This is a genomic window from Ruegeria sp. C9 (assembly GCF_056537585.1).
Genome location: NZ_JBQFRU010000003.1, coordinates 115,344 through 173,014, shown reverse-complemented (window position 1 = coordinate 173,014; position 57,671 = coordinate 115,344). Strand labels below are relative to the sequence as shown.

The window sequence follows — 57,671 nt, the reverse complement described above, 5'->3', positions numbered from 1 at the left end:
CATGGATTTGTTGCTGACCGGCGTGCCGCGCTAGCGGAGGCTCGTGACTGCGCTCAGCGGGCTCTGGAAATAGACAGCTACAACCCAGAGGCTCACGCTATTGCGGGTTTTGCGGATGCAATCGATGGCAAGCTGGTTTCGGCTATCGAGAAGTTCAACGAGGCACTAGCGCTGAATCCAAACCACGCTGACGTGGCTGCCAGACTGTCAATCACCCTAGCTTTCAATGGCCAGGCAAATGAAGCGATCCAAGTCGCACAACAAGCCATTACCCTGAACCCTCACTATCCAGGTTGGTACGCAGGCGTTCTGGGTTTAGCCCTTCGACTCGACGGTCAATACGAGGAAGCCAAGAAAGCATTCACCGAATATGGTCAAAGGGTTGAAGGCTTTGGTCACCTCGACCTCGTAATCGTCCATGTAGAGACGGAGAACCTTGAGGCCGCTCGCGATGAAGCACGGAATGTGATGAAATACCGCCCTCAGTTTTCCATATCGGACTGGGCGAATACTCAACTTTTCTCTGACAGAAAAAGGCTGGAGAAAGACTGTGCGTCTTTGCGACTAGCCGGTTTGCCTGAATAGAAGCAGGGTTTCGCTGTAGCAGGATGGTTTGTGATGGAAACCAATCTCACACGTTTCCGATTTGGGTTCGTGATGGCCTTGCGCTTCTAGGCGCCTTGGCGGTAGGCCGCAGCCCAAACCGGATACTCACAAATGGGCCTAGCAATTTCCCAGCTGCGGAGGAAAGCTGCCCTTCGCGGTTAAACAAACCAAGTTGATAATTTTGGCCGATTACCCGTAGGAACTTGAAGCTTAATTTATTTGATCACGCGGGCTTTATCAGTGTTTCCAGATATTCTCGAGTGTCGGCATCCCACGAGCTGGGGTCTTCTCCATGGGCAACCACCGCGTGGAGCTCCATGAGTTTCCATACTTCATCTTTGGTCGCTGCGATCACTTTGCCTGGGCAGGCCTCCATGCCCTCGCAATCCTTGCAGGCATATGAATAAACAGTGTTCATCGCTTTCTCCTTAGTTCGCTCGGAAAGTTGATTAAAACTCGGGAAACGTCGGCAGCCCGTCGTCGAGTTTTATCCATGGCTGCTGATGTGATACGAACACGTGGGCCTTGGGCTGCGCAATCGACGGGTCGTCCAACGTCACAGCAGAAAACCAAGCGTCAGCGCTCCAGTCTTGGCCCTCAACTTCATTTAGGGAGGCATAGGTCAACGTCGTTCCACAGTCCCGACAAAACCCGCGGCGAATACCCGGAGTTTTCTCAATGTGTTGGATTTCGCCTTTGATAACGGCGAAGTCTTCGGCGGCTACCTTAGTCCAAGTTGCAAAGGCGCCACCAAGAGCCATTTGACATGAACGGCAATGGCAATGTCCCGACCAGACAGGTGGTGTCGCGATCTGGTAACGAACAGCACCACAGTAACATCCACCTTGAAGTTTTTCCATCGTATCAAGATCTCCTGGCATGCGGCTAGGTTGACATCGGTACTAAAGCATCCGCTCCAATACTTCGTAATATCTGAGCAGATTTCACTGTTAATAGTGTCAAGAATGTCGATATCATGCGACTCAAATAGTCTAACCAAATATTAGAAAATCTACAGCATGGACTGGCTGCACCTTCCCCCGATGAACGCTTTGCGCGCTTTCTCAGCAGTTGCGGAAGCAGGGAGTTACACCGTGGCGGCTGAACACTTGAACGTGACCCAAGCGGCTGTCAGCCAGCAGGTGAAATCGTTGGAAAGGCACTTGGGTATAGCTCTTGTTGCTAAACGTGGGCGCAGCATTGAATTGACAGAGCCAGGCATCATTCTTGCGCGTGAACTGGGTATCGGCTTTGAAATTATTGGAAGGGGTGTCGAACGACTGGCAGAACACACAGCGCAGCGCCCCGTTCAAGTGACAATGTCACCAGCATTCGCGGTGGAGTGGCTATTGCCGAGAATGGCAGAGTTTCAACGTGAACATCCAGAGATCACTTTGATGCTAAACCCAACTTCGGAACTGGTTCAGATACGCCCCGGCGGCATCGATGTCGCCATTCGGTATCACGACAGACGCATGCCGAGAAAAGAGGAGGATACTGTTCTTGTCTCCGACATGGTCGTGATCGGAGCACCTTCATTGGTGAGAGACCAAGACCTGCGTGACCCGGCATCTTTAACGAAGCTGCCCTGGTTACAGGAACTGGGCACCAACGAGGCGGCCGACTGGTTCACCTATCATGGGGTCGTACCTCTCGAGCCATTGACGATCAATCACATGCCGGGGAACCTGATCATGACTGCGGTTCGCCGGGGTGACGGTATCACGTATTCTGCCAGAGCTTTTTTCGAGGACGATCTGTCATCTGGCCGGATGATTGAATTGTTCTCTGAGCCTCTCTTCGGCGTCTACTACATCCAGACTCAAGCAGAATTTCAGCGCCCAGAGGCTAAGGTGTTCGTCAACTGGCTTAAATCTCAGTCGCAAGTCGTATCGAGACACAACTCTGGAAGCTGAGACGTATCTATTTACCCCTCTGCTCTGTTTGCTCAACACCGTTGGTTTCGCCTTTTTTAAGGCTGCTTTGTAGAGGAGCCCGCTGCGATCAGAGCCGCCATCCCTCCATCGATGAACTGCACGTTTTGAAAACCCATCGCAGTCAATACATTTGCCGCTGCCGCGCCTCGGTAACTAGGAGCGCCGCCACAGGTGGTGAAAATTCGCCTTCCACGATCCTGTAACTCTTGAGATCTGTATTCACTTTCAAGGTCTGCCATCCAAGCGACGGCGCGACCAGGAGCCGGAATTGCTCTGGGGCTGATACCTGTGGCCGCCATTTCAGCGCTATCCCTCACGTCCACCACAAGTGCGTTGGGGTCTTCGATCAGTACTGCCAGCGCGTCAGTTGCTGAAATCGGATTTGCTTTGGATATTTCCTGAGCTTCCATTTGTGCGAATGTTAAGACCATGTTGCCCCCCGACTGCAAATCTTACGCAATGCTACCATGCGGTTGATTTACCGCAAAACGGCATCCAAGCGATGCTTGGCAGTCTTGTGGTCGCCCAGACGGTTGCCATCAACGAAGTTAAACGAGTCCCGGTCTAGGGCAGAAGCGGGCCTCGCAAATAGCCCGGCCATTGCTGTTGATCAGTGATTACTCGGCGGCCAAAGCCTTCTGCCTGCAATAACACGATGCCTTGATCGGCACCTCTGCGCGGGCAGTGGCCTTGTCCAGTTGTAGCTTGATGTGGGCGGCTTCGACCGTTTCACCGCGCCTGGTGAGACATTCGTGCAGGCCATGCAGGCTCCAGACGTTACCCGGATGCTGACAGGCCCGACTAAGCGTTGCATCCAGGCCAAGGTCTGCACGGTAAACAGCTTCGGCTTCCTCCATCTGGCCCTGTTCAAGAAGAAGAGCACCCAGCGCATGACGGGTGGGTTGCATCCAGCCCCAGGGCTCGTCGTATGGCAAGTTGTCGTCGATCTCGACTGACTTTCGCAGATGGTCAAAGGCCGTCTCATACTCTCCTGCGTGATAGGCCAGCTCACCCAGCATCATTTGCTCAGCGACCTTCAGAATGTCCTGGCATGTGTTGTTGAACAGCATTCGGGTCTCAGGAACTCTGGCCAGAGCATCATAGAACATGGCTTTTTCACTCTCGGCTTCGGCGACCCTGTGTAGGTTGGCCAAGGCAACCGTCCTTGCGTACCGCATCATGGCAATGGTCACGCTGTAAAGCTCTTCATCCTCTGGCAGATCCTGATTGAGAATATCCTGCCAGCGACCAAACCTGATCAGCACATGTTGCTTCATTGGTATGAAGCCTTCAAACCAGTCCGCCATCGGCCGAAGAGTGTCTGACGGCAAGGTGTCGATCAGCTCATCGGCGGCTTCGATTGCTGCCGATGGTTGCCCCAAGAACATCGCACCGTATATTTTAAAGTGATAGTTGTGGCACCGATAGACGGAATAGAAATTGTCAGGGCCTTCGCGCTTCAGAAACTTGCGATCTGCCAATATGGCTTTGTGATTGCGCAGTACCACGTTCATGTAGTCTCCGCACAACACGTCGATATGGGTCGGCATGTGCAACAAATGCCCGGCCTCGGGCACCAGCGTGCTGAGCACATCGCCGTGACGCAGTGCCCGTTCGGGATGGGGCGACATTTCCATCAGGTGAATGTACATGTGCAATAGTCCTGCGTGCTCCCATGCTCCGTAAAGTGTATCGAACGCATTTTCGAGCACGGATATTGCCTCGAGCGTATCGGCCCCTTCGGCGGGCTTTCCGGTCGGCAAATCCCAAAGCTGCCAAGGTGTCCGGTTCATGAGCGACTCGGCCAGAATCGCAGACACGTCCAGGTCCTGATCGAATTCGGAGTGAACCTTTCGCATCGCATCAGCGAAGGCATCATTCCACGGGCTGAAATCCTCAATATCCGATGAGGATGGATAACGCGCTGGAATGGCATCGATTAGCGCGCGTTCAACAGGCGTCAGCCGGTCCTTTAACGACGCAGCAGCCTGGATTGACGCTTTCGCCAAGGCGATACAGTCAGGCTTCTCGTCTTCTTCGAATGTTTCCCAGGGCTTGTTGTAGTTCGGCCCAATACAATACGCGATGCCCCAGTGCGCCATTGCGCAATTTGGATCCGCAGCCACGGCATTCTGAAAGCAAACAATCGCTTCTTCGTGGTTGTACGCGTAAGTCCAAGCCAAACCACGATCAAACCAAAGCTGGGCTTCGTCCGACGAGGTTGTGATCTTTCGGCTGTAGCTACCGAGATCATAGTATTCCATCACAATAACCCCCAAATTAAAGGTAGGAGATTACCACAATGGGTTGTTTCTCGATACTAGCGACATCAAAGCCGATCCAAGGCATAGACCCGTCTTATTTGAGTTCCATTAGATCGAAGCACTCTTCTGGGCGACTGATCAGCTTGTTGGCCGCGTGAGTGACGCGCCGTCCAATCCCTCCACAGTAGCCCACCGACAAGACCACAAACACCGCTCGCACAATCCTAAGACGGGCTTTTGAGAAAGCTGATGTTAGCAGTCAGATTGGTCTTTTCCGCCAACTATCACTTTTGGGGCTTGGTAACGTCGTGCGACAGCCTCCGTTCTAAGTGGCGTTGAAAACGTGTAATTTGCGCTCATTGCGGGCGTCAAAAATGCGGGCACCCTATCCTTCTAGCGTGGCAACTGCATGGTCGTGAGAGGTATGCGGTCGATGCATGTTGAGAATGCGTCGAGCTTCATTCGATTGTCCTGAAATTGCCAGAGCATGGGCCAATGAAAACTCAATAATGTCGCGTTGCGCCCGGCTACCACCAAGGCGTTCGTGCTCAGACATGACCCTGACGAATTTCTCAATCGCTTCATCCGCATTTCCATCCGCCAACGCACGGAATGCGCCTGCGACCGAAGCAACGGTGGGGCCCGCGGGTCCCTTTGCGCCGTCAATGGTTGTTTCCAGACGCTCTCTGTTTCCAGCCATCGCATGCGCAAGAGCAGCGTGAACATCCGCAAAAGCCAAGCCAGGTGAAGGAAAGAACTGAACAGCATAGTCGCTGAGTTGTTGCCAACGCTCCTGAGGAATTTGCTCGCCAGTCAAAAAGGCGCGGTGAACAATTGCCACACTATCAGTCAGAACGTTCAGTGGTGGCGCAGGAGGTCGGTCGGGGGAAACATAATCATCGAACAGCTTCCACATACCTGCCACATCGCCGCTCTCAAGCGCCCACAGAGCGACGTGCCAGCTGAGATGGCAGTGCAGATACGCTGTGAAGGGATAGTCTTGCCAGAATTCGCGCAGATAAGCGTAGCCAGCGTCCGTCTCCCCGTTCTCATAGTAGAGATGGGCCCTGACATGTGCACTGTGTGCGCTGTCTGGCTTCAACTCAAGCGCGCGCTCGATGTTTTCCGCGGCCGGGCCGATCTGTCCGGCCTCCATCTGGGCAAATGCATGCTGGCAGAGAAACCACCAGTCGTCGCCATAGTGTGGCTTCAACAGGGTTGTGTACGCAAGCTGCTCCGCCTCGCGTCCAGCCTGACCTGAAAACCCTATTAAGCCAAATACGCTGGTACATGTCTGAGCAAGCAAAATATCTCGCGGATGGTCTGTGACGTGATCTCGGATGCGCCTGTAGGCCTGCGGTGCACGCCCCTCAATGAGATCGCTGATAATGTCGATCTGGGCGGCTTCGCGCGGGCTGACGCCATGCGACAGTTCCTTTGCGACGGCTATTTCACGCTTTGCATCTTGTGCACGCCCGACAGTAACAAGGTAGCGCGCAAGCCCAACATGGGGCATGGCAAAGCTATCATCTGCCTGCATTGCAGAACGGTAAGCTTCTTCAACATCATCAAAAGCACCCAGAAATCGGTCGATGCCTTCAACGTAGGCGTCTCGCGCAGTTTGTGATGTGGTCGTTAGCGGGCTTCCGTACCGATCTTCAAGCATCCAAACCTTCCACTGTCTTTACCAAACCAGTCCGTCAGTGAGCTATATGAGCATGCTTAGACTTAAACGAGTCAAAGGAAATCGACATTACGAGGTGCCATGATTTCTGCATCCGTTCTTTTCGCAAGTCTCATGAAATCATCAAAATGCCGTTCAAACATTGTTGCTTCATCAAATCCCGATTTCCCAAAATTGGACTCCGAAAGCAATTTTGGGGATTATTGCATACGGCTCGACCCGCGTCCGGTTAGAGGAGAACGTAGGTATGACAACCCAAACTCGCCCACTCATTGATACGGCTTGGTTGGCATATAACCTGACTGAACCGAAACTACGCATCATTGATGTTCGCTGGAAGTTTAGGGAGGAAAACGGCAAGGGCGTGGCCTATGACGATAGGAGCGAGTTCCAAGCCGAGCACATTCCTGGCGCAGTGTATGTTGGTATGTCGACAGAGCTTGCAGACAGCACTCAGAACACTCCCGATATGTTGCTCGAGCCAGCGGATTTTGGGAAAAAGATGCGCGAGTTGGGTGTTTCTAACGACAGTCATGTCGTGGTCTACGATGACTCCGGGCTTCCATTGGCGTCTGCGCGTCTTTGGTGGGCACTTTCGCACTATGGCCATAAAAACGTGCAGGTCTTGGACGGCGGCTTGCAGCAATGGAAACTCGAAGGTCGGCCCACTGAAACTGGCGATCTAACCGTTGAGCATGGTGACTTTGAACCAACAGTGCAGAGCAATTGGATTGCCCGCAAAGCTGATGTCTTGGATGCGATGGATAAGCCCGGAGTCAGAATTGTGGACTTTCTACCAAACGACCTCTTCCGAGGCGACGGAGTTCACACATGGGGAGGTCGCTCGGGACACATCCCAAGTGCCGTCAACATACCGGCGATATCGAACATCGATCCGGATTTGGCACACATACCCATTGCTGAACGTGCAGCTAAACTAAAGGAACGTGGTTCATTCAAGTTGGCGGATCATTCCAAGCTTCTCAAGCACTATCAGGACAAGGGAATTCAAACTGACGATGAGGTCATCGCCTATTGCGGCCGTGGCATAGCTGCTTCTTGTGGGCTCCTTGCGCTGCGCCAAATGGGGTTCGAAAAGTCCCGCCTGTACGATGGTTCATGGGCTGAGTGGAGCGCCGATGAGAGCCTTCCGGTTGAAACCTCGTGAGACTACGATTTTGGGTCACTTTGGGTGGTCCAATTATTGACGCGTCGCTAGGAGGATATTTTGATGACGGACAATTTCCGGCTGACCAAAGAGGCTGCGCAGAAGTACAACAACCATAGTGTGCCTGCGATGTTCGGCCCATTGGCTGAAGCAACAATGCAGAAGGTTCGGCTTCGAAGCGGCACTTGTGTTATCGACATCGCATGCGGCACCGGGGCTTTGACGCGAGAGATTGCAAGGAAACTGACGGGCGAAGGCCGGGTTGTTGGCGTAGATCTGAACGAAACCATGATTGAGGTCGCGCAGTCCAATCAGCCGGATTGTCGTCATGTGCTCGAGTGGTATGCAGCAGATGTAACCGAGTTACCTTTCGGAGATGCTACGTTTGACTATGCCTTCATACAACAGGGGCTTCAGTTCTTCCCCGACAAATCCGCCGCGTTGCAGGAAGTTCATCGGATCTTGCGCAATCACGGTCAGCTATTTTTGACATGTTGGCGTGCAGTGTCGCCCTTCAATGGAGCGCTTGCAAAAGCTCTCGAACGGCATGTTGGAACAGATGCTGCAACAAAGGCCAGAGCGCCTTTTTCGTTTCGAGATGGGGACATCATTTCGAACTTATTGGTCGATGCAAGCTTCGAGATAGCTCGTTACGAGCCGTTGGTACTAGAGCGAAGATTTATTGATCTTCGTGCGCAAATCATGGCGCTGCCAATCGAAACTGATCTTAGGGATGCAGGTGCTGACGTCACCAACAAGGTCGTGGAAGAGGTAGCAGACGCTTTGTCTAAATATGACAAAGAAAGCGTATTGCACGTACCTCAAGAAGCGCACCTTTTTGTCGCCGCGGCATAGGTGAACGACCACTGGCTCAGTTCTCAATTACGATCTTTACCATGGTCGAATGACAATGCGGCATTAGTGGCTGCCGAGCGTGGCTCCGCGTTGACGGTTGAGAGTGCATCAAACTATACTTTTGCCATGGCCAGCGGAAAATACATCGACGATTTGTCGGTTGGCGAAACCTTCGAAACCGGTGGCGTTACGCTGACCGAGGGAGCGATTATTGACTTCGCACTGGTTCATGACCCGCAGCCCTTCCACGTTAACAAAGTGGCTGCCGCAGAGTCGATTTTCGGTGATCTCATCGCCAGTGGATTTCAGACAATAGCGCTTACTTTCAGGTTGTTCCGCGACACTGGTGTACTTACCGGCACCAACCTGGGTGGACATGGTATGGACGATGTACGGTGGCTGGCTCCGGTGTATGCTGGTGACACGATCAGCGTGTGCGTCACGGTTGAGGCAATTACACCATCACGTTCGAAGCCAGACCGGGGAACGGTCAAATTCCGATACCAGACATTTAACCAGAACGATGTTGAAGTTCTTAACCTGGTCATGCACCACGTGATGGCATATCGGAGTTAAGGCAGTTTGCAGCGACTTGGGCGCGGCGATCAGTTTGACATCCCGTTGTCATCTTCAAGAGTATCTTTGGGCTCGCCACATAAGGTTTCTATTGCTGCGGTCGTTCGAACGTCTGATCAATGCCTGCACGTCTGGCACTTCCTTGGGGCTTCACCGACGACAATTAAGTACGGACAAAAGAATTGCAGAACCAATTAGGGCGATTGTTACACCAGTCGTGGTCTCTTGAACCGCGACTTTCAAGAAGCCCGTGGAAGAAACTAGGCCGAGTTACTTCGCTTGATCACCCCTTTCTACGCACCACGACGATAAATTGGGTCATCGAAAAAAAGAAGCGTCCAACTTTTGCAAGGCTGAGCTGCTCGTCGAACCACGATTGCGCTATGTTGGGATCAACATGGTCATTTGCGACAGCGTATTGCTTCATGAGGTGCATCATCATGATTGCGAGACCATCAGGCCTTAGCTGGTGATCTGTCATTGTGAACGACAAGACATCTTCCACGTGGTCACCGCGGGCCTTTATTAGTGCAGGCAGTCTTTCCGGAACGGAACCACTCACAAAGTGCTGGTTCCAGGATGTCAGCATCTTTTGCATTCTGTCAGGCTCGCCGCTGAACCAAATCAAGCTACCAAAGTGTAGATCGCTGATGACGAGGCGCCCGCCGGGTTTGACGCACCGCAGCATGTCAGCCAATGCACCGTCTACGTCTTCGATGTACTCAAAGACCTGTACCGAGACGGCCTTGTCAGCACTCTCATCTTCAATAGGTAAGCTATTTGCGGCACCAGCACGAAACTCCACGTTTGCGTAGTTGCTGCATCGTTCTCTTGCGGCTGCTGTCATATCCTCGCTTGGGTCGATCCCGATGACATAGCCATCCGAGCCAACTGCGCGGGCCAACTCCGCTGTTAACATCCCGTTGCCACAACCGATGTCCAAAATAGTTTCACCGGGAGCCGGGCACAGCGCATCAAATGAAGCTTGTCTTCGCCGCGTCAATTCAGCTCCTTGATAGGCGATTTCAAGTAATCTCGTTGTCTCCGCGTCAAACTTAAGCAACTCTCCCCCCTTACAAAGCCCACAAGTCTCCAAACCTTATCAGAAAATGGGTTATCTACGAAAAGCAGAGCGGATCATTAAGGCTTGAACATGGATCTACCAAAATAACTGAAGGTGCCGACTGGTATCGACGAATTGGTTAACCTCGGGACGTAAGGACGCTTCTGCCGCTTTATTGTCCCAGCTTTTCGCGGCGGCTCGAACTTTAGAACAACATCAATTCAAGGGATGTCGAGGCCATTCTCCCGGCCGAAATCGGTATAGAAGGTGTCGCTGCGGCATCGGTTTAAAGTGGCCTCGTCCGCTTGTCTTGGGTCGTTGCCAGGACTTTGAACACCTGTTCCTTCTATGAAGCGGTTCACGAGATTAAAGACACCGCACACTTGGATAGCATCAAACAACGCACTCTCCGACCAGCCTGCGGCGTAGACCGCTTTTGCATCGGCTTCCGTCATTCGTGATGGCGAGACGGTGAGCTTTTCAATGTATGCTAGTAACGGTTTAAGATGATCCTCGATGGGCGCCGTATCGCGGTCTTCCATCAGTGCCTCGATTGTCTCGACCTCAACGCCATAGGCTTTGGCGAAAACGATGTGTGCGCCATGGCAATAGGCACAAGCATTCAAGCCCGAGACATAGGCTGCAATCAATTCACGTTGGGCGACCGATAGGTCGCTCTCTCCCCTCATCACCAAGCTTTCGTACGCACAAAGCGGAGAAAGCTTGTCCGGAAAGGCTTGATAAACACTTCCCAGTGTTGCGTTCTCGGGCAGAGATGGAAACAGGCGTTTCATTCAATTCACTTTCAATCTTGTTTTGGATAACTTCGTCTCACGTGAGGAACCAACGGTGTTTACGCAACCTTAAAGCAATTCCGGGTTCCGCACAGAGATTCTGTTGGAAACCTGCGAACGGCAGGTTTGCCTGATTGTGTGGCAGCGTGTTCGTCACTTCGTGAAAGGTAATTTCGTGCGGTTCTCATAAAATATGCAAAGTCCGCTTTCTGCGCATTTCTGTCGTTGGGACATCGTGCAACATCGGTCAATTTGGGCTCAGTGCGGTCGCTCAGAAAAATTCAGTGAACGACCGGTGTGCGGGACAAAGCAGTCTTTCGTAGAATCTCTGAAGACGAAGATGTAAATGCGTGATAGCTCCAGATTATGGCAACGACATCTGCGCGAAATCGACCATCCATCCCTTACGCATTTGCCGTTTTTGGTGTTCTTTTTGCTTCAATCTGTTTCGGCCTGGTTCCCTACTTCAGCCGCAGCCTAACCGAACAGGGCGTTGCACCCTATGCGGTCGCATTCTACCGCTACATTGTTGCGGCCCTTCTTCTGCTTCCTGTTCTCATTGTGCACCGAAAAGAATGGCGAGAGATCACTTGGGGTCTTTCAGCCGGAGCCGTAATGGGGCTTGGTTGGATCGGATATGTAACGGCGCTGGAGAAGCTGCCCGCATCGACAGTGGGTGTGCTTTACATGACCTATCCGGTGTTCACCTTAGTTGTCGCTTGGGCTGTGTTTGGCGATGCACCCACGCGACGCGCCATGTTGGCCGCTAGTCTGATTGTGGTGGCAGCTGTCATTGCTGGCTCGCCTGCGTCAGTGGCTGGGGAACATCTACCAACGCTGCTGCTATCCCTTGCTGCCCCATTTGGGTTTGGCTTCGGAATCTGCGTCCTGGTACACAGGTTGTCACGGATTGCGCCGTTGGCACGTATCGCGTCAGTTTCTCTGGGGTCTGTTCTTGGCCTCGCCCCGCTCATCCTTGGTGCTGAGGTTGGAGAGCTTCTCCCAAGCGAACAATCCGATTGGCTTTTCATTGTTGGTATTGGTCTGGTGACCGCTTTCGTGCCTCAGCTCATCTACACGATTTGCTCGCCTGTTATTGGAGCTTCCCAAACTGCGGTCGTCGGAAGTATCGAATTACCCACGATGTTTGCCGTTGGATATCTTGCTTTTGGCGAAGCCATCTCTTTTCCTCAAGCTTTTGCATGTGCCTTAGTGCTGGGCGCAATTGCGATCACAAGAAGTAAAAAGACGCGCACCGTATCGACCGTGCTTACAAAATTACCGAGGCGGTAGCATTGGGCTCGGCGCTGCTGTTCTCTGAGGTAAGCATCACTGGCTACTTGCTGCCCGAAGCGGGTAGCGAACGTTATGTGTTAAAGGACCGACGTTGACCGGCGGAAGATGTCGGTCCATTTTTGTTGTAGTGTACTCTCGTTTAGCAAAGGACCTCCGGATTATGAGGTACTTTATGATCGTTGCAAGCATGGGCATTTCTTCGGTTGCAACGATATCTGTGGCCGATGAGTTTTCGAACCTTGGCAAAGACCTCTTTGTTGAGCATTGCGCCAGATGTCACGGAATCGATGCATCTGGAAAAGGACCTGACGCAGCTGATTTGAAAACAGTGCCTGCTGATTTAACAAAGATTTCCGAACGCAGAGGGGGTGTGTGGCCCATGTTGGAGGTCATGTCGATCTTGGACGGTTATTTGAAAGTTCAAGAACCTCGCGATGACATGCCTATAATCACCGAATTGAATGACGGCCCTACTGTCGAATTCGATACGGGGAATGGTTTGGTTACGCGTATTCCTTCCAGACTTATCGATATTGCTGAGTATTTGGAGAGTATTCAGTCTCCGAAGCCGGAACGATATGTTCCGTGAAGGTCTGCTCCGCATTTGTGTACGCTAAAGAGTGCTGCGTTGGGCGGTTTCCGTAGTCGCCAAGAAGCAACGAATATGAGGATCGCGTTGTGGACGATGCCGTCGCGGTTTTGCCTAGCTTGCTTCAATATCAGGACTCGCGCTTCACAGCGGTCTAATCCAAGACTTCTTGTAACACTTCACCGCTCGCACCATTAGGACGTGCCGTACTCAATAATGCAGACAGAGTGGATGCGAGAGCAGTCGTGCAAACACGGCGTGCGACCCGTTGCGGTTTTAAGTTCGTTCCAGCAAAGATAATCGGCACATGTGTGTCACCGCGCCACGGTGACCCGTGGGTGGATGTGACGGACAGACCATCGAAGTCTGCGATGAACCAGCCGGGTTTGAAGACTACGTATATGTTCCCGGATCGGGTGGGGTGGTAGTTGTTGCGGACCAAGCGCATGATGTCGGTATCGGGTAGGAGGTTTGCTTCGATAGCCGTACTGGGGACGGCGAATGCCACATCGGGAAAGGATAGAAGCTCTTCTGCAATAGCTGACTCCAGCGTGGGTAAATCAATATCACTGCGAGCCAATACTTCGGGGGCGATATTGAGATAGGGGTGATTATAACCTTCAAGCATTTTCCCGGTGATCCCAAACCGCTCCTTAAGCTTGGCTATCTGTTCCGTCGGGTCCCATGTGTCCGGAGCAACAAGGCCAGTTCGGATGCCAACACTCTCCAAATAGCCCGGCGCATCGGTGGTGCCGTGGTCCGCCGATAGAACGATCAAAACGTTTTCCAGCCCAATCCGTTCGTCGATAAACGCGAAGAGATTCATGAGAGTCTGATCGAGGCGGTATATCGTATCCTCGGCTTCAAGACTGGAAGGGCCAAACACATGGTTGACGTAATCCACGGACGAGAAGCTAACCGCCAGATAATCCGTTACTGCGTCTTGCCCGATACCCTCGGCATCAATCAATCGTTTGGCAAATTGCGCCGTCAGATCGTCGCCAGCGGGACTAAGTGTCAAAAAGGTCGTAAAGTAGGGATTTTCCAGCGGGTCAAACCCATTTTGCGTCGAAGAGTAGCGATGAGGAAAGGTTGTGCCGAACCCGGCGACATCCGTCTCCCATGGTTGGTTGTCGCGGTCGCCAAAGAGATAGGTTTCCTTTGGGTGCATCAACTCCCAAGAGGTTCCTTCAAAGGAGGCGCTCGGCGATGCGTCATTCCATGCGGAAACCCAATCCGGGTATTTGTCGTAGTAATAGGAGCTTGTGACAAAACGATTTGCGGCTTTTGAGAACCAGAAGGCTTTGCCGCTTTGTCCCGCCATTGTAATAGCCCCACGATCTTTGATTGAAACTCCAAAGACTTTGGCCGCACCAGCAGTGGAGGCGCTTAATTCGTCCGAAAGCGTCGTAACAAGCATAGCGCGTGGTGACCGCCCATCTGTGCCAGCTGCCGCCTGTGTCGGGTCAATTTCAATATCGTCATTGACGCCAGCGCCATCTCCAAGAAGCGGAGCGGTGCTGTCTTCAACGTTGTAGGCAACGCGGTCGAAGGTTCTGTCGAACCATATGTTTCCGATCATCCCATGCACTGCCGGTGTTGCCCCGGTCGCCAAAGTGGCGTGCCCGACAACGGTCTCTGTATTGGCATGGCAATGATGGGCGTCCACATAGTGTACACCGTTTTCTAGTAAGTACTTAAGGCCACCCTCTCCAAGATTCTCAAAGTAGCGTGTCGGCAGATCGCCCCGAAACGCGTCAACGGTCAGCTGCAAAACGAGGCGAGGAGGTTCTTGCGCATACGCAGGAGCGACTGCAACCAACCACAAAGACAAACAAGCTCTCAGTGTTTTGGTCATAATGCTTCCTTTCGCTGTAGTGCGCAGCAGGTCAGTCGCGACTGCAATTGCGTGCTAGAAAAACCCTCTTCAATACCAAACTGATAGCAAAAACGCTTCACGTCTACTTCTTCCGACCTACCGCGAAAGAGCCTGCAACACACAAACCAGTGTTCATACAAACAATTGCTTGGAATTGAGGTGCCCGGATCGGTTTTGATCCAAAACAAGGCTTTGAGTCTCTTAAGATACTAAACTCTGCGCCAGAAACCCTGTTTCAGGTGAAACGCTATGACCAAAAACCTATCGGTTTTTCTTATTTTGGCTGGTTTAGTAATTGCTGGTGCGTTGCTGTATGTCGTTGTTGCCGAGGATGGCGATGAATTGCCGGTCGGATTTGTGCAAGGAAACGGGCGGGTTGAAGCGGAACAAGTCGAAATAGCACCAACTAATGCAGGTCGGGTTGCGAAGGTAACGGCAACAGAGGGCAGTATGGTTGCAGCCGGTCAAATCCTGGCCGAAATGGACATAGATGAGCTATCTGCCGCCCTGGACCGGGCTAGAGCCGAAGTAGCCTTGGCAAATCAGACAAGGGCCGAAGCAGAAGCGCTCGTAGTGCAACGCGAAAGCGAACAGCGTAGGGCCGAGCAAGAGCTTAATCGTGCCACGGCGTTGCTGGCAGGACAAAACATCTCCAAAACTATTTTTGAAGATCGCGATACCACTCATAAGGTTGCTACAGCAGTATTGGGCGCCGCCAAAGCCCGAGTTGCAACCGCAGAAAGCCGTATTGCTGCCGCTGAGGCGGAAGTGCGCAGAATTGAGGCACAGATTGAAGACAGCGCTCTAGTGGCACCTTTGCCCGGACGCGTGCTTTACCGGCTTGCAGAACCCGGAGAGGTGGTTGGCGCGGGCGAACCGATCCTGACTATTCTTGGCCTTGAGAATGTTTACATGGAAGTTTTTCTTCCGGCGCGTGAAGCCGGACTTTTGCCCATTGGAGCTGAGGCTCGCATCGTGCTCGACGCTTTGCCGGAATATGCGATACCTGCATACGTGAGCTTTGTTTCTCCCGAGGCACAATTCACCCCCAAACAGGTCGAAACCCTGGATGAGCGAGAGCAACTGGTTTTTCGCGTTCGCGTCCGTATCCCAATAGACTTGATTGAAAGTCGGATTGAGCACGTCAAAACCGGTCTGCGCGGTGTCGCGGTGATCCGGCTGAACCCAGCCGCTGCTTGGCCTGAGGCGCTTGAACAACGCATCCCAGAAGAGCTGTTCGAATGAGAGTAGAGGATGACGCCTGCGATATTCACATTTCAGGTGTTACGCACCGTTATCGCAAGCATGTCGCATTGGATTCTGTTTCGTTAGAACTGCCAGGCGGCCAGCTTGTTGGCTTTGTCGGGCCGGATGGGGTGGGAAAGTCTACACTACTTGGTTTGATCACCGGCGCAAAGAAACTGCAATCCGGCAGTATCGACGTTTTAGGCGGCCCGATTGGCGATTCTGGTCATCGACACAGCATTTGCCCAGCCATCGCGTTCATGCCGCAAGGGCTGGGTCGAAACCTGTATACGGAGCTGTCTGTACGCGAGAACCTTGAGTTCTTCTCAGGTCTCTTTGCTCAAGGGCATTCAGAGCGGGATGACCGTATCGCAGCGCTATTGGCTGCGACAGGGCTTGCGCAGTTTGAAGACCGTCTGATGGGCAAGCTCTCGGGTGGGATGAAGCAAAAACTAGGTCTTTGCTGTGCGTTAATCCATGACCCCAAACTTTTGGTTTTGGATGAGCCAACGACCGGGGTCGACCCGTTGTCGCGTCGGCAGTTCTGGGCTTTGATTGATGCAATCCGAGCAAAAAGCCCCGAACTGTCGGTATTGGTTTCAACGGCGTACATGGAAGAAGCCGACGGTTTTGACCGGATTGTCGCGATGGACGCGGGTCAAGTCATCTTTCATGGGAAGCCCGCCGAATTGAAAGGGAGTGATGACGACCTCGAAATTGCATATCGGCGTCTGAGAGCACGGGAGTTGCCTGTCGAACCGGCGGGGAAAAACAAAACGAATGGGAAGATCGAAGCAAGCCCAGTGATAGTTGCGCGTGGACTGACACGACGCTTTGGTGATTTCACGGCCGTAGACAACGTCGACTTCACAATCAATCGCGGAGAGATATTCGGGTTTCTAGGATCAAACGGTTGCGGCAAGTCCACGACAATGAAGATGTTGACTGGCTTGTTACCATCCAGCTCAGGTGAAGCACTGCTGTTTGGCAATCCTGTCGATGCATATGACCGAAAAATGAGGCGTGAAATAGGCTACATGAGCCAGGCCTTTTCCTTGTATGGCGAGTTGTCGGTCCATCAGAACCTACAATTGCATGCGCGGATATTTGCAATTGCCGACCGAGAACAACGCGTTTCGGAACTCACTGAGCGCTTTGGGCTCGAGGAGCACCGTCATACGTTGGCGACGGCACTGCCCCTGGGGATCAAACAGCGACTGTCGCTAGCCGTAGCCGTGATCCACCGTCCGCGAGTGCTAATACTCGACGAACCAACATCCGGTGTGGACCCAGAGGCGCGCGATTCCTTCTGGGACTTGCTGATTGAGCTCTCTCGAAATGAGTCGGTTACGATCTTTGTTTCTACTCATTTCATGGGTGAGGCGGAACGCTGTGATCGCGTTTCTTTTATGCATGCTGGTAGAGTTCTAGCCGAAGGTACTCCGGCTGAACTAATCGCTGTTGAAGGGGCGGAAAACCTTGAAGACGCCTTCATTTCGATATTGGAAGCAGCAGAAAAGCCAGTCTCTGTTGTCGCGCCAAAGGTGGTTTTTAGAACCAAATCCCACGCCGGGGGAGGAGCGTTTTCGCGTGTATTGGCATATGCGCGGCGCGAAACCGTTGAAGTAGCTCGTGACCCGGTGCGTCTAGCTTTCGCGTTTCTGGGTTCTGCTATCCTAATGTTGGTTTTTTGCTTTGGAATTACGCTGGATATCGATGAGCTTGAATTCGCGGTACTTGACCTGTCTCAGGGGCCGGAGAGTCGTGCTTATTCGGCTGAATTCGCTGGATCGTCCTACTTTAAAGCCACATCGCCGCTGCAAAGCGCCAGCGAAGGGCGCGACCGTCTGGTGGCAGGTGAGGTCTCCCTGGTTGTTGAGTTGCCACCTGACTTTGACCGAAAGATGAGTACGGGTGAACCGACTCAGATACTTGCGACTGTAGACGGTGCTATCCCATTTAAGGGTGAGACGGTTGAAGGCTATGTTTCCGGATTGCACCAATCATTTCTAGAGGAATATGCCCTTAACAACGGCAAAAGCCAGATAGATATCGCCAGGATCGAACCCCGGTTTCGTTACAATCAGAGCTTTGAAAGCATCGCCGCGATGGCTCCGGCAATGCCTGCTATCTTACTGATTATGCTGCCAGCTGTTTTGACTGCCGTAAGCGTAGCAAGGGAACGAGAGCTGGGGTCAGTTGTCAATTTCTACGTGACACCAACCACGCGGCTTGAATTTCTAGTCGGCAAACAAATTCCGTACATATTGATCGCCTACGCAAATTTTCTGCTTTTGGCCGGAATGACCGTTTTTCTTTTTGGGGTGCCGTTAAAAGGAAATCCTTTCCCTTTGGCTGTTGGTGCCCTTCTTTACGTTTGGGCAACAACATCCTACGGGTTATTGATCGCTACAATGACATCCAGTCAGGTGGCCGCCACATTTGCAACTGCCATCGCCTCAGTTGTCCCAACAATCCAGTTCTCAGGCCTGTTGCAACCTGTTTCAACGCTTGAAGGAGGCGCACAAGTGGTGGGCTCACTTTGGCCTTCCTCATATTTCCTACACCTAAACGTTGGTGCCTTCACTAAAGGTTTGGGTTGGGAGGCCCTTGCGCCAGACATTCTGGCCCTCGCCTGCTTCGGACCAGTTCTGACACTGATCGCAGCCCTATGTCTTCGAGCGCAGGAGAAGTGAATGCAGCGCTTCTACTGCATATTCTGGCTAGGCTTGAAGGAAGTGATGAGCCTGCGCCGTGATTGGGTGATGATGGCATTGTTGGTTTGGTCTTTTACGCTGGCCCCGATCATGGAAGCAACGGGAGTGGCAAGCTCTGTAAACAACGCCTCGATAGCGTTTGCGGATGAAGACGACTCGCCACTTTCTCGAGCACTTGCCACAGCGTTTTTTCCACCAGAGTTCCAACCGGTCGTCCAAATCGAACCCGGAAAAGGACCTGCTTACATGGATGCCGGGCGCTTTATTTTCGTGGTGGCTGTGCCCCCCGGATTCGAAAAGGATCTGCGCGCAGGGCGCAGTCCGGAGATTCAAGTTCTTATTGACGCAACCGCTATGGAACAGGCCGGTATTGGTGCAAACTACATCACCAGTATCTTGAACGCTGAAATACATCGCTATGCAATTGGTATCGATCTAGTAGATGCTGCCTCAATCAGTGTCATTCTTAGAAGCGCCTTCAACCCAAATAGAGATACTGTACGTTTTGCTGGTATCGTTGCTTTGATCGGCCAGATCATGTGGCTCACAACTATATTGACCGGAGCGGCAATGATTAGAGAGCGAGAGCACGGGACCATTGAACATCTCCTGGCCATGCCTCTTGCTCCATTTGACATTGCCGTTGCCAAAATTTGGGCGAATGCAGCGGTGGTTTTGGTCGCGGCTGGTCTTTCACTAACGTTTGTGATGCAGGGTTCTCTGGGCATCAGTATCGCTGGATCCAAGATGTTGTTTTTGGTTGGCACGGCGTTGTTTCTTTTTACTGCGACGGCGCTTGGGGTGTTTCTGGCAACCATTGCACGCTCTATGGCGCAATTCGCGCTTCTGGTCATGTTGATTGTGCTGCCAATGCTAATGCTGTCAGGTGGAGAGACCCCAATTGAAGGTCAGCCAGCGTGGTTGCAGGCAGGTACTTTGGTTTTGCCGTCACGCCACTACATGTCAGCAAGTCAGGCTATTGTTTTCAAAGGCGCTGGTATTGAGACTGTCTGGCCGGAATTCGTTTGGATGACGTTGTTAGGAGTTGCTTTGTTACTAATGAGCCTACGGCTTTTTCGGCGTTCTCTTGCGCAGATCAGCTAGCGCTCCAATCTGTTGGCTTTGACAGATTGGAGCGCTAGCTGATCTGCCTCTGAAGTCAGTTTAGAAATCTGCTGGGCAGAAGTCAGGGCATCAGCGTCTGTCTGAGCGTTAGCTTCAATATCTCTAGTCATGTTCGCACTATACGCGCCGACGGCTGGATTGCGATGCAATCGAGGTTTTCAAGCGCCATAGTCGCAAACTCAAAGGTTTGTACTGAAAGTGTGGATAACTTCTGCATCAAATGAGCAAGTCCAAGGCCTTCAAGCGACAAAAAACTCTGCCCGTTTCTGCACCCAAAAAACTATGCATCCCAACTGGCACTAACGTTTCGATTGCAATTTAGAGCGACGAGATGGCATCGATCACTGCTTCTCGGTTCTGAACAGCGCCGGTTTGTAGATACTCCATAGCTTTGAGAGCAGCTTCATGGGCTTGGACAGATGACCCTCCAACGCAGTCCTCTACAACGCGGCAGAAGTAGTCTGATTGGTGGCCATCGACGAATGTGTAGTGCACACAAACATCCGTCAAACCGCCGCACAATAAAAGTGTGTCTACTTTTAAACCGCGCAGCAGGATTTCGAAATCGGTTCCAAAAAAGGCAGAATACCGTCGCTTCGGGACGATGTAGTCACCTTTGCGATATCCCATCTCATCTTTTGCAACTTCCGTTCTTGGATCACCTTCGAGACAGTGTATGTCTTCGTCACCATCCAGTTCCCTGCCGAAATCGACCTGATCGGGACGATGGACTTCCTGAACGAAGATGACGGGCACTCTGTTTTCATGCGCGGCGTCGACCAAGTCACGCGCAGCGATCATTCGCTGTTTGTAGCCCGGCATGTTGTCGATGGAGCGTACTTCGCTGTCATCAATAAACGTGCTCTTTTGAATGTCGATTACGATTAAGGCAGGTCTACCCTCGATCAGTTTCCTGGCTTGTTTGGTTTTAGTTGTCATGTTCGACCTCTGATTTGCCAGGTCGTCCTGAAAAAAAACGCCCTTGCTTGGCCGGGTCGTCCCAGCGGGCAGATCAAACTTGACTAAATGTGCAACTGATTACGGTCAAGGGTGTGCTGCGTTGTTGTGAAATGAAAAGCATGTGTCCGCGCCCGGGGCAACATTGACCGCAAAGCTGCCGCCAGGGGTAAGTGCTGTGAGTGTCTGCACCGAGCGCAGATTGAGCAATGATGCGAGCAAAACCGACGGCGGCTATACAACTTGACCCATCGTTCATAGTGTAAATGCATGAACAGATTTCGAAATGCCCAACCCTCTGATGCAATTCGATGCTTTGAGATCGAGACTGATGCCTATGAAGGCGACGAAGCAGCTACCCTCGAAAAGATAGCAAAGAGAATCGAGGTCTATCCCGATGGTTTCATTGTTCTCGAGGTCGAAGGCGAGATCGTCGGCTTTGTGAATTGCGGATGTGCATACGATGTCGAAATGTCTGATGAGGAATTCAAAGAGCTTAAGGGGCATGACCCCGGCGCGCCAAATGTCGTTATTATGTCTGTCGTCGTGGATCCGGCGCATCAAGGAAAAGGCCTATCGCGGGCATTGATGACAGAATTCGTCGGCCGCATGAGAAAAATGGGCAAATCCGCGATCTACCTTATGTGCAAAGAGCATCACGTCCCGCTTTATCAGAGATTTGGGTACAACTATCTGCGTCCATCAACCTCTGATCATGGAGGAATGACTTGGCACGAAATGTCTATGCAATTTTGAACCGTTGTTTGGTTGAGCCACGGTGAGTGGAAATTCAACCTAGCGGTAGGATTTCCCCTTCGTCCGTATAGCAATCGCTCGCGATATTCAGGCGAACGGCAGCGTCAAGCCCAAAGCAATCATAGTTCCTAGTGGAGCAGTCGCTTCGTTTGGACTAAGCCTCGCTTATGACCTTCGAGGCAGTCGCTTCATTGATAGCCAGAACAGTGTTGTACAGCGTAGCCAGTCGAAGAAGTGATTTTACGTCGACGTCGTGTGGCAACGCTGATAGTGGATCAATGAAAAAGATCAGTGTGTCGAGCTTCCCTTCGGCAATCATAGCGCCGATTTGAGCGTCGCCTCCCAGCGGACCACTTTTGAGACGCTTGATAGGCACGCCGACTTCATCTGCAATTCGCCCGCCGGTCGTGCCAGTCCCAAAAAGCTCCATCTTGCTCAATGCGGTTTTGTGGGATTTGGCCCACTCGACCATTGTGTCTTTCATCTGATCATGCGCCACAAGCGCGACTCGGTTGCGGCCGTTTGGACCGTCGCTCCCATTGCTCATGATGTTGCTTTCCTCGGTGTTGAAGTGTCCATAGCCCAACTCCATGCCAGCGGAGACTTACGCTTAAGTGCGCCACTCAAATGTTGCCGCATTCTGTAGGAGGCATCCACGGTGTTACCGGATTCCAGGAGTGTAAGGATTTCAAGATGCTCAGTACATTGTTCTATCAATCGTTGATGGTTCACTTCGGCTCGGTACTCCATAAGGCGTCGCATTCTATTCACGCGTTGGAGTGCCATGAGAAAGAACGGGTTTCCGGACAACTTGATGAGCTCCTCATGGAATAGAGCCCCGCTTTCTAGCAGCGCTTCTCCATTAACGGCGTCCATATCCATATCGAGCATTCCCTGCTGAATGCGCCGCTGTTCATCCAGGACTTTGTGATCGAGTTCAAACGAGGGCTCCAGCATGGCGGCTGGTTCTATCGCCATTCTGAACCTGTAAATCTCATCAAATGCCTCGGGTGTTTTTGCGACTGGAAGAAACCGCCAGCCGTAGCCTTCTTTGCGTTCAGCCCAACCTTCTCGAGAAGCGCGGATCAACAGTTCTCCGACCTTAGCTTTAGTCCAGCCGTACTTCTGCTTTAAGAACTGCTCAGTAACTTCTTCTGGAATTTCATTTGTTAGCCAATCGTTTGCAAGCAGTTGGTATTCGTCCAGTTCGCTCGGGTCGACAGTATCCAGGTTTTCTTTGATGGATGGAGGCAACTTGTCGGCCACAAAGTACCCGCGGTTTTCCAGGCGGATGAGAACATCTTTTTCCTCTAAGGATATAAGCGCCTCGCGCACTGGGGTTCTGGATACGCCATACCTGTCGGCGACTTGCTGAGCGCTTATATGCTGGCCACCTTCAAGTGTACCCGCAACGATATCATGCAAAAGACGGTTCGATATCTTCTTTGACAATTCGCTGGCTCGCATCGGTACGCCTGACTCCTCTTTCCGCTCTCACCTACGTAGATTGCATCTGACAGCTAACATACAGCCAAATTTTAGGTTTTCTACACGTAAAAAGCCAAAGGAAGGTGGATTTTACACTGCTGAGACGATGATGTTCGCGTAAATTGGATTGGTTTTATGACTGTTTGAGCGAAGTTCTTTCATTTCAGGTGAGTGTCGATTCTTCGAAAACACACAATAAAACATATACTTGAAAGGTATCGGGGAATAGCAAGTTCAACTATTTTGGTTTTTCCGATTAAAAAAAGCAAAATAAGATTGGCTTTTTACGCATCAATATGCAATCAAAATAGCCAGTGCGGGATTCGCGCTGAAAAACACTTGGAAAACTGGGGAGGATTACCCGTGTTCATGAAATTTACTTGCATCGGTGTCATTGCTGCTGCGGCAGCCGTCGCCGGCGTGACTGGCGCGTCCGCCGAATTTAAAGCTGAAAGCCCGCAATGCATTGCGCCCTCAAATCCCGGTGGTGGATGGGACTTCATCTGTCGCACAACGGCGAAGTATCTCTTCGATCTCGGGATCATCGAGGATTCGATGCAGGTTACCAATATGAGCGGTGGGGGCGGCGGAGTTGCGTTCGCGCATGTCACGAAAGAGCGCAACGAAGACAACAACCTTATCGTTGCGGCTTCTATGAGTACCAGCGCTCGAATTGCGCAGGGCATCTACGAAGGCGCCCAACAGGATGACGTGCACTTTCTTGCCACTTTCGGAGCTGAATATGGAGCCATCGCTGTTCCAGCAGACTCAAAGTACACCTCTCTTTCTCAGATGATGGAGGACATTGTCGCAGATCCAAAATCAGTTGGGATCGCGGGTGGTTCGTCTGTGGGCAGTTTTGACCACATCAAGCCCATGTTGGTCGCCCGCGAAGCTGGCCTCGAAGATGTAACCCAGATGAAATACGTATCCTTTGACGGTGGCGGTGAAGCCATGACTGGCCTGCTTTCTGGTTCGGTCGAGGCGCTGTCTGGAGACTTCTCCGAGATGCTGGGTTTCCTAGAGTCGGGTGACATCCGCGTAATCTCGATCCTGGCTCCTGAACGTCTGAAGAATTACCCGGATATTCCTACTGCGAAGGAGGAAGGCTTCGACGTCGTTGGCGCGAACTGGCGCGGCCTTTACATGCCTGCCGGAGCAACTGACGAAGCTAAAGAGTTCTGGAAGAACGCGATCATTACGTTGACCGAGGATCCTGGCTTCCAGGCAGAGCTAGAAGCAGCTGCCATTGAGCCGTTCAACAACTTTGGAGACGACATGTACACCTTTGTTGAGGGCAGTATTGCGGACGTGACCAAGCTCTCGAAAGAGATCGGTATCATCCAATAAATGTCATGCGTGCCCAACCGGTCGCATCTGGATGGGCACCTAAAAGAAATTCCGGAAATCTGGGAGGAAACTATGAGTGACCGCATCTTCGGCGGTTTCGGGCTGGCCCTTGCGATATTCTATATTTGGGCCGCATCGATCATCAAAGACAGTTTCATGGTCGATGTCGTAGGTCCGCGCGCCTTTCCTTACATCGTGGGCACCGTTTTAGGCCTAACGTCGCTCTACTTCATTATCCGCCCGGATGAAGAGCCTAAGTGGCCAGGGTTGCGCGACTTTGCCGAGATATTGTTCGCCACTGCTGTGATGTTTCTGTACGCATGGTCTCTTTCCGAGATTGGGTTTGTTATCGCGACAACCTTTGCAACTGCCTACCTAACCTGGCGACTCGGAACCACTCCGCTTTGGTCGCTCGTCGTAGGCCTGCTGACAGCCATCGGTATCTACGTCGTTTTTCACCTAATCCTAGGCCTTTCTTTGGCCGAGGGACCATTGGGGTTCTGAGGGGTAGCCATGGAAACGCTTGCACTTCTTGTTGATGGATTCTCGGTTGCGTTGTCACCGCAAAATCTGTTCCTGGCTGTCGTTGGATGCTTCCTCGGCACTCTGATGGGAGCATTGCCTGGCTTGGGCCCGGCAAATGGGGTTGCTATCCTCATTCCGATTGCCTTCTCGCTCGGGCTTGGGCCCATCCCATCTCTCATCCTTCTTACAAGTGTCTACTACGGCGCCATGTACGGAGGCCGAATTAGTTCGATCTTACTAAACATCCCGGGCGATGAACCCGCGATGATGACGTGCCTCGATGGATATCCGATGGCAAAGAACGGTCAGGCCGGCGAAGCCTTGTCTTTAGGGGGCATCGCATCTTTCTTTGGGGCGTTTGTCGCAACAATTGGCCTGGTGATTTTGGCACCGCAGTTGGTCAAAATCGCGCTGCTTTTCGGACCAGCTGAGTACTTTGTCCTCTTTACAGTCGCATTTGCGACACTGGGTGGTGTGTCCTCTACGAACCAAGCCAAATCTGCTTTCGCAGCTGCACTAGGGCTGGGTATCGCGATGATTGGCAGTGATAGCCAAACAGGGTCGCAGCGCTTCACCTTTGGTGAAATCCACCTCTTCGATGGCATCGACTTCTTGATCGCTATCGTTGGATTGTTCGCACTGAGTGAAGTGTTGATTTTTCTCGAACATCACCGTGGCGGTGCCGTTGGATCAGCTGGCGCGACGAAAGTTGGGCGCATCTTGCCAGACTTCGGCATGATCAAGCGTTGCTTGCCTTCAATCGCTCGCGGCACTGGTCTTGGTTTCTTCTCAGGCGTATTGCCAGGTGCCGGAGCATCGCTGGGGTCATTCCTTGCGTACTCACTGGAGAAACAAAGCGTCGACCGGGATGGGAAATCCTTTGGAAAGGGCGATCCACGCGGTGTTGCAGCTCCGGAGGCAGGCAATAATGCGGCCGCTGGAGGCGCGTTGGTGCCGATGCTTTCGTTGGGCGTACCGGGCTCGGGGACTACCGCCGTTCTGCTGGCTGTTTTGCTGCAACTTAACATTACCCCGGGACCACTGCTCTTCACAAAGAATCCGGACGTGGTTTGGGGGCTGATCGCGGCCTTGTTCATCGGCAACATCATTCTGCTTTTGATGAACGTTCCGTTGGTCGGGTTGTTCACGCGCGTGTTGCTGGTGCCGACGCGCATTCTGATGCCTGTCGTCGCAATGATCTCGTTCGTTGGGATTTACTCGATAACGGGCTCCACCTTCGATGTAATGCTCATGGTTGGTTTCGGTTTTGCAGGCTGGCTTCTACGCAAGCTCGACGTGCCGTTGGTGCCAGTCATCCTGGGCATCCTTCTTGGCAACCAGATGGAAGTGAACCTTCGCCGTGCAATGACGATTTCGGACGGGGATTGGTTGGCGCTGGTGGGAAGCCCCCTCGCAATAATCCTCTGGCTTATCGCAATCGCTGGATTCGTATTGCCCATGTTTGTTGGCCGTCGGGTTAAGGACCGCATGGATGCGCAGCGCCATGACGAAGAGGCATCGGTGGGGGATTAGATCCACCAGATTTCAAGAATGACTGGCTTCGGCCAACAAGGAGACAAAAGATGCGTATCATGACATTGCCCTGCGATGGCATCGGACCTGAAATCATGGCGGCGACTTTGGAAGTCGTTGAGGCCGCCAACAAGAAGTACGATCTGGGATTAACGTTTGAAGAAGAAGAGTCCGGTTTTACCAGCCTCAGGAACCACGGTATCACTCTGCGTGACGACGTGTTGGAACGTGCACGAACTGAGTTCGATGGAGTCATTTTAGGGACGCAGTCCCATATGGACTACCCGCCAGTCGTTGAAGGTGGTCGCAACGTTTCGGCCGGGTTCCGTATCGGCCTCGATCTTTATGCGAATGTGCGGCCGGCCCGCAGCCGTGACTTTCTACCGAACAAAGCGCCCGGGATGGACCTTGTGATCATGCGGGAGGCGACGGAGGGATTCTATCCTGATCGCAACATGTACAAAGGCGTCGGAGAAATGATGCCCGATCCGGACATGGCTTTGTCGGTTCGCAAAATTACGCGACACGGATCAATGCGGATTTGCAGAGAGGCTTTCAAACTGGCCATGCAACGGAAGAAGAAAGTCGCCGCGATTCACAAGGCCAACTCTTTTCTCATGACCGACGGCCTGTTTCTGGAATGTTTCCGCGAGGTGGCGAAGGACTACCCTGAAGTCGAAACCGAAGAGTTGATTGTCGACGCATTTGCAGCGCTGCTGGTTCGAAAGCCGCACGAATATGATGTTATCGTCGCGACTAACTTCTACGGCGATATTCTCTCGGACCTTGCCTCTGAACTGTCAGGGTCTTTGGGGCTCGCTGGGTCGATCAATGCAAACGCTGAAACGGGCTTATGCTGCGCACAAGCACAGCATGGTTCTGCCCCGGACATCCAAGGGCAAAACGTTGCGAACCCGACATCACTTATTCTCTCCGCCGCTATGATGCTCATCTGGCTCGGCGAGCAGAAGGGTAGTCCGAAGCTTATGGAGGCTGGGCAAGCCATTGCGGATGCAGTTGATGCCGTCATCGATGATCCTGCAAAGCGCACCCGTGACCTTGGTGGCACCGTAAACACTGACGCCTTCGGGGCGCTTGTGGCCGAAATGGTCTCCAAGGAAACGATCCCGGCGTGATTGGATCTCCCGGTGGGCAAGCGTGCCCACATCAACTGGTGGCGTCGTTCCTTTCGGCGTCACCCGTCTTTAGCTGGAGCAACTATGAGACGACCAAGATTAGCGTTGATCCATGCAACCCGCGTTGCGATTGATCCAATCGAAGTTGCGGCACGCGAGCACTGGCCGGAAGCAGAAACCGTTTCGATCCTAGAAGAGGGGTTGTCTTTAGACAGGTCTAAGCAAGTCGAATTGTCCGCCGATCTTTTCCGGCGCATCGTAGACCTTTGCCGGTATGCGGAAGGCGCTGACGCAGATGGTGTACTGTTCACGTGCTCAGCATTCGGAGCCGCAATCGAAAGAGCAGATTTCGAGGCGCTTATCCCAGTCATGAAGCCGAATGAAGCGATGTTCGATGCGGCTTTCTCATACGGGGATCGCATCGCAATGATTTATACTTTTCCTCCAGCTGCGGCAGGTATGGAAGAGGAATTTCTAGATGCTGCTAGGGCGCGCGGCAGCAATGCGGAGATTACGTCATACTATTGCTCTGGCGCGTTGGCTGCAAAGCAAGCGGGTGATGATGAAAAACACAATCGCCTGATTGCGGAAACCGCATCAAGTATCGACGAAACCGACGTTATTCTTCTAGCCCAGTTTTCGATGTCTGACGCCGTTGAGGATGTCCGTAAGACAGTACAGGTTCCAGTGTTGACCAGTCCACAGGCGGCGATTCACGAAATCCGACGGCGCGTCGAAGGCAATCAGTGAGGGCGGTTCAATGTTAATCGGTGTCATAGCGGACGATTTTACCGGTGCGAGCGATATTGCGAACACCTTGGCGAAGGGCGTTGAACCGGAAGGTGGATTAAGAACCGCGCAGTTCCCAGGTATTCCGACGATCCCGGCCAACGAAGAGATCGAAGCGGGTGTGATCTCGCTCAAAAGCCGCACCGCACCTGTCAAAGAAGCTGTTGCAGAAAGCCTGCGGGCCCTGCGGTGGCTTAAAGATCAAGGATGCCAGCAGTTCATCTTCAAGTACTGCTCGACCTTTGACTCCACGATGGAGGGAAATATCGGTCCCGTTGCGGAAGCGCTGGCCAACGAACTGGGTGCGCAAAAGGTGATTTTCTGCCCGGCCTTTCCGACAACGGGGCGTTCGGTTTATCAGGGCCATCTTTTCGTGCTTGGCAAGCTATTGCACGAGTCTGGGATGGAAAATCACCCTCTTACTCCGATGACGGATGCCAACATCAGGCGTTGGTTGCAGCATCAGACCGAAGAAGCGGTTGGGTCGGTGCCAGTTGACACCGTGAAGCAGGGGCCAGAGGCGATTGCTGATGCGTTGCAGAACGCAAACGAACGCTTTGTAATCGGTGATGCGATCTCGGACGAGGATTTACTGGCTTGGGGCGAGGCTCTGAAGGATGCCCAGCTCATTACTGGGGGATCTGGGATAGCGCTGGGGCTACCCAGAAACTTCGTCAGAAGAGCTTCGTCCAAAAAAGGCGGCAGTGTGTTTACAGGTGTCACTGGGCCCGCTGCTATCCTTGCAGGGTCATGTTCAGGTGCAACCCGTGGGCAGATCGATGTTCATGCGGAATCCAATCCGACGTTAGCCATCGATGTTCCGGGTGTCATGTCCGGGGAAGTGACCACGCAAACGCTTCTGGATTTCTTTGAAACGCATTCAGGTGAGGCCCCTCTAGCGTACTCATCAGGAAGCCCGGAAAAGGTGCGTGCGATCCAAAACAAATTCGGTCAGGAGGCTGTGGCGGAAAAGCTGGACAATCTCTTTGCAGATACAGCACGAGAACTTGTCGATGCTGGGTACAAGCGCCTTGCGGTGGCAGGAGGAGAGACGTCGGGAGCTGTTGCCAAGGTCATCTCTGAGGCACTGGGATCTCCGGCCATGTCAATTGGGCCAGAGATCGACCCGGGCGTGCCAGTCCTGAGCGTTGGAAAAACTGAACCTATTGCGCTGGCCCTAAAATCTGGAAACTTTGGCGCTCCGGACTTTTTTGCTAAAGCCCTCAGAATGATGGAGGTCGGCAAATGAGATCTGAAGAATTGGCTTTACGGCAGCAGATGTCGGGACTGTGTGCTTCGCTGTTTGCGCGTGGCTTTTCCGTCGGCACAGCGGGCAATGTCTCCGCACGCCTTGATGACGGTATCCTCATGACGCCAACCAATTCCACCTTGGGTGATATCGACCCAGAGCGTATTGCCAAGATTGATTTGGATGGAAACCACGTTTCAGGAGACAAGCCGACCAAGGAAGTTTTTCTGCATCAAGCCTTCTATGAGACGAGGCCACAAGCTGGTGCAGTGGTGCATCTACACTCGACCTGGGCCACCGCACTGTCGTGTTTGGAAGACACCGATCCCAATGACTGTATTCCACCGCTTACGCCATACGTGGTGATGCGCGTCGGCACGGTCAAACTGGTTCCATACGTCAAGCCGGGTGATCCGAAATCCGGTGATTTGATCCGCGAACTGGGCGGCAAATATAGTGCGGTTCTATTAGCCAATCACGGACCTGTCGTATCGGGAAAGGACCTCTTCTCGGCGGTCTGTGCAGCTGAAGAGTTGGAAGAAACAGCCAAGCTGCTCGTGGCATTGCGGGACATGCCAACCCGGATGTTGGATGCAGCACAAGTCGCAGAACTCAAAGAGACTTTCGGAAGGATTTAAGCCATCATGAAAACCGCTGACCTTATCGATCACCATGCGTCAGAGCTTACACTCGTCCACCTGCCGTTTCGGCAGTTCGGGATAAAACCGTTCTTTGCGGCGCAAATACAGACAGTGAAGTGCTTCGAAGATAACACGGAACTTAGGGCGCAACTGGAATCACCCGGTGAGGGGCGCGTTTTGGTTGTCGACGGCGGAGCATCAACGCGAATTGCAATTCTTGGCGATATGTTGGCTGATCTTGCAATCCAAAATGGATGGGCTGGTCTTGTCCTGAATGCCGCAATTCGAGACAGTGCCGAAATCAATCAAATGGACACTCTGGTATTCGCCTTAGCGACCAGCCCCGTCAAAAGCGCGAAACGTGGATGGGGCGCAATCGGGGAGCCGGTGACCTTCGGTGGGGTTAAATTCCATCCTGGTGATTGGGTTTACGGCGATGCGGACGGCGTGTTGCACAGCAAGAAGCGATTGGTCTGATTTCGAGTTTTGCCAAATTCTCACAGCATGGCGCTATCATAGTCACGGCAGCTATTGCTGGCTGGCTTGTATCGCTCACAGGCATTCCACTGGGGTGGATGATCGGGTCAATGTTGGTGACCATCGCCGGGTCGTTGAAGCAGTTTCCTGTCAAACTACCGGGCCCTATGTTGGACCTGGTAAGAGCAACTGTAGGTGTGATGTTAGGAGCATCCTTTACGTACGAGTTACTTTCCTCTTTCGGTGCTTGGTGGGTGTCACTGGCCTTCTTACTGTTAGCCCTTGGAATAATGTACGTCCTTAGTTTCTACCTTTTACGACGTATTTCGCGCTTTGATGCATTGACAGCTTCTCTATGCGCAATGCCGGGTGGCATTGCCGAAATGGTGTTGCTGTCCGAGCAAAAGGGTGCGGATCAGGCTCGTGTCGCTATCGTTCATGCGTTGCGCATTGCATTGGCAATTTTGCTGATACCGCTACTAATCAACTTGATCGCAGAATTCGAAGTCATTCCACCCGAAGCGCAAACACAGCTGGCTTCGATCACATTCACCGATTGGATTTGGATCATCGGATGCATCGTTGTGGGAATGCTAGCACGAGGTAGGGTGAAGCTGCCGGCACCTATTGTGGTAGTGCCGATGATATTCAGCGCGGCTGTTCATTTGCTGGGATGGACAGAATTCGAGATCCCGGTTTCTGTGACTGCGTTGGTACAGGTCTTCATAGGCATTAATGTTGGTGCACGCTTTTCCGGAGTGCCCATCAACGCGCTGATCGCGGCTCTAGGTGCAGCGGCCATGGTTGTCGCTCTCCAGATTTCTGTGGCCTTTTCAGGCGCATTGGCTGTTGCGAACGTATTGGAGACAGACCCGGTCGCACTCGTCTTGGCCTATTCACCTGGAGGCTTGGCGGAGATGTCAATCATAGCGGTGAGCGTTGGTCGCGATGTTGCATTCGTCGGCGTGCATCACGTCTTTAGGGTCTTGGCGGCGCTTGTTTTGGCACCTGTCCTCATAGCGGCTCTGTCAAAGCGGGATATCAGGCACTGAGGAATCCGATGGAGTTCACTTGCTCAGCAATCGATGCCGCCTTTACTGCGAAGCTTGTATGTCGCCAAAGCACTAGTTGGCTGCCTGCTAGAAATTCGACCGAGCCGCGCTTCATTGAAAGGAATCTACCACAACCTCGCAGTTTAGGTGTGTTGTTCGGTTTTGGGTTGAATTACTCCAGTCAAAATGCGCTTTTGATTGAATTTTGGTGCGTTCAAGTTGATCGAGCTATGCTAAAACAATCGAAAATTGAGCGCGTATGGTGAACCGTGCAAACTTATGCGCAAATCGTGCAAACTTATGCGCAATTGCTGTGCAAAATTATGGGCGACGACACCCAGATTTTCTGAATGAAATCAATGATAGGAATGCAGCGTTATGCGCGTCCCTACATCTGGAAAGGCTTGATAGACACTTCCAAGTGTCGCGTTCTCCGGCAGAGATGGAAACAGGCGTTTCATTTAATTCTCTTTCAATCTTGCTATGGATTACGTTTTCTCAAAGTGAGGAACCAACGTTGTTTACGCAACCTTAAAGCAATTTCGGGTTCCGCTCAGAGATTCTGTTGGGATATTGCGAACGGTAAGTTTGCCAGACGACACCCCCAACTTGTTGCTGCTTGGTTAAAGGCAATTTCATTTGAGCCGTTCTCGTAAATTTGCAAAGTCAGCATTCTGCGCGTTGGCGACCTTGGTACTGACCGCAGCAATGGTACGTTTGGGCTCAAAGCGGTCATCTGACCACTTCTAACAGCCGTCAAAAGTCTCCCAGTGTGCCAGAGGTCGGCTCTGCGGACAAAGCCACCGTGAATTGAGTGTCAGGTTAGCTATTCGGCACTGAGTGGCGACCTAGCGAAACGTCAACCCCCCGTCGATGACAAGCGTCTGCCCGGTGACAGTCTCCGCCCTGCAAAAGGTCAGCGCCTGCTCTGCCACGTCATCGATGGAAGTGGTCTTCTTCAGTTTCGCCGCCTCGCGCCACGTTGAAACGAAGCTTTCCGGTGCCCCACTGCTCATGACCGTGTTCTCCATCAAACCCGGCGCCACGCAATTGACACGCACTTCCGGCGCCAGCGTGGACGCAAGGAATCGGGTCAGGCCCGAGACGGCGGCCTTCGTCGGTTGAAAGGCCCGGTCGGCGCCCCAAGTCCCGTGACCGATAGTCGAGCCGAAATTGACGATTGCGCCCCGTGCGGCGCGCAGATGCGGTGCAGCGGCTCGAGAGGCGAGGAAGGGGCCGCGGAAGTTGATGTCGCTGATGCGGTCCCAGGTTTCAGGGTCGTAAGCGACGAGATCGCCCGCCGGCGGTCCCCCGGCCGCGCCGGCGGCGTTCATCAGGATCGCGAGGCCGCCTAGTGCCTCTGCCGCCTGCGCTACAGCTGCTTCGACCGAGGCTGGGTCGCGCACGTCGAGCCGGACGGCCACCGCGCGGCGTCCGCACTTCTCGACAGCATCGCAGGCCTCGGCGACGCGATCCTCGCCGCCGCAATAGCCCACGGCAACGTCGGTGCCGGCCTCCGCGAGTCTTTTTACTAATCGGCGGCCCAGGCCTCCGCTGCCGCCGACGACGAGAGCTGGCTTTCCTGCGATATCCATGTCGAGCGCTCCTTGTGCTTGAGCCGGTTTACTCCAACTCCGTTCGTTGCGAGCATAGGTCGAAAGATCATCATGGATCTACACGCCTCGGACGGCAGTCGCTGCTATGGCAGGCATCGGAACGTGGTATTCCTCGCCATCGAGAAAATCCTTTAACTGGGTATCCCAAGAGGAGTAGATTTCTTTCAGTACGTCTTCATTCTGATTGTCGAGAATTACAGCCGCCCTTGCAGCGAAGTTGCGGAAATGTTTGACGAACTGTCCTTTCGGAGCTTTGAAGACCAGTGGAACTCTGGCGCTTGAAAACTCCCTAAATCCAGCCGCTTCCAATTTCTCTCGCATGGTATCTTCCGAAGAAAGAGCGAATGGTGGCGGTGACGCGGGGACGACGGACATGTCCGCAAGGCTCTGCATCGCGCCAAAGACGATCCGGAACAACGGTGACTGTGGCGGTCCAATCCAATGGCTAAGTGCTACTCGCCCACCGGGTTTCAATACACGCGCAATCTCGTTGAACATGGTTTCTGGGCTGCCCACATGCATAATCCCAAACGAGCAAATCACAGCATCGAAGTCAGCATCATTTTTCGGTATCGCCTCGGCATCGCCGGTTACAAAGCGTGCCGCAGGGAAAGCGCTTTGCGCCACCTTGACCATCGACGCAGAGACATCAACGCCCTCGGCGTCAGCGCCAAGTGCGATTGCTGCGCCCGCAGCCCTTCCGGTGCCGCAGCAAAGGTCTAGAATACGTTCGCCAGGGGCCAATTCGGCCATCGCCAGAAGCGTCGGAATCGCGCCGGTCGTCACCCGCCCGGTGAAGTCGTCATAGGCGGCAGCGCGGGCGTCCCATCCCTCTTTTTCTGCAAACTTGAAAGCTTCGTAGGTCATGATTATCCTCGCGTGCTTTTGTAGACTGCTCCAAACTGGTGGACGAAAAGCGCATGCGTCAGGGTCGAACTGGCCACAAGAGGGCCAAATCGGCCACCGGATTCGAATGGGAGGGTATGGAAATGACAACCAGGGATTTCATCGCTGAACCTCTGCGGATCGACATCCTAGCGGCTGAGAGTTGCCGGGGCGCCATTCTCTACGGCATCTATGATCTGCTGACGTCGGTAGGGTCGGCGTGGTCCTACCTCACCGAGGGCGCGCCCACCCCGCCAATGACACGAGTTAGGATCGTCGCCAGAGCCAAGGAGCCATTCCGCTGCATAAGCCGCGTCCCAGTGGCACCTGACGCGACGCTTGAAGAAGTAGACGACGCAGAGATCATCTGCCTGCCAAACTTCAGGATCGGTATGATGACCCCGCCGAAGGAGGTTTTGGGGCCGGAGATCGACTGGATCGTCGAGCGACATTCGGCAGGGGCGCGCCTGGCAACGGCATGCTCTGGCTCGGCGCTCTTGGCGGACGCCGGGCTCCTCGACGGTCAAGAGGCAACGGCGCACTGGTCCATGGCCGAGGTTTTTGAAAAGCGTTATCCGCGCGTGGCTTTCTGTCCGGACCGCACGCTTACTTTTGCAGGAGAGGGAGACTGCATTGTGATGTCAGGAGGTATGGCATCCTGGCAGGACCTCGCGCTTTACCTGATTGCGCGATACATCGGACCGGAGCACGCAGCCAAATCAGCGCGGTTCTATTGTGTCGACCCGAAACCCGACGGCCAACGGCACTACGCGGCTCCCAAGAGAAGGTTGCAGAGCGACGACGCGGTCATTCAGGAATGCCAGACGTGGCTCGCCAATGCTTATGGAAAGCGTGACGCAGTAGCGCGGATGATCGCTCGTTCTGGCCTCCCGCGACGTACGTTCGACCGACGCTTCCGCGCGGCAACGGGCTACAGCCCCAAAGACTATGTGCAGTCACTGAGGGTCGAGGAGGCCAAGCAATTTCTGGAGATGGATGACCAAAGTGTCGAAGCAGTCTCTGAGGCCGTCGGATATTCAGATTCCCGAGCGTTCCGGCGCCTGTTCAAAAAGATGACTGGTCTCAGCCCTGCCGAATATCGACGACGATTTTCAAGCAGAGGCTTTCTTTCGGCTCGCTGAGGCCTCTTTTCCCATAAACAATGTAGGCGTGGCGAAGAACAACATACACTGCTCAAATTGAACTCAAAAACGCTCTATCTCCACTAGGGTTTTCTGCCAAGCAGGATCATACTCTGGCATTGTGTTGTTTGCCGTCTCAATGCCAATGAAGCGCGCATTCTCGATGCCGGAGGCGAATATGGGAACCTCTTTTGGCTTATATGTTAGCTTTCATAATCGCTCTGCGAAAACGCCCAGGTTCACGCCATACCTTCATCACCTAAAGCGCATGGAACACAACCCGCAAAGAAACTCTGTGACTTCTATGGTATGCCCTCTAAACTCCAGTCTTGTGTGTTTCTTTAGTTTGCGTGGGGGCACGAACGCAGGTGGGTGGAAAAAAGGCATCAAGAGAGACTGCTGATTCAGCGTCGTCATCCTCGCAAAACAGGGGGCTCAGCGCGGATGATCAGCAGGCTCGGTTTGAAGCCACTGCGCGGGTTATGCAGGCGATCTCCGAGACCAAGGATGACATCCAGCCAGTATGCGACCTGATTGTAACGCTGGCAAAAGATCTCTGTGATGCCTTTTTTGCCGGTCTGGTACTCGGGCAAGAAGGGGATGCTCGTCAGCAACTGGTTGCCAGCGTTAATCTACACCCGGATATTCAGCAACTCTGGCTCGACGGCAAATACACGATGGAGCCAGGCAACTCCATTGTGACTGACACTATTCTAAGTGGCGAGACAAAACGTGTTGTCGATATGGGGGACACCAATTTTCATAAATCGGGAGATGAGCGCTTTAAGCTCATTGTCGACACTCATGGGTGCAGGAGCAATCTCTTTGTTCCATTGAAAGTAGGTGGTAGCGCAATCGGATGCCTGATGTTGGCACGGGATGAGGTACGACCTTATTCCGACGATCAGGTGCAGCTGGTTGAAACTTTCGCCGCGCAAGCGGTGATTGCCATCGAAAATGTTCGACAGTTTAGCGAGTTGCAGGTGCGTCTGGCTCGCGAAGGTGCCACGCGTGATGTTCTGGAGACGATCAGTCGGTCTCGGGATGATGAAGCGCCGGTGTTTCAGACGATCTTGGAAAACACCGCACGGCTTTGCGAAACAGATGTAGCCACGTTGAGCCTGCTAAATGAGGCAGGAACTCATTTGGAATATGCGGCACATTTTGGCGATCAATTGGCTACATACAAGGTCGGCGTGGATCGCTGGTCTCTGGACTCAAATTTACAAATTGCCGAGTCCGTGCGGGAAGCGCGCGTCATTCACAACGTCGATTTGAGCGAGACAGACCACTACATCAACGGGGATCCTTGGCGCCGGCAACTGGTTGATGAGGAAGGCGTCCGTTCGTTTCTGACGGTTCCTTTGATGTCAGCAAATGGTGACCCCGTAGGTGTCATCGGGATTTACCGGCGCGAAGTGCGACCATTTATTGAAGATGAGATCTCTTTGGTCGAGGGCTTTGCGGCCCAGGCTGTGATTGCAATCGACAACACACGTCAAATGAAAGAGCTGCACACTCAGCTGGAACGCCAAGCGGCGACGCAGGAGGTTCTGAGTGTTATCAGCAAAAGCCGGGATAATGACGCACGAGTCTTTGAAGCCGTACTTCAGCAAGCCACGGAAATCTGTGACGCGGATCAGGCTGCGCTGGTTTTGGTCAACGCTGCGGGAACCCATATTCAATTGGCCGGTGCATGGGGGCACGATAGAACCGACGTCGAATTGGGAGAAGAGTGGCCTCTTGATGGTTCGGTCACGGCGGCGGCGGCGATACGAAATTGCAAGGTTGTACGCGTCGAAGACATCGCCGACACTGAGTTCTACCGCTCGGGTGATCCTACTGCTGTTACAATGGTCGAGGTCGAAGGCATCAGGTCACGGGTTGTTGTGCCCTTGATGCAGGAGGAACAGGCGATAGGTGCTATTGCGGTTAGCCGCCGCGAAGTCCGCCCGTTTTCTGATCCCGACGTGCAATTCATCGAAGAGTTTGCCAAACACGCAGTCATAGCGATAGAAAACACGCGCCAATTTCGAGAGGTTCAGGAACGACTTGAGCGCGAAAAAGCATCGCGGGAAATCCTCGAAGTCATAAGCCGTAGCCGCGACGACGAAAGACCTGTATTCCAGAGCATTCTCGAAAACTCCAGCCGTCTGTGCAAAGCGCCACTCGCCTTCTTGTGTATCGCTGATCACGACCGCGGGCTCGCAACGATCCCGGCCAATATCGGCGCAAGAACCGATTTTGACGAAGCGCTGAAAGATTTTGAGGAGCCGTTAACGCGCACTGAATTGATCGCGATCAGACCAATGATCGATGGCGAGGTCATTCGCCAGGACGATATCGCGGACGACCCCCTGTACTTCAGGGATCGTGACCCGAAACGGGTCCAGATGGTTGAGATTGAAGGAGCCCGCTCGGTTCTGGCAGTTCCGTTGATGAAGGATGGCACCGGTCTAGGGGTGATCGTGCTCTACCGTCGTGAAGTTGCGCCGTTCTCAGACGACGACGTTGCACTGGTCCAAACCTTTGCAGCTCAAGCCGTTATCGCAATGGAAAACGTCCGACAGTTTCGCGAAGTTCAGGATCGCACAGCGGAAGTAACGCAGGCTTTGGAATACCAGACTTCCACGTCCGAAGTGCTGCGGGTGATTTCGGCGTCACCAAATGAGTTGGCGCCTGTTCTCGACGCTATCCTCAAAGAAGCGTCGCGGATCTGCGAATTGCAGGATGCCTACGTTGCGATGTTGAACCCAGAAGATCAACTTTTTCATGTTCATGCGATACTCACGCAGGACACGACCTTTGCGGAATATGTCAAAGCGCATCCTATTTCGCCTGATGAAAGCGGTGTAAGCGGGCGAGCCATTCTGTCGAAACGCACTGTCTATATCGAAGATATTGAAACCGAGACCTCCTATACTTGGATAGAAGACAGCGGCGTCGGGGAATATAGGTCCGTGCTCGGGGTCCCATTGGTTAAGAATGGCGAGGTCGTGGGTGTAATTTCGGTCGGGTCAACCGAGGTTTCGGGATTTTCCACCAAACAGATCCAGTTGTTAGAAACCTTTGCCGACCAAGCGACTATCGCCATTACGAATGCCAACTTGTTCCGGGAAGTGGAGGAACGCACTGCCGAAGTCGTGCAGTCACTAGAATACCAGACTGCCACGTCAGAAGTTTTGGATGTCATCTCTCGCTCGCCCAACGATCTTCCACGAGTGCTGGATGCAATCTTGGAAGTTTCCTCACGCATTTGCGATCCAGAATATGCATTCTTCGCAATGCGGGATGCTGACGATGGGTTGTACCGTGTGGCCATGTCCCACAACGTGAGTGATGCGTTTCTTAACTATTTGTCGGACAACCCTATTGCCCCAGAGGAAGGTTCGTGCATCGGCCGCACGGCCCTTCACGGCAAGACTGTTTACATAAAAGATACGAGTAAGGACCCAACTTACACTTGGAAGGTGGCGGCAGAGATTGGTGATTACCTCACCACCCTCGGCGTCCCTTTAGTCAGCGACGGCGTGACAGTTGGTGTTATTGTCATGGCGCACCGGAAGCCCGGGGCGTTTAGTGAAGAACAGGTCAACCTGTTAGAGACATTCGCATCCCAGGCTGTGATCGCCATCAACAACACCCGTTTGTTCAAAGAAGTGCAGGCACGCACCGCAGAAGTTGAAGAAGCGCTGGACTATCAAACCGCCACGTCTGAAGTGCTGGGAGTGATTTCACGCTCGCCAAATGAACTTGATCCAGTTCTCAAAGCCATTTTGCAAGTCGCGGTTCGCATCTGCAAACCCGAAGCGTCTTACGTCGCACTTCTAAACGAAGAAACCGGAATTTATGACGTTGCTGCGACCCACAATTCCGCCGCAGGGCACAATGACATCATAAACCGTCAGGTGTTTGTTCCAGACAAGGGCACGACAACGGGGCGCGTCGCGCTAACAGGCAAAACAGAGTACATTGAAGATTTTGAGCACGACCCGGATTATGCCTGGAAAGAAGAAGCGCTGGGGGCCGGATTTCGTTCATCTTTGGGGGTTCCACTCGTAAAGGATGGGGTCACGCTCGGCGTGATTTCACTTGCTCATTCGAAAATTGGGGCGTTCTCAGACAAGCAGATAGCCTTGGTTGAAACATTCGCCTCGCAAGCGGTCATAGCGCTTGGAAATGCGCACCTATTCGACGAGGTGACAGCCCGAACGGCGGAAATTGAGGAATCGTTGGAGTACCAAAAAGCCACAAGCGAAGTACTCGAAGTTATTTCCCGATCTCCTGATGCGTTGGAGCCTGTACTGGAAGCACTGTTGGCCGTTTCGTCCCGCATTTGCCGCCTACAGGATGCCTTCGTGGCGCTTAAGACACCCGAAGATGGAAAGTACCATTATTTTGCCGGACACAATGTGTCGGCCAAATTCGCGGATTTTTTAAAGGCGCATCCTTTTGAACCCGGAGAAACATCGGCCACAGCGCGCGCGCTTCTGCATGGAAGGGCCGACTATGTTGAGGACACTCAAGCTGACACCAACTATGATCCGCTGCTCAAGTCCAATCTCGAAGGCTACCGATCCGTTCTTTCCGTGCCACTAATCCGTGACGGTGACACAATTGGTGTTATCAGCATGGGGAGCCGAACGGCGGCCGCTTTTGACGAAAAACAAATCAAGCAAATGGAGACCTTCGCGTCCCAAGCGATAATCGCAATTCAGAACTCGCAACTCTTCAACGAAACGCAGACCGCCCTCGCGCGCCAAACCGCAAGCGCGGATGTGTTAAGAGTAATCTCTGAATCTCCAACCGATACCAAACCGGTTTTCGAGAAGATTGTCGCGCTGGCGACAACCCTCATTGATTGCGACCTTTCGATTGCTATTCAGGCGAACAAGACTGAACTTTGGCAGATCGCCGCCGCGACACCCGATGGCGTCGAAGAAATCACATGGACCGAGCGCCTGCCGATTGATCCCGAAGACAATTTGCCGTCGAAGGCAATCAAGAGCGGCAAGACCTTGCATTTGCCCGAATGGCGGTACGATGAGCTACCCCCACGCGATCAAGAGATCATCCGCAGGAAAGGTTTCAAGTCTTCGCTGACAGTGCCTCTGATGCGCGGGACGGAATGCTTCGGTGCCTTGGTATTCATCCGGAAAACTGCCAAAGTTTTCAGCGAAGATGAAGTCGCCATCGCCGAGTCCTTCGCCGATCAGGCCATAATCGCGTTGGAAAACGTCCGACTGTTTAATGAAACTCAGGCTTCCCTGGCGCGTCAGACTGCGAGTGCGGACGTTCTAAGGGTGATCAGCCAGTCTCCTGACGACATCAAACCAGTCTTCGAGGCAATCGCAGAAGCTGGTGTGCGGTTGGTTTCCTCTGATATGGTTGCCGCCATGACCGCCCAAGGTAACACATTCGAGGTGCTCGCGCGGGTTAGTGCAGATGGTGTTGCCACCCTTGAAGGCAACCAGAGTTTCCCTATCGATCCGGATCCGATGTCCAGTTTTCCCGCGCAGGTTCTTCATGAGAAGAAGATGCTCCACCTTCCGGATTGGGATACTCTCGAACTCTCACCGTTCGAACAGATTACGTATGACCGGCATGGCGTTCGCGCCGCTCTGTTGCTCCCCCTGATGAAAGGCAAGGCGTGTCTGGGTGTGTTGGTGTTCGCTCGGAAAACAGCTGGCGCCTTTACCAAAGATGAGATCGACCTCGCCTACTCGTTTGCAGACCAGGCGGTAATTGCCATCGAGAATGTTCGTCTATTCCGCGAGGCCGAAGAGGCGCGAAAGGTTGCTGAAGAAGCAAACGAAGCAAAAAGCGCCTTCCTGGCGACGATGTCCCACGAAATTCGAACGCCAATGAACGCCGTAATCGGAATGAGCGGGCTGTTGATGGACACAGAGTTGGACGCAGAACAAAGTGACTATGCCAATACAATCCGCGATAGCGGCGATGCGCTGTTGGGCATCATCAACGAGATCCTCGACTTCTCGAAAATTGAAGCCGGGCAGATGGATATCGAAAACCATCCGTTCGACCTGCGCGAATGCATAGAAAGCGCCCTCGATTTAGTCAGCGGTAAAGCTGCCGAGAAACAGCTCGACTTGGCTTATGAGTTCGATGACACACTGCCCCTGGCGATTAGCGCAGATCTGACCAGATTGCGGCAAATTCTGCTGAATCTCCTTTCTAATGCAGTGAAGTTTACCGAAAGCGGCGAAGTGGTTCTGTCTGTTGAACAATCCGCCGAGGTGCAGGGATCGCTCGAACTGACGTTCAAAGTCCGAGATACTGGAATCGGCCTGTCCCAAAATGGCATGAGTCGATTATTTCAATCTTTCAGTCAGGCAGATAGTTCCACGACCAGAAAATATGGCGGCACTGGTCTGGGTCTTGCGATCTCGAAACGCCTCGCCGAACTTATGGGTGGGACCATGTGGGCTGAAAGCCATGGCGAGGGGAGCGGTTCCACCTTTGTTTTCAAAATCCAGGCAATACCTGCAAAACCAGTTAAGTCTTCTTCCCGCAATCTTGTCGGCGTTCAGCCTGAACTCGAAGGCAAGCGAATTTTGATGGTGGACGACAATGCCACCAATCGTAAAATCCTTGCTCTTCAAACTGAGAAATGGGGCACGCAGACCACGACGCGTGAATCTCCATCAGAGGCGCTTATCATACTTGATGAAGGCGTCGAGTTCGATTTGGCCATTCTCGACATGCATATGCCCGAAATGGATGGAGAAGAGCTTGCCAAAAAGGTTCGCGCCAAGAAGCCGGGATTGCCACTAATCCTTTTCAGTTCACTTGGCCCGCGTGAAGTAGATCTGGAAGAAGGGCTCTTTGCTGCCAACCTTGCCAAACCTTTGCGCCAATCCCACCTGTTCGATACCTTGGTTACATTGTTCGCGACTGAAAAAGTACGAGTAAAGCCGTCCAAACTACAGTACAAACCCCAAACAGATCCGGATATGGCAACGCGACATCCACTGCGAATCTTGCTGGCCGAGGACAATTTGGTGAACCAGAAACTTGCACTGCGCCTACTGGAGCAGATGGGCTATCGCGCTGATTTGGCCAGCAACGGTGCCGAGGCTGTCGAAAGCGTGAACCGTCAAAAATACGACGTCGTTTTCATGGATGTGCAGATGCCCGAAATGGATGGTTTGGAAGCATCACGACGTATCAACAAAGCGCTCCCCGATGGAAGTCGCCCTCGTATAATCGCGATGACCGCGAACGCAATGCAGGGGGACCGTGAGATGTGCCTGGATGCAGGGATGGACGACTATATCACCAAACCGATCCGCGTACCTGTCCTAATCGAAGCCCTGTTAAATTCCCCAAGAATAAGAAGGTGATCCATGACAGACAGCCCGATTGATCATGAAATCTTCATGGAACTAAAAGACGCCACAGGCGAAGACTTTGCAGCCGAACTTGTAAACACCTTTCTCGACGAAGCGCCAAGTATGATTGGCGAATTGAAAACGGCGGCGGGCGAGGCCGATGTAGACCGATACCGCCGTGCTGCACATTCTATCAAGTCGAATGCCAACACATTTGGCGCGACGGCTCTTGCCGAACTGGCCAGGAAAGTCGAGCTGGGAGAACTGCCCGAGGCCGGAGACCTAACAGATGCGACGGCGTTGGAGACAGCCCTAACCACTGCCGCCGCCGCGTTGCGGAGCCTGATTGATGTCTGACGCCCCCGGCCATTTGCTCATCGTCGACGACAACAAGGTGAACCGCTTGCTTTTGTCGCGCAGCGTAGAGCTCTTGGGTCATCAAGCATCGGTCGCGGAAAACGGCCGGGTTGCGATGGAGATGTTGTCTAACCAGTCGTTTGACTTGCTGCTACTGGATATTGAAATGCCAGAAATGGACGGCTTCCAAGTTCTGGAGGCCGTCAAATCGGACATAGATCTGCGCGATCTGCCGGTAATAGTGACATCATCTGTTGAGGGTCTCGACAACGTAGTGCGCTGCATTGAATTGGGTGCCGAAGACTACCTGCCAAAGCCTGTTAATAAGACACTACTTAGTGCGCGTGTCTCCAGCTGCCTTGAAAAGAAAAGGCTCAGGGACGAACAGAAGCGCCTGCTAGAGCGCTTTGCAACAACTGAGGTTGCACAAGACTTACAAGAGTCCGGCTTTGCCATAGGCGGCAAGCGCGCCAATGCTTCGGTCCTGTTCTGCGACATTCGCGGCTTCACGACCTTGTCTGAAAATCTCGCTCCCGAGGAAACAATTGATCTGCTCAACACTTTTTACACGTTGATGTTCGAGGCTGTTACCAGCAATGGCGGAATTGTCAGCCTGATGCTGGGAGACGGTTTGATGGCTCTGTTCGGAGTTCCGCAGCCGCTGTCCAACACCGCGCAAAGTGCGGTGGCGGCAGGGCATGAAATGCACAACATGATTGAGATATTAAATCTCGAAAGGCGAGCAGAAGGAAAAAGTGACCTAAAAATCGGTATCGGAATAGCGACCGGCGAAGTCGTCGCTGGTTATGCCGGTACGGACAACCGGGCGACGTATACTTGTATCGGATCGACTGTAAACCTTGCTGCTCGCCTGGAGGCAGAAACGCAGAAAACCGGAAGCCGTATATTGATTGATCAAGAAACCTTCGATCTGTTGGAAGGGGCAAATGTGTTGGAGACATTTGGTAGAACAATGATCAAGGGTTTCTCCGATCCGTTCGATATCCGTGCGCTATGACCATTCATGCAACCTGGCGAGCGCAACTACATCGGGTGTAGTTGCGCTTGTGGCTTTGCTTTTAGCCCGATGATTTTCATATGTGGCTCAGTGATTGGAGACTAGATATTGTCAGACTTTGCAAAGTCAGCTTTTCTGCGCATTGATGTCATTGGGGCTTCGCGCAGCATCGGTTTATGTGGGCTCAGTACCATCATTTGCTGCATACTGAGCGTATGGCCGCTTTTAATAGGATCATTTGCCGCTGAGCCTATTATCGCGGCTTATGTCAAATCTGGAGAAGTTCGTTGGATGAGGCCAAAGTCAGCAATTCTTATACGTGAGATTAATTTCGACCTGCGATGGTTGCACGGTATTCTAAATGAGGATTTGACATGAAAAAACTTGCAACCATTGACCTGCCCAGGACAAACGCAAACGCTTTTGAAGTGCTGGCGCGCTGCCAGTCCGCAGCCGAAAGAGCCGGAGCAGAACAAGCCAGAATTCAGGGCTTCCTTGAGGACGCCGTCCAAGGTGATTATGAGCACTTGTTGCGTGTGGTGAAAACCCACTTCAAGGTCTCTAGCGCCGGGACTTGATTAGTGAGGGCCTGGCATGCCGCCAGGCCTCTAACTCAAAATACTCTCTGTCATCAGTAAGGTTGCCTAGCAGGCTGACGGCTCATGTTGTGTTCGAGAACCTGGTCATCGCCCACAAAAAAACGGTGCGAATATCCGACAGTTTCCGGAAATCGAATGTTTCTGCCGTGGATGTCTTGAAGGACGGTGCGCGCAGTATCACTATTAGACTAAGCGTCCTAAAACCAAGTCTTGTTCATTGTTTTCACTCCCTGATTGGCTGCGTTCCAAGCCAAAGCAGCTCAAAGAAGCAGATCAAAAGCCTGAAAACGAGCTTGATGCCGAACCGGTTGCGAAGGTCGGCACCAATATCGACCGGCCGGTCATCAATCTCTATCGACCCCATATCACCTCTGGGGATTGTCTGATTGTTACCGGGTATCAGGACTTCTTGTCCTCGCTGTCGATTTTGATGAAGGAATTGCCTGAGCTGAGGGATCTGGAAAACGACAGCGATATCCGGATCCGGATATCGTTCGGGATTGACACGGCGAATACCAAAAGGCTGACCAACCCCAAACCAGTCACCGAAGAAATGAAACTCTACTGGCTGGAGCGCTCCGGGCTTCAAGTGGAAGAGGATCACGATCTTATCGCGGTGCTGGCAAAACACGCCATCAAAACCGGGAAAATAGATTTGCGTGTCTTCGATCCGGAGCTCGCCAAACGCAAGTTGGGGATATCTGGGGATCGGCGACTACACTCAAAAATCGTCAGCTCACCAAAAGGTGCCGTCGCCGGGTCCGCAAACTTTTCCTACTCAGGGCTCTAAGCGAAGACGACAAGCGGCACTACTCAGGAGACTCGCTAAGCTCTCGGGTTTACTTTGCGAATGATAGACTGGACGGCGTTATTCCGAGATATGCATTGGCCACCTATCTTCGCGAGTTGCTTCGTAATCTGAAGGAGACTCGCCAGGCTGTATCGGGAATTCTGAAGCCAAAAGACTCTTCTGGGTATGTGGACGAAATCAGCACCTTCTTTCGGCGTTCAGTTGGCGTTCCTTCTATTGCAAGAGAAGCTTTGGCATTATCCAAGAATGATGCGTCTTTCCGCTGGAACGCTACCGGGTTTTCGCAGCAAATACGACCTAGCGAAGACAAAACCTACGAAATTGCAGAAGGTCTAAAGTCATCTCTAGGTCTGTTTTCACAACAGCTTCTTGAAGAAGATCGGGACACCCGTGAGTTCTTGAGCCAACTTTCTTCTGCTATGGGCACGAGAGAGAGCATTACTGCGCAGCGGCGCATGGAGTGGGTTGCAGTGCTTGCACTGCTTGTCGCAGTGATCTCCATGGGCGTCGCATTCTATTCTGCTTTCATCACATAGAGGCTGGGCGATTAGCCTACCAGTCTTTTGTCCAGCATTCGTACCTTAAAAATTCTTGTTTCTGAAACTCGTTCTGCTGCCAGTTGCACACATGGCATGGCTGGTTGGCTTTGCATCCTATCAGCTGCGCTTCAGTTACAGCTTTCTCTTCGGCTTCGTCCATTACCGGCGGTTTGTAACCTCTCCCCGTTAGACTACAAAACAACGATTACGTTGTTCAATATTTGCGCATCCAAGCACACGCGTGTAGCAGCTTCCTGGGAAATATTCACCAAAAGAGAAGATTTTAGACATGACTTTGGTTTGCCCAGACTGTTTTGGAGATGCTGGTCTACAGCGCAGGATTAAGGACGCTAGGCCTAGCTTTCCAGACGATCCCTGTGATTTTCATCCATCGAAGAAAGGGGTGCCAATCTCCGCAGTAGCTGAGATCGTCGATCCCGTTTTTAGGAATAGATACACATTTGGAAACTACCATCCTCATTATGATGAATTCATGGGAGATGACCTGCCTGGGACACTGTATCAATTGACGGAAGCTGACGATTACGCGGTCGTCACAGCTTTGGCTGATGCACTAATTGAAAATGACGACTTTTGGCCTCCAGATGGCGAAGACGCCTTCTATGTTTTTGATGGCAGCTATGTCGAAAATGATGCTGGCTATGACGAGCACAGCCAAACGTGGCGCCACTTTCGGCGGGAAATCTTGCATGAACAAAGGTTCTTCAGCCAGAACGCCTTAGGCAAACTTCGCGAAATCTTCGATGGCCTCCATCTGTTACGAGATGATGCGAATAGACCGGCTGTCTACACGTTGAATCCTGGTGATGAAGCCGTCCAAATCTATCGAGCGCGTAAAGCCAATAGTGTTGCAGAGAGAGAGCAGATAGCGCAAAATCCTGCCAACCAGCTCGGCCCGCCTCCAGAGAAGCTACGGAGCGCCGGCCGTATGAATCCTTCAGGTATTCTGGCCTTCTACGGAGCTTTCGATTTAGACACTTGCATTGCAGAATTACGCCCCGCGGTAGGCGAAACGGTGATTTCAGCGCAATTCGAGCTGACGCGTCCCCTGCTGGTTCTCGACACAACAAAGTTCACTGGACGGCCCAAAGCGATTAACGTCTTTGCGCCCACACACGTGAAGCGACTGAGGCTTTGGAAGTTCATGACTACCTTCATGAGCGAGATTGCACGGCCGTGCCTGCCTAATGATGAACACTTGGATTACGTGCCTACCCAAGTTGTCTCCGAGTATTTGACACATCTTCACAAAGTCAAACACGGCGACAACGTGAAGGCAATCGACGCAATTATTTACCGCTCGGCTCAAAACGGAAACGGAAAGAACATCGCTATATTCGGGAGTGGGGCTGTAGTTGAAGGTGCTGGTTCTAGTTCGCACTTTTTCTATCCCACTGAAAGACCAGCAATCAAGATGGTCGATGGTTCACTTGTTTCGCATGAAGTTTCAGGGGTGGCTCACACAAAGCATGAAGCATACACACCTGATGCAAAGCCCCAGGCAGCAAACGACGAGACAGGTGAATGGCCTCCGTTCTAACTACGCTTTGGCGATGTAGAAAGGAACGAGAGAGCGAATGCCTGTGTTGGTCCGCATGCAGAACTTTGTAAAGTCCGCTTGCTGCGCAACTCGGACATTGACGGCAGTCACAGTAGTCATCGTTTTCTGAAGCTTGTTGCCATCAATTCTCGTAAGACTTCTGCGTACACTCCCAATCTCGCAAAAAACAAGACGCCGTTGATCAACGATCCGGCGCCTTGTTTCCCTATAAATCCTTTGATTTGCTAGTTGTGGGCGCTAATGGCCTTGTTTATGGGCGCCAAAACCGCCGAAATGGGTTCGTATTGCCTGGCGGTTCATCAAGTCCTCTTCCGCCAAATCAGCCACACTTAGAATGACCGCAGCTGCGGCAGGTCATGCAGCCTTCGATCATCACCATGTCGAACTGACCACAGGATGGGCAAGCCTTGCCACGCGGGGCGTCCATGTTGACCACCTGCGCCTGAGGATCGGACTTCAGGCCCATGCCTTCGCCCTCAAGGAAGCCGATATTGACCATGTGTTGCTCGATCACGCCGCCAATCGCGGCCAGGATGGACGGAATGTACTTGCCTTTAACCCAGGCCCCGCCTCGCGGGTCGAACACAGCTTTCAGTTCCTCGACCACAAAGGACACATCGCCACCGCGTCGGAACACGGCCGATATCATCCGGGTCAAAGCCAGCGTCCAAGCATAATGCTCCATATTCTTCGAGTTAATGAACACCTCGAAGGGACGGCGGCGTCCGCCAATGACGATATCGTTAATTGTCAGATAGATTGCGTGCTCGCTGTCCGGCCATTTCAGCTTGTAAGTCGACCCTTCAAGCGATTGTGGGCGATCAAGCGGTTCGGACATATAAACGACCTCGCCCCCGTCAACCTCATGCGGGGCATCCGCGCTTTCACCTGGCGCTTTGTCGTCGCTTTCCGATACGCTCAGAACCGAGCCAGTCACATCGTTTGGCCTATAGGTCGTGCAGCCTTTGCATCCCTGATCCCAGGCCTGCATATAGACGTCTTTGAAGGCGTCAAAGCTGATATCTTCGGGACAGTTGATCGTCTTCGATATCGAACTATCGATCCACTTTTGCGCCGCCGCCTGCATTTTTACGTGATGGGACGGGCTTAGTGTTTGCGCATTCACGAAATACTCGGGCAATTCGGCGTCGCCAAACTTGTCGCGCCACATCTGCACCGCATAGTCCACAACCTCTTCTTCGGTGCGCGAACCGTCCTTTTGCAGCACCTTGCGCGTGTAGGCATAGGCAAAAACCGGCTCGATCCCCGAAGATACGTTGCCCGCATACAGCGAAATCGTACCCGTCGGCGCGATCGAGGTCAGTAGCGCGTTGCGGATGCCGTGTTCGCGGATTGCGTCGCGCACATCGTCATCCATCTGTTGCATGGTGCCGCTGGCCAGATATTTCTCGGCGTCAAACAGTGGGAAAGCGCCCTTTTCCCTCGCCAAATCGACCGACGCCAGATACGCGGCGCGCGCGATTGCGTGCAACCAGCGCTCGGTCTGACGCGCCGCCTCGTCCGAGCCGTAGCGCAGACCCAACATCAACAGCGCATCGGCCAGACCAGTCACGCCCAGCCCGATGCGGCGCTTGTCTTGCGCCTCGGCTTCTTGTTCGGCCAGCGGGAATTTCGACGCGTCCACCACGTTGTCCATCATGCGAACGGCGGTGGCCACCAGCTCTTGCAAGGCCTCCTCGTCCAGATGCGCGGCATCCTCGAACGGCTCGGCAACCAACCGTGCCAGATTGATCGAACCCAGCAGACAGGCACCATAAGGCGGTAGAGGTTGTTCTCCGCACGGGTTGGTCGCCGAGATCGTCTCGACGTAATTCAGGTTGTTCGCCTGGTTGATCCGGTCGATAAAGATCACGCCCGGCTCGGCATAATCATAGGTGGCCTGCATGATCTTGTTCCAAAGATCCCGCGCCTGAACGGTGTGATAGACCTTTCCGTCAAATACCAGATCCCACGGTCCATCGGCCTTGACGGCCTCCATGAATGGATCGGTGACCAGAACCGACATGTTGAACATGCGCAAACGCGCCGGGTCGGATTTCGCGGTGATGAACTGTTCGATATCCGGATGGTCGCAGCGCATGGTCGCCATCATCGCACCACGACGCGAGCCTGCAGACATGATCGTGCGGCACATGGCGTCCCAGACGTCCATAAAGCTTAGCGGGCCCGAGGCATCCGCTGCGACCCCTTTCACATCGGCGCCGCGCGGACGGATGGTTGAGAAATCGTAACCGATCCCCCCGCCCTGCTGCATGGTCAGCGCGGCCTCTTTCAGCATGTCGAAGATACCGCCCATGCTGTCGGGGATCGTCCCCATCACAAAGCAGTTGAACAGGGTTACCCGTCGCGCGGTGCCCGCCCCGGCGGTGATGCGGCCAGCAGGAAGGTATTTGAAATCCTCTAGCGCCTCATAGAATTTTTCTTCCCAATGCGCCGGGTCTTCTTCTACACGCGCCAGATCACGAGCTATGCGCCGCCAGCTGTCCTCGACTGTCTGATCGATGGGCGTACCATCCGCCTGTTTAAAGCGGTATTTCATATCCCAGATCTGCTCGGCGATGGGGGCGGCAAAGCGGCTCATTGGTGATTCCCTGTGCTGAAAGAGACATTCAGATTAGCCCAGATCACATCTAAACCACAACACCTTGATGACAAGCGCATGAGGGCTACAATATAGGGATCACCCTTGGGACGACTCTGTGGGAAAGCTGTGGATAAGTACGTAAACCTCATCAAACTTTCGGTTGGGTCAGAAAGCGTCGACACGCTGATGGCGTGGCAAGACAGCCGCAAACCACTCTATGAGGACGGATACCCGCGCCACGTCACCCGCATGTGGCCCAAGCGCGACGCTGAAATTCTGAATGGCGGGTCGATCTATTGGGTGATCAAAGGTGTGGTCCAGTGCCGCCAGCGCATCCTGCGGCTGGATGAAGTCCGAGGCGAGGATGGCATCCGCCGCTGCGCCATCGTCCTGGACCCCGAAGTACACAGAACGCAGAACGCTCTGAAGCGTCCATTTCAGGGCTGGCGGTATCTCAAGCCTGAGGACACCCCTGCCGACTTGCCTAAAAATCGCGAGCAGGACGATGCCCTGCCCGACGATCTGAACCGCGCATTAGCGGAAATTGGGGTGCTTTAGGCCAACCTGTCCAGCAGCTCATTCAAAGCCGTCTTTTCAGCCGCATCGTATTTGGCCACGCGGCTGCGCCACAGCGTGGCCTGCGATTGCAGGATCAACCCATCCGACAGGATTTTCAGGTGGTTCGCCCGCAGTGTTTCCCCGGTCGAGGTGATATCGGCAATCGCCTCGGCTGTCTCATTCACCACCGTCCCCTCGGTTGCGCCCTGGCTGTCGACCAGCGTGTAATCGGCCACCCCCGCTTCGGTCAGGAATTCGCGGACCAGACGGTGGTACTTGGTAGCGATCCGCAGCCGGTGGCCATGCGCCCTGCGAAAACCTGCCGCCGCTGCATCCAAATCATCCAGAGTGTCCACGTCGACCCAGCAGGCTGGGGTTGCGATGATAAGGTCCGCCTTGCCGAACCCCAAAGGTGCAACCTCTTCCACCTGCTGTTCCCAGCGCGGCAGCTTTTCATGCACAAGATCGATGCCGGTCACGCCCAAATGAATGCGTCCCGCCGCCAGCTCGCGCGGAATCTCTCCTGCAGACAATAGGATCAGCGAGACGCCACCAATCCCATCAACCTTGCCCGCGTATTCCCGGTCTGATCCGCTGCGCGACAGTGTAATGCCGCGCTTTTCAAACCATGCGAAGGTCTTGTCCATCAACCGGCCCTTCGAAGGCACACCGAGTTTCAGGCTCATTGCGCAGCCTCCTCGATTTCGAGCATCAGGTCCGGGCGGATCACGCCGCCAATTGCCGGAATCTCGGCCCCACCCCCCAATTGCCTGGTCAGCGCATCATAGCGCCCACCGGTCGCAACCGGTGGCAGATCAGGGCGGCCTTCGGCATAAAAGCCGAATACAAACCCGTCGTAGTACTCCATCGAGGTCCTGCCATAAGACGCCTCAAAATCCAGTGTATCCACATCCACGCCACGCGCCTGCAGGGCTGCGATACGAGCTTCCAAACGATCCAAAGCAGATGTGATCTGCGGCAGATCAACCGCAATGTCACGCAGTTGTTCCAGCGCGAAAGGCATGGTTTCGCGCACATTAAGTAGCGTCTCCAAACCGGCCAGTTCATTGTCCGAGATCGGCGGCGCAGCGCGGTCTTCGCGCAGGGCATCAATCCGTTCGAGAATTTCGGGCGTGCGGCGCTTGCCTATCATGGGCACGTCAATCGCCAATGGGTCGACCGCGTCAAGCAGAGCATCGCGCCCCTCGAGACTAGCTTTGCGTCCGGCATATCGGTCCAGTAAAACGCGGAACCGGCGAGGCCGCCAGAGATGCCGCATCAGTGCAGCCTTACGACGACTAGTGGTCTTGAGACCCCCGACAGCGGCGATCAGAATACCGATATCACCTGTCGCTGCCCGCAAAGGCAGCCCGCGCAATTGCAGGGCAAATAACGAAAACACCTCGGCATCGGCTCCGGCGGGGTCTTCGCGATCAAATACTTCGTAGCCGACTTGGATATACTCATTAGCACGATCCGGATCGTGTTCCTGACGGCGGAACACTTCGCCGGAATAGGTGTATCTTGCTGGTTCAGCCCCGTCGGACATGTGCATCTGCACCACCGGCAGGGTGAAATCCGGGCGCAGCATCTGCTCACCCCGCAGCGCGTCCGAGGTTACGTAAGCACGGGCGCGGATATCTTCTCCATAGAGGTCCAACAGCGTCCCGGCTGGCTGCAGCAGAGGCGTATCAACCACCTGCGCGCCCGCCGCCTCGAACCGGACACGCATCATGGCGGCGCGGGCCTGTATTTGGGAACGGTTCGGCATGGGTCAGTCCTGATTGTCCAGAATCTCGCGCACCTTAGCGACCAGATCGCCGCGGGGCACTTCGAACTGGCTGGGCCGTTCTTTCCATTCCTCAAGCGTGGCGCTTTCGGCAATCTTGGCGCCAAGGATCAGGTCCTTGATCTGTACGATCCCATTTGCCTTTTCGTCACCGCCTTCGATCACCGCAATTGGAGAGTTCCGCTTGTCCGCATATTTCAGTTGGTTGCCAAAGTTCTTGGGGTTGCCCAAGTAGACCTCGGCCCGGATTCCGGCATTGCGCAGTTCCGCCACCATCGCCTGGTAGTCCGCCATGCGATCGCGGTCCATCACGGTCACAACCACTGGGCCGGTGGCCTGCGCCGCGATCCGCCCCTTTTCGCGCAAAGCGGCCAGCAATCGGTCAACACCGATGGAGATGCCGGTCGCAGGTACTTCCTGTCCGGTAAACCGCTTGACCAGATCATCATAGCGACCACCACCCGAGACCGACCCGAATTGCCGCTTGCGGCCCTTCTCGTCGTATATTTCGAAGGTCAGTTCGGCCTCATAGACCGGCCCGGTGTAATAGCCGAGGCCACGCACGACCGAAGGATCAATCTCGATCCGGTCCGAACCATACCCGCCTGCATCCAGCAGCGCACCAATCTGCTCCAACTCAGCGATCCCATCCGCACCGATCTCGCTGTCACCCACGGCGGCACGCAGGTTGGCCAGCGTTCCGGCGATATCTGCAGCTTTAGAAGTCAGGAAGGCAATCACCGGCTCGGCCTGATCACCGCTAAGACCAACACCATCGATAAAAGCGCCAGAGGCATCCAATCGGCCTTTGGTCAAAAGCTCACGCACACCAGCCTCGCCCACCTTGTCGAACTTGTCGATCGTGCGCAGAACATTATCTCGGGCGGCGGCGTCTTCACCCAAACCCATCGCTTCGAGCACACCATTCAGAACCTTACGGTTGTTGACCCGCACCAGATAGTCACCGCGCGGGATTCCAACGGTTTCCAGCGTGTCCGACAGCATAGCGCAAATCTCGGCATCCGCAGCCATTGAGGCCGTGCCCACCGTATCCGCATCGCACTGATAAAACTGACGATACCGCCCCGGCCCCGGCTTCTCGTTCCGCCAGACCGGACCCATCGCATAGCGGCGATAAGGCGTCGGCAGATCGTTGCGGTGCTGCGCATAGACACGGGCCAAAGGCGCAGTCAGGTCATAGCGCAGGGCCATCCAGTCGCCATTGCCGCCTTCGTCAAATTCCTGCCATGCAAATACGCCCTCGTTCGGGCGGTCCACGTCGGGCAGGAACTTGCCCAACGCCTCAACCGTTTCAACCGCGCTGCTTTCCAAGGCATCGAACCCGTAACGATGATAGACACCCGCAATCGTCCGCAGCATCTCGGTGCGCTGCGTGACTTCCTCGCCGAAATAGTCGCGGAACCCTTTCGGCGTTACGGCCTTGGGGCGGGGCTGTTTCTTGGGCTTGGCCATGTGGGGCGTCCTTGGGATTTAGTGTTCCGCGCGCGGTCTATCCCATGGCCCGCATCGGAGCAAGGCGGGGTTTCTCTGGCCAGGGCGTCACAGGGTCGCTATGAGACGCCTACAAGGAGAGCCCCATGCAGCATCTGGAAGAGCAGATCGCCCATCTGACCCGCACGGTCGAAGAGCTGAACTTGGTCGTCACAAACCAACAGAACGAGATCGACCGCCTGACCCGCCGCGTCGAGATGTTGCTGCAGCGTGAAGCAGAACGCGCGCAGGAAGGTTCAGGCGGAGTTGTGTTCGGAGACGAACGCCCGCCGCATTACTGAGGGCAAGCTGATGGCGAGTGAGGACAGCAACGCGCAATGCGTGTGGATTGCCACGACGGTGAACAACATCAACGTCATCTCAGCGGTAATCCGAAAGGAATACACCCCTCAATGGCGTGAAAGGCAGTCGCCCGAGGATGTTGAGTGGTCCAAGCGAATGGTTCAGGAATCTGACTTGGGCTGGAAACGCGGTGAGCTGCTGACCAAAGAGCAAATTGGTAGTCTGTGGTACTACAACTCAAAAGCCGAATACTACACTGCGCCGTTTATCAGCGGCGGTGGCTATCCTCTGGTTTCAGAAGCGGCCAAATCCGTTCTGGATCAGTTCGATCTGGGGGGCACGGTATTTCATCCGCTGACGTTGATGGATTCGACTGAAAACCACCTGACCACGTCCGAGCGGTATTATTTTCTGAACGTGTGCAACAAGCGATCCATGCGCAACTACGATGTTTTGGGGCCAGAGGGCGATATCCGTTCACCGCTGGACAACATCGGCAAGGGAATCTGCTACCTTCCTAGAAGCAATCAGGAATCTAAACTGGTAGTCATACCTGAAGCGCTTGGTGGACCGGACATCTGGCTGGACCCGAAAGTTCCGAACCTTCTCTTTTTGTCCGACCGTCTCGTCTTAGGCCTGAAAGACGCCCAAATGGACAGAGGCTGGGGCCTTGTGCGTTGTCCAGTGGGCAGGCTTTAGCGCTCGCAAGACCAAGCGCTCGCTTACAACCCCAGCGTCGACTTCACTGCATTGTCGACCACCCCGCCCAGAAGGGCGTTCTTATCTGCGGCACAACCTTCAGACAGCGCGGCGATGAAGGCTTCGCGCAGTTGGGCCTTTTCCTCGTCAGAGGCTGCATGATCCTCGATATTAATCTGGCGGTTGTAAAGTGACAGGGCCGTCATCTTTCCTACGACTTCGACAACAAAGGCTTCGTCCCCGTCGGCCTCTTCGGCGATCGAGGCGCATGTATAGTGCATCATAGGCAGGACGTCTTGCACCATCTGCTCAGCAGCCTCATCCGCGAAAGCAAACGTCGGAAGAACAAACAGCATGGCGCAGAAGGAAGATTTGATGGGATTTTTCAACATCATGATCACTTCCAGTTATGTCCGATAATCGCACCGGCCACCCCACCGACCGCAGCCCCTTTACCATCGCCTACCAGCGCGCCAACGCCCGCGCCGACCAAGGCCCCGGTAAGAGTGTTTTTCTTCTTTTTGTCGTCTGCATGTACCGCAGTGGCCAATGCCAGTGAACATGCCGCGGCGAGTGTAAATATCCTTAAAACATTGCCTGAACTTGCCATTTCGGAACCCTCCTGTGAAATGACCTTTGAGGATGTTCACCCAGCCTAGCGGGGTCCATCGCGTGTGGCAACATTACGGTTCGGGATCAGATTTCTTCGATCTCCGATATCCCCTCGAGCGACTTCAGCGCGCCTTTGATTTCTGGGTTGATCGGAAATTCCCGGCCCAGATCCATCTCGACCTCGCCTGGCAGTCCGGGATCGAATAGGCAAACATAAACAGGTCCCTTGGCCACCCTTTTGGCTGAAGCCTCTGCGCCTTCCAGTACCGTGGCCATGTTCGGCAAAACCTTCGAATCCTCGACAAACACACGCAAACCCGTCGCACCCGCATCGGCCACAACTGTATCAACCGGACCAACGGAACGGCCCAGCAGTTTCAGCTGATCGGCCTCCATGGTCGCTTCGGCCGTCAGTACCACCTGTGCGCCGGTTTCCAGAAACTCTCGGGATTTCTCCAGTGTTTCCGAGAATAACGTGACCTCGAATGCCCCAGTCGGATCAGAGAGCTGCGCAAAAGCAAACCGATTGCCACGCGCTGATTTCCTTTCCTGCCGACCTGCAACGACTCCGGCCATCTTAGCGATAAATGGTCCAGAGCGCGCCTTTTCAGTCACCTGGTCCAGTGTCAGCACCTGTTTGCGCTTCAGGGCCGGCATATAGTCATCCAGCGGATGGCCAGACAGGTAGAATCCGATGGACTTGAATTCCTCGCTTAGGCGTTCGGCAGGTAGCCAATCAGGCGAAGGGGACAGACGCGGTTCGGGCAGGTCATCGCCTGCCTCGCCAAACAGGGAAACTTGGTTGGAATTCTTCTGCTCGTGAATCGCCGCCGAATACTGAACCAACGGATCAAGGCTTTCAAACACACGGCGACGATTTTTATCGAGCTCGTCAAAGGCACCGGCGCGAGCCAGCATCTCAAGCGGGCGTTTGCCGACCTTCTTCAGGTCAACACGGCGGGCGAAGTCGAACAGGTTTACGAAAGGCTTTTCGCCACGCCCCTCAACCACAAGATTCATTGCCTCGACGCCTACGTTCTTGAGCGCGCCCAGCGCATAGACCAAATGCCCATCGGCCACATCAAAGGTCGCTTGGGATCGATTTACGCACGGCGGAACATAGGGCAGCTGCAGCCCCTTGCGGACTTCCTCAAAATCGATCGCGAGCTTGTCGGTCAGATGGATATCGCAGTTCATGACACCTGCCATGAACTCGACCGGGTGGTTCGCCTTTAGCCAGCCGGTTTGATAGCTGACCACCGCATAGGCGGCGGCGTGGGATTTGTTGAAGCCATAGTTGGCGAACTTGTCCAGCAGGTTCCAGACTTCGGTCGCCTTGGCCTCATCCACATTGTTTTCGGCAGCACCTTTGAGGAACTTGGGCCGCTCTGCATCCATCGCCTCCTGAATTTTCTTACCCATCGCGCGGCGCAGCAAGTCCGCGCCCCCAAGGCTGTAACCCGCCATTTCCTGCGCGATCTGCATCACCTGTTCCTGATAGACGATGATGCCCTGCGTCTCATCCAAGATATGGTCGATGGACGGGTGCAGCGTGTCGCGTTCGCTAAGCTTGTTCTTGACTTCGCAGAACTTGGGGATGTTCTCCATCGGGCCGGGTCGATAAAGCGCGACGAGGGCGATGATATCCTCGATACAATCCGGCTTCATCCGCTTGAGCGCATCCATCATGCCCGAGGATTCAACCTGGAACACCGCCACCGTCTTGGCCGCCGAATAGAGTTTGTACGTCGCCTCGTCATCCAGCGGGATGGCGTTGATCTGATTTATTGCCCCTTCGGCGGGTTCATAGAGTTCCGTGCCATCGGGAGCTATGTGAAGGTCACGGCCTGACTTAAAGATCAAATCCATCGCGTTCTGGATCACGGTCAGTGTTTTCAGACCCAGGAAATCGAACTTTACAAGCCCGGCCTGTTCAACCCATTTCATGTTGAATTGGGTCGC

Annotated in this window: 52 protein-coding genes (2 of these 52 cut by a window edge); 31 read left to right on the top strand and 21 right to left on the bottom strand. The window is 53.6% G+C overall.

What is annotated here, in order from left to right; all coding sequences use genetic code 11:
- Positions 1–585, top strand: partial view of an adenylate/guanylate cyclase domain-containing protein gene (locus ACR0NE_RS09090; protein WP_480459592.1) — the 3' end only. 1,131 nt of this gene lie to the left of the window's left edge; only the last 585 of its 1,716 coding nucleotides appear in the window; its start codon lies beyond the left edge, outside the window; the stop codon is at positions 583–585.
- Between the two features lie 244 nt (positions 586–829).
- Here the strand turns inward: ACR0NE_RS09090 and ACR0NE_RS09085 are convergent, their stop codons facing one another.
- Both ACR0NE_RS09085 and ACR0NE_RS09080 read right to left on the bottom strand, forming a co-directional pair.
- Positions 830–1,024, bottom strand: coding sequence for a DUF1059 domain-containing protein (locus tag ACR0NE_RS09085; protein WP_170352236.1), 195 nt, complete (start codon positions 1,022–1,024; stop codon positions 830–832).
- Positions 1,025–1,055: 31 nt separating this feature from the next.
- Complete coding sequence (locus ACR0NE_RS09080; protein WP_170594478.1) at positions 1,056–1,466, bottom strand: GFA family protein; 411 nt, start codon at positions 1,464–1,466, stop codon at positions 1,056–1,058.
- A 159-nt stretch (positions 1,467–1,625) separates the two neighbouring features.
- Here ACR0NE_RS09080 and ACR0NE_RS09075 point away from each other — a divergent pair, with 159 nt between their 5' ends.
- Entirely contained in the window at positions 1,626–2,522 is an 897-nt protein-coding gene (locus tag ACR0NE_RS09075; RefSeq protein WP_170594476.1) for a LysR family transcriptional regulator, read from the top strand.
- 56 nt (positions 2,523–2,578) lie between these two features.
- Here the strand turns inward: ACR0NE_RS09075 and ACR0NE_RS09070 are convergent, their stop codons facing one another.
- From ACR0NE_RS09070 to ACR0NE_RS09060, 3 genes are all read right to left on the bottom strand, one after another.
- Entirely contained in the window at positions 2,579–2,974 is a 396-nt protein-coding gene (locus ACR0NE_RS09070; protein ID WP_170594474.1) for a rhodanese-like domain-containing protein, read from the bottom strand.
- 186 nt (positions 2,975–3,160) lie between these two features.
- Complete coding sequence (locus ACR0NE_RS09065) at positions 3,161–4,807, bottom strand: tetratricopeptide repeat protein (protein WP_170594472.1); 1,647 nt, start codon at positions 4,805–4,807, stop codon at positions 3,161–3,163.
- Positions 4,808–5,192: 385 nt separating this feature from the next.
- The gene (locus ACR0NE_RS09060) at positions 5,193–6,473 is read right to left on the bottom strand and encodes a tetratricopeptide repeat protein (RefSeq protein ID WP_170352231.1); all 1,281 of its coding nucleotides are present in this window, start codon (positions 6,471–6,473) and stop codon (positions 5,193–5,195) included.
- Positions 6,474–6,738: 265 nt separating this feature from the next.
- On the opposite strand from ACR0NE_RS09060, the gene ACR0NE_RS09055 reads away from it, so the two are divergent.
- From ACR0NE_RS09055 to ACR0NE_RS09045, 3 genes are all read left to right on the top strand, one after another.
- Positions 6,739–7,659: a sulfurtransferase gene (locus ACR0NE_RS09055; RefSeq protein ID WP_170594470.1), complete on the top strand. Its 921-nt coding sequence runs from the start codon at positions 6,739–6,741 to the stop codon at positions 7,657–7,659.
- A gap of 129 nt (positions 7,660–7,788) precedes the next feature.
- A complete protein-coding gene (locus ACR0NE_RS09050; RefSeq protein ID WP_480780087.1) occupies positions 7,789–8,514 on the top strand; it encodes a class I SAM-dependent methyltransferase in 726 nt (241 codons plus the stop codon).
- Complete coding sequence (locus tag ACR0NE_RS09045) at positions 8,515–9,090, top strand: MaoC family dehydratase (protein ID WP_480459590.1); 576 nt, start codon at positions 8,515–8,517, stop codon at positions 9,088–9,090. It abuts the gene before it with no gap.
- A 283-nt stretch (positions 9,091–9,373) separates the two neighbouring features.
- On the opposite strand, the gene ACR0NE_RS09040 is transcribed toward ACR0NE_RS09045, so the two are convergent.
- Both ACR0NE_RS09040 and ACR0NE_RS09035 read right to left on the bottom strand, forming a co-directional pair.
- Positions 9,374–10,153, bottom strand: a complete 780-nt coding sequence (locus ACR0NE_RS09040; RefSeq protein ID WP_170594466.1) for a methyltransferase domain-containing protein — start codon at positions 10,151–10,153, stop codon at positions 9,374–9,376.
- 221 nt (positions 10,154–10,374) lie between these two features.
- Entirely contained in the window at positions 10,375–10,947 is a 573-nt protein-coding gene (locus tag ACR0NE_RS09035; RefSeq protein WP_170594464.1) for a peroxidase-related enzyme, read from the bottom strand.
- A gap of 366 nt (positions 10,948–11,313) precedes the next feature.
- Between ACR0NE_RS09035 and ACR0NE_RS09030 the strand changes: the two genes are divergently transcribed.
- On the top strand, positions 11,314–12,240 hold the full coding sequence (locus ACR0NE_RS09030; RefSeq protein ID WP_170594462.1) for a DMT family transporter: 927 nt from the start codon (positions 11,314–11,316) through the stop codon (positions 12,238–12,240).
- Positions 12,241–12,415: 175 nt separating this feature from the next.
- On the top strand, positions 12,416–12,832 hold the full coding sequence (locus ACR0NE_RS09025) for a c-type cytochrome (protein WP_170515595.1): 417 nt from the start codon (positions 12,416–12,418) through the stop codon (positions 12,830–12,832).
- A 154-nt stretch (positions 12,833–12,986) separates the two neighbouring features.
- Here ACR0NE_RS09025 and ACR0NE_RS09020 read toward each other — a convergent pair whose 3' ends face one another.
- Entirely contained in the window at positions 12,987–14,690 is a 1,704-nt protein-coding gene (locus ACR0NE_RS09020) for an alkaline phosphatase family protein (RefSeq protein ID WP_170594460.1), read from the bottom strand.
- 270 nt (positions 14,691–14,960) lie between these two features.
- Here ACR0NE_RS09020 and ACR0NE_RS09015 point away from each other — a divergent pair, with 270 nt between their 5' ends.
- The 3 genes from ACR0NE_RS09015 to ACR0NE_RS09005 are packed head-to-tail and all read left to right on the top strand — an operon-like array spanning position 14,961 to position 19,777.
- The gene (locus ACR0NE_RS09015) at positions 14,961–15,956 is read left to right on the top strand and encodes an HlyD family secretion protein (protein WP_170594458.1); all 996 of its coding nucleotides are present in this window, start codon (positions 14,961–14,963) and stop codon (positions 15,954–15,956) included.
- Positions 15,953–18,652 carry a ribosome-associated ATPase/putative transporter RbbA gene (gene rbbA / locus ACR0NE_RS09010; protein WP_170594456.1) on the top strand — a complete coding sequence of 900 codons (2,700 nt, stop codon included), beginning with the start codon at positions 15,953–15,955 and terminating at the stop codon, positions 18,650–18,652. Before ACR0NE_RS09015 ends, rbbA begins: the two co-directional genes overlap by 4 nt.
- Positions 18,653–19,777 (top strand): ABC transporter permease, encoded by a 1,125-nt coding sequence (locus tag ACR0NE_RS09005; protein WP_170594454.1) that lies wholly within the window; start codon positions 18,653–18,655, stop codon positions 19,775–19,777. It begins immediately after the preceding gene.
- 339 nt (positions 19,778–20,116) lie between these two features.
- On the opposite strand, the gene ACR0NE_RS09000 is transcribed toward ACR0NE_RS09005, so the two are convergent.
- Positions 20,117–20,737, bottom strand: coding sequence for a cysteine hydrolase family protein (locus ACR0NE_RS09000; RefSeq protein ID WP_170389655.1), 621 nt, complete (start codon positions 20,735–20,737; stop codon positions 20,117–20,119).
- Between the two features lie 288 nt (positions 20,738–21,025).
- Here ACR0NE_RS09000 and ACR0NE_RS08995 point away from each other — a divergent pair, with 288 nt between their 5' ends.
- Entirely contained in the window at positions 21,026–21,511 is a 486-nt protein-coding gene (locus ACR0NE_RS08995; RefSeq protein ID WP_170594452.1) for a GNAT family N-acetyltransferase, read from the top strand.
- Positions 21,512–21,665: 154 nt separating this feature from the next.
- Here the strand turns inward: ACR0NE_RS08995 and ACR0NE_RS08990 are convergent, their stop codons facing one another.
- Together ACR0NE_RS08990 and ACR0NE_RS08985 are read right to left on the bottom strand one after the other, a co-directional pair.
- Positions 21,666–22,058 (bottom strand): methylglyoxal synthase, encoded by a 393-nt coding sequence (locus ACR0NE_RS08990; RefSeq protein WP_170594450.1) that lies wholly within the window; start codon positions 22,056–22,058, stop codon positions 21,666–21,668.
- Positions 22,055–22,978 (bottom strand): GntR family transcriptional regulator, encoded by a 924-nt coding sequence (locus ACR0NE_RS08985; protein ID WP_170594448.1) that lies wholly within the window; start codon positions 22,976–22,978, stop codon positions 22,055–22,057. Before ACR0NE_RS08985 ends, ACR0NE_RS08990 begins: the two co-directional genes overlap by 4 nt.
- A gap of 264 nt (positions 22,979–23,242) precedes the next feature.
- On the opposite strand from ACR0NE_RS08985, the gene ACR0NE_RS08980 reads away from it, so the two are divergent.
- The 9 genes from ACR0NE_RS08980 to ACR0NE_RS08940 all read left to right on the top strand — a co-directional run bounded on the left by ACR0NE_RS08980 (position 23,243) and on the right by ACR0NE_RS08940 (position 31,751).
- Entirely contained in the window at positions 23,243–24,349 is a 1,107-nt protein-coding gene (locus ACR0NE_RS08980) for a Bug family tripartite tricarboxylate transporter substrate binding protein (RefSeq protein WP_480459587.1), read from the top strand.
- A 72-nt stretch (positions 24,350–24,421) separates the two neighbouring features.
- On the top strand, positions 24,422–24,853 hold the full coding sequence (locus tag ACR0NE_RS08975; RefSeq protein ID WP_170594446.1) for a tripartite tricarboxylate transporter TctB family protein: 432 nt from the start codon (positions 24,422–24,424) through the stop codon (positions 24,851–24,853).
- 9 nt (positions 24,854–24,862) lie between these two features.
- Complete coding sequence (locus ACR0NE_RS08970) at positions 24,863–26,407, top strand: tripartite tricarboxylate transporter permease (RefSeq protein ID WP_039522586.1); 1,545 nt, start codon at positions 24,863–24,865, stop codon at positions 26,405–26,407.
- A gap of 50 nt (positions 26,408–26,457) precedes the next feature.
- Complete coding sequence (locus tag ACR0NE_RS08965; protein WP_170594444.1) at positions 26,458–27,543, top strand: isocitrate/isopropylmalate dehydrogenase family protein; 1,086 nt, start codon at positions 26,458–26,460, stop codon at positions 27,541–27,543.
- A 12-nt stretch (positions 27,544–27,555) separates the two neighbouring features.
- Positions 27,556–28,293 carry an aspartate/glutamate racemase family protein gene (locus tag ACR0NE_RS08960; RefSeq protein ID WP_170594442.1) on the top strand — a complete coding sequence of 246 codons (738 nt, stop codon included), beginning with the start codon at positions 27,556–27,558 and terminating at the stop codon, positions 28,291–28,293.
- Between the two features lie 10 nt (positions 28,294–28,303).
- Complete coding sequence (gene otnK, locus ACR0NE_RS08955; RefSeq protein ID WP_170594440.1) at positions 28,304–29,581, top strand: 3-oxo-tetronate kinase; 1,278 nt, start codon at positions 28,304–28,306, stop codon at positions 29,579–29,581.
- Entirely contained in the window at positions 29,578–30,219 is a 642-nt protein-coding gene (gene otnC / locus ACR0NE_RS08950; protein ID WP_170594437.1) for a 3-oxo-tetronate 4-phosphate decarboxylase, read from the top strand. Before otnK ends, otnC begins: the two co-directional genes overlap by 4 nt.
- A gap of 6 nt (positions 30,220–30,225) precedes the next feature.
- A complete protein-coding gene (rraA, locus tag ACR0NE_RS08945) occupies positions 30,226–30,699 on the top strand; it encodes a ribonuclease E activity regulator RraA (protein ID WP_170594435.1) in 474 nt (157 codons plus the stop codon).
- Positions 30,645–31,751 (top strand): AbrB family transcriptional regulator, encoded by a 1,107-nt coding sequence (locus ACR0NE_RS08940; RefSeq protein ID WP_480459585.1) that lies wholly within the window; start codon positions 30,645–30,647, stop codon positions 31,749–31,751. Before rraA ends, ACR0NE_RS08940 begins: the two co-directional genes overlap by 55 nt.
- An 848-nt stretch (positions 31,752–32,599) precedes the next feature.
- Here the strand turns inward: ACR0NE_RS08940 and ACR0NE_RS08935 are convergent.
- A complete protein-coding gene (locus ACR0NE_RS08935; RefSeq protein WP_170594432.1) occupies positions 32,600–33,346 on the bottom strand; it encodes an SDR family oxidoreductase in 747 nt (248 codons plus the stop codon).
- A 78-nt stretch (positions 33,347–33,424) separates the two neighbouring features.
- Positions 33,425–34,234, bottom strand: coding sequence for a class I SAM-dependent methyltransferase (locus ACR0NE_RS08930; protein WP_170594430.1), 810 nt, complete (start codon positions 34,232–34,234; stop codon positions 33,425–33,427).
- A 122-nt stretch (positions 34,235–34,356) separates the two neighbouring features.
- Between ACR0NE_RS08930 and ACR0NE_RS08925 the strand changes: the two genes are divergently transcribed.
- A complete protein-coding gene (locus tag ACR0NE_RS08925; RefSeq protein ID WP_170594428.1) occupies positions 34,357–35,394 on the top strand; it encodes a helix-turn-helix domain-containing protein in 1,038 nt (345 codons plus the stop codon).
- 413 nt (positions 35,395–35,807) lie between these two features.
- Here the strand turns inward: ACR0NE_RS08925 and ACR0NE_RS08920 are convergent, their stop codons facing one another.
- Positions 35,808–36,008 carry a hypothetical protein gene (locus ACR0NE_RS08920; RefSeq protein ID WP_480459656.1) on the bottom strand — a complete coding sequence of 67 codons (201 nt, stop codon included), beginning with the start codon at positions 36,006–36,008 and terminating at the stop codon, positions 35,808–35,810.
- Here ACR0NE_RS08920 and ACR0NE_RS08915 point away from each other — a divergent pair.
- From ACR0NE_RS08915 to ACR0NE_RS08885, 7 genes are all read left to right on the top strand, one after another.
- Positions 35,925–42,758, top strand: coding sequence for a GAF domain-containing protein (locus ACR0NE_RS08915; RefSeq protein WP_480459649.1), 6,834 nt, complete (start codon positions 35,925–35,927; stop codon positions 42,756–42,758). The genes ACR0NE_RS08920 and ACR0NE_RS08915 overlap by 84 nt on opposite strands.
- A 3-nt stretch (positions 42,759–42,761) precedes the next feature.
- Positions 42,762–43,103 (top strand): Hpt domain-containing protein, encoded by a 342-nt coding sequence (locus ACR0NE_RS08910; RefSeq protein ID WP_170519322.1) that lies wholly within the window; start codon positions 42,762–42,764, stop codon positions 43,101–43,103.
- Entirely contained in the window at positions 43,096–44,121 is a 1,026-nt protein-coding gene (locus tag ACR0NE_RS08905) for an adenylate/guanylate cyclase domain-containing response regulator (RefSeq protein WP_170594422.1), read from the top strand. The genes ACR0NE_RS08910 and ACR0NE_RS08905 overlap by 8 nt, the downstream gene beginning before the upstream one ends.
- Positions 44,122–44,495: 374 nt before the next feature.
- Positions 44,496–44,699, top strand: coding sequence for a hypothetical protein (locus ACR0NE_RS08900; RefSeq protein ID WP_170594421.1), 204 nt, complete (start codon positions 44,496–44,498; stop codon positions 44,697–44,699).
- Between the two features lie 238 nt (positions 44,700–44,937).
- Positions 44,938–45,510 carry a phospholipase D family protein gene (locus ACR0NE_RS08895; RefSeq protein ID WP_480459584.1) on the top strand — a complete coding sequence of 191 codons (573 nt, stop codon included), beginning with the start codon at positions 44,938–44,940 and terminating at the stop codon, positions 45,508–45,510.
- 95 nt (positions 45,511–45,605) lie between these two features.
- Entirely contained in the window at positions 45,606–46,067 is a 462-nt protein-coding gene (locus ACR0NE_RS08890; RefSeq protein ID WP_170594419.1) for a hypothetical protein, read from the top strand.
- 496 nt (positions 46,068–46,563) lie between these two features.
- Entirely contained in the window at positions 46,564–47,631 is a 1,068-nt protein-coding gene (locus ACR0NE_RS08885; protein ID WP_170594416.1) for an RES family NAD+ phosphorylase, read from the top strand.
- A gap of 340 nt (positions 47,632–47,971) precedes the next feature.
- On the opposite strand, the gene ACR0NE_RS08880 is transcribed toward ACR0NE_RS08885, so the two are convergent.
- Complete coding sequence (locus ACR0NE_RS08880; RefSeq protein ID WP_170594415.1) at positions 47,972–50,254, bottom strand: adenosylcobalamin-dependent ribonucleoside-diphosphate reductase; 2,283 nt, start codon at positions 50,252–50,254, stop codon at positions 47,972–47,974.
- 129 nt (positions 50,255–50,383) lie between these two features.
- Between ACR0NE_RS08880 and ACR0NE_RS08875 the strand changes: the two genes are divergently transcribed.
- Positions 50,384–50,815 (top strand): DUF1489 family protein, encoded by a 432-nt coding sequence (locus tag ACR0NE_RS08875; protein WP_170392480.1) that lies wholly within the window; start codon positions 50,384–50,386, stop codon positions 50,813–50,815.
- Here the strand turns inward: ACR0NE_RS08875 and hisG are convergent.
- Genes hisG through hisS form a run of 3 tightly spaced genes read right to left on the bottom strand, consistent with a single transcriptional unit; the run spans position 50,812 to position 54,077 of the window.
- Entirely contained in the window at positions 50,812–51,501 is a 690-nt protein-coding gene (gene hisG, locus ACR0NE_RS08870) for an ATP phosphoribosyltransferase (RefSeq protein ID WP_170401909.1), read from the bottom strand. The two genes, ACR0NE_RS08875 and hisG, sit on opposite strands and share 4 nt — an antisense overlap.
- Positions 51,498–52,586 (bottom strand): ATP phosphoribosyltransferase regulatory subunit, encoded by a 1,089-nt coding sequence (locus ACR0NE_RS08865; RefSeq protein ID WP_170392482.1) that lies wholly within the window; start codon positions 52,584–52,586, stop codon positions 51,498–51,500. Before ACR0NE_RS08865 ends, hisG begins: the two co-directional genes overlap by 4 nt.
- Positions 52,587–52,589: 3 nt before the next feature.
- The gene (hisS, locus tag ACR0NE_RS08860) at positions 52,590–54,077 is read right to left on the bottom strand and encodes a histidine--tRNA ligase (protein WP_170594409.1); all 1,488 of its coding nucleotides are present in this window, start codon (positions 54,075–54,077) and stop codon (positions 52,590–52,592) included.
- Positions 54,078–54,202: 125 nt separating this feature from the next.
- Between hisS and ACR0NE_RS08855 the strand changes: the two genes are divergently transcribed.
- Together ACR0NE_RS08855 and ACR0NE_RS08850 are read left to right on the top strand one after the other, a co-directional pair.
- Positions 54,203–54,397 (top strand): SlyX family protein, encoded by a 195-nt coding sequence (locus ACR0NE_RS08855; protein WP_170594407.1) that lies wholly within the window; start codon positions 54,203–54,205, stop codon positions 54,395–54,397.
- A gap of 10 nt (positions 54,398–54,407) precedes the next feature.
- Positions 54,408–55,097, top strand: coding sequence for an imm11 family protein (locus ACR0NE_RS08850; RefSeq protein WP_170594405.1), 690 nt, complete (start codon positions 54,408–54,410; stop codon positions 55,095–55,097).
- A gap of 23 nt (positions 55,098–55,120) precedes the next feature.
- On the opposite strand, the gene ACR0NE_RS08845 is transcribed toward ACR0NE_RS08850, so the two are convergent.
- From ACR0NE_RS08845 to dnaE, 3 genes are all read right to left on the bottom strand, one after another.
- Positions 55,121–55,453: a hypothetical protein gene (locus tag ACR0NE_RS08845; RefSeq protein ID WP_480459582.1), complete on the bottom strand. Its 333-nt coding sequence runs from the start codon at positions 55,451–55,453 to the stop codon at positions 55,121–55,123.
- Between the two features lie 41 nt (positions 55,454–55,494).
- Positions 55,495–55,707 (bottom strand): YMGG-like glycine zipper-containing protein, encoded by a 213-nt coding sequence (locus ACR0NE_RS08840; RefSeq protein ID WP_170420519.1) that lies wholly within the window; start codon positions 55,705–55,707, stop codon positions 55,495–55,497.
- Positions 55,708–55,793: 86 nt separating this feature from the next.
- Positions 55,794–57,671: the 3' portion of a DNA polymerase III subunit alpha gene (dnaE, locus tag ACR0NE_RS08835; RefSeq protein WP_170594402.1), read on the bottom strand. The gene runs 1,623 nt beyond the window's last position; 1,878 of the gene's 3,501 nt are visible here — the last part of the coding sequence; its start codon lies off the right edge, out of view; its stop codon occupies positions 55,794–55,796.

Excerpts from the sequence above, each read along its gene's own strand:
- ACR0NE_RS09015 (WP_170594458.1), top strand. The coding sequence starts at position 14,961 with ATGACCAAAAACCTATCGGTTTTTCTTATTTTGGCTGGTTTAGTAATT.
- ACR0NE_RS08850 (WP_170594405.1), top strand. The coding sequence starts at position 54,408 with ATGGCGAGTGAGGACAGCAACGCGCAATGCGTGTGGATTGCCACGACG.
- ACR0NE_RS08885 (WP_170594416.1), top strand. The coding sequence starts at position 46,564 with ATGGGAGATGACCTGCCTGGGACACTGTATCAATTGACGGAAGCTGAC.
- ACR0NE_RS09025 (WP_170515595.1), top strand. The coding sequence starts at position 12,416 with ATGATCGTTGCAAGCATGGGCATTTCTTCGGTTGCAACGATATCTGTG.
- ACR0NE_RS09055 (WP_170594470.1), top strand. The coding sequence starts at position 6,739 with ATGACAACCCAAACTCGCCCACTCATTGATACGGCTTGGTTGGCATAT.
- hisS (WP_170594409.1), bottom strand. The coding sequence starts at position 54,077 with ATGGCCAAGCCCAAGAAACAGCCCCGCCCCAAGGCCGTAACGCCGAAA.
- ACR0NE_RS08970 (WP_039522586.1), top strand. The coding sequence starts at position 24,863 with ATGGAAACGCTTGCACTTCTTGTTGATGGATTCTCGGTTGCGTTGTCA.
- ACR0NE_RS08845 (WP_480459582.1), bottom strand. The coding sequence starts at position 55,453 with ATGCTGTTTGTTCTTCCGACGTTTGCTTTCGCGGATGAGGCTGCTGAG.
- ACR0NE_RS08985 (WP_170594448.1), bottom strand. The coding sequence starts at position 22,978 with ATGCGAGCCAGCGAATTGTCAAAGAAGATATCGAACCGTCTTTTGCAT.
- ACR0NE_RS08930 (WP_170594430.1), bottom strand. The coding sequence starts at position 34,234 with ATGACCTACGAAGCTTTCAAGTTTGCAGAAAAAGAGGGATGGGACGCC.
- ACR0NE_RS08990 (WP_170594450.1), bottom strand. The coding sequence starts at position 22,058 with ATGAGCAATGGGAGCGACGGTCCAAACGGCCGCAACCGAGTCGCGCTT.
- rbbA (WP_170594456.1), top strand. The coding sequence starts at position 15,953 with ATGAGAGTAGAGGATGACGCCTGCGATATTCACATTTCAGGTGTTACG.
- ACR0NE_RS09000 (WP_170389655.1), bottom strand. The coding sequence starts at position 20,737 with ATGACAACTAAAACCAAACAAGCCAGGAAACTGATCGAGGGTAGACCT.
- ACR0NE_RS09050 (WP_480780087.1), top strand. The coding sequence starts at position 7,789 with ATGTTCGGCCCATTGGCTGAAGCAACAATGCAGAAGGTTCGGCTTCGA.
- ACR0NE_RS09060 (WP_170352231.1), bottom strand. The coding sequence starts at position 6,473 with ATGCTTGAAGATCGGTACGGAAGCCCGCTAACGACCACATCACAAACT.
- ACR0NE_RS08880 (WP_170594415.1), bottom strand. The coding sequence starts at position 50,254 with ATGAGCCGCTTTGCCGCCCCCATCGCCGAGCAGATCTGGGATATGAAA.
- otnK (WP_170594440.1), top strand. The coding sequence starts at position 28,304 with ATGTTAATCGGTGTCATAGCGGACGATTTTACCGGTGCGAGCGATATT.
- ACR0NE_RS08840 (WP_170420519.1), bottom strand. The coding sequence starts at position 55,707 with ATGGCAAGTTCAGGCAATGTTTTAAGGATATTTACACTCGCCGCGGCA.
- ACR0NE_RS08975 (WP_170594446.1), top strand. The coding sequence starts at position 24,422 with ATGAGTGACCGCATCTTCGGCGGTTTCGGGCTGGCCCTTGCGATATTC.
- ACR0NE_RS09065 (WP_170594472.1), bottom strand. The coding sequence starts at position 4,807 with ATGGAATACTATGATCTCGGTAGCTACAGCCGAAAGATCACAACCTCG.
- ACR0NE_RS08935 (WP_170594432.1), bottom strand. The coding sequence starts at position 33,346 with ATGGATATCGCAGGAAAGCCAGCTCTCGTCGTCGGCGGCAGCGGAGGC.
- ACR0NE_RS08910 (WP_170519322.1), top strand. The coding sequence starts at position 42,762 with ATGACAGACAGCCCGATTGATCATGAAATCTTCATGGAACTAAAAGAC.
- ACR0NE_RS09035 (WP_170594464.1), bottom strand. The coding sequence starts at position 10,947 with ATGAAACGCCTGTTTCCATCTCTGCCCGAGAACGCAACACTGGGAAGT.
- ACR0NE_RS09020 (WP_170594460.1), bottom strand. The coding sequence starts at position 14,690 with ATGACCAAAACACTGAGAGCTTGTTTGTCTTTGTGGTTGGTTGCAGTC.
- ACR0NE_RS08995 (WP_170594452.1), top strand. The coding sequence starts at position 21,026 with ATGAACAGATTTCGAAATGCCCAACCCTCTGATGCAATTCGATGCTTT.
- rraA (WP_170594435.1), top strand. The coding sequence starts at position 30,226 with ATGAAAACCGCTGACCTTATCGATCACCATGCGTCAGAGCTTACACTC.
- ACR0NE_RS08925 (WP_170594428.1), top strand. The coding sequence starts at position 34,357 with ATGACAACCAGGGATTTCATCGCTGAACCTCTGCGGATCGACATCCTA.
- ACR0NE_RS08855 (WP_170594407.1), top strand. The coding sequence starts at position 54,203 with ATGCAGCATCTGGAAGAGCAGATCGCCCATCTGACCCGCACGGTCGAA.
- ACR0NE_RS08905 (WP_170594422.1), top strand. The coding sequence starts at position 43,096 with ATGTCTGACGCCCCCGGCCATTTGCTCATCGTCGACGACAACAAGGTG.
- ACR0NE_RS08865 (WP_170392482.1), bottom strand. The coding sequence starts at position 52,586 with ATGCCGAACCGTTCCCAAATACAGGCCCGCGCCGCCATGATGCGTGTC.
- ACR0NE_RS09005 (WP_170594454.1), top strand. The coding sequence starts at position 18,653 with ATGCAGCGCTTCTACTGCATATTCTGGCTAGGCTTGAAGGAAGTGATG.
- ACR0NE_RS09030 (WP_170594462.1), top strand. The coding sequence starts at position 11,314 with ATGGCAACGACATCTGCGCGAAATCGACCATCCATCCCTTACGCATTT.
- ACR0NE_RS09070 (WP_170594474.1), bottom strand. The coding sequence starts at position 2,974 with ATGGTCTTAACATTCGCACAAATGGAAGCTCAGGAAATATCCAAAGCA.
- ACR0NE_RS08900 (WP_170594421.1), top strand. The coding sequence starts at position 44,496 with ATGAAAAAACTTGCAACCATTGACCTGCCCAGGACAAACGCAAACGCT.
- hisG (WP_170401909.1), bottom strand. The coding sequence starts at position 51,501 with ATGAGCCTGAAACTCGGTGTGCCTTCGAAGGGCCGGTTGATGGACAAG.
- ACR0NE_RS09085 (WP_170352236.1), bottom strand. The coding sequence starts at position 1,024 with ATGAACACTGTTTATTCATATGCCTGCAAGGATTGCGAGGGCATGGAG.
- ACR0NE_RS08965 (WP_170594444.1), top strand. The coding sequence starts at position 26,458 with ATGCGTATCATGACATTGCCCTGCGATGGCATCGGACCTGAAATCATG.
- ACR0NE_RS09075 (WP_170594476.1), top strand. The coding sequence starts at position 1,626 with ATGGACTGGCTGCACCTTCCCCCGATGAACGCTTTGCGCGCTTTCTCA.
- ACR0NE_RS09080 (WP_170594478.1), bottom strand. The coding sequence starts at position 1,466 with ATGGAAAAACTTCAAGGTGGATGTTACTGTGGTGCTGTTCGTTACCAG.
- otnC (WP_170594437.1), top strand. The coding sequence starts at position 29,578 with ATGAGATCTGAAGAATTGGCTTTACGGCAGCAGATGTCGGGACTGTGT.